Source organism: Streptomyces sp. NPDC059832 (assembly GCF_042731715.1).
Lineage (GTDB): Bacteria > Actinomycetota > Actinomycetes > Streptomycetales > Streptomycetaceae > Streptomyces.
In genome coordinates this window covers 66,563-124,233 of sequence record NZ_JBHWIY010000003.1, presented here as the reverse complement: position 1 = coordinate 124,233, position 57,671 = coordinate 66,563, and the positions used below count along the sequence as shown (strand labels likewise).

Annotated in this window: 46 protein-coding genes and 1 pseudogene (1 of these 47 cut by a window edge); 28 read left to right on the top strand and 19 right to left on the bottom strand. The window is 68.8% G+C overall.

Annotated elements, in window-relative coordinates; all coding sequences use genetic code 11:
* The 4 genes from ACFV8T_RS05765 to ACFV8T_RS05750 all read left to right on the top strand — a co-directional run.
* Nucleotides 1-106, top strand: the final stretch of a protein-coding gene (locus ACFV8T_RS05765; RefSeq protein ID WP_385325017.1) for a Uma2 family endonuclease. Its footprint begins 506 nt before the window's first position; only the last 106 of its 612 coding nucleotides appear in the window; the start codon falls outside the window, past its left edge; it ends in the stop codon at nucleotides 104-106.
* Between the two features lie 61 nt (nucleotides 107-167).
* Nucleotides 168-833: a leucine efflux protein LeuE gene (gene leuE, locus ACFV8T_RS05760; protein ID WP_385325014.1), complete on the top strand. Its 666-nt coding sequence runs from the start codon at nucleotides 168-170 to the stop codon at nucleotides 831-833.
* A 220-nt stretch (nucleotides 834-1,053) separates the two neighbouring features.
* Nucleotides 1,054-2,571: a hypothetical protein gene (locus ACFV8T_RS05755; protein WP_385325011.1), complete on the top strand. Its 1,518-nt coding sequence runs from the start codon at nucleotides 1,054-1,056 to the stop codon at nucleotides 2,569-2,571.
* A complete protein-coding gene (locus ACFV8T_RS05750) occupies nucleotides 2,568-4,964 on the top strand; it encodes a glycosyltransferase (protein ID WP_385325008.1) in 2,397 nt (798 codons plus the stop codon). Before ACFV8T_RS05755 ends, ACFV8T_RS05750 begins: the two co-directional genes overlap by 4 nt.
* A 77-nt stretch (nucleotides 4,965-5,041) precedes the next feature.
* Here ACFV8T_RS05750 and ACFV8T_RS05745 read toward each other — a convergent pair whose 3' ends face one another.
* A complete protein-coding gene (locus tag ACFV8T_RS05745) occupies nucleotides 5,042-6,427 on the bottom strand; it encodes a polysialyltransferase family glycosyltransferase (RefSeq protein WP_385325005.1) in 1,386 nt (461 codons plus the stop codon).
* Complete coding sequence (locus tag ACFV8T_RS05740) at nucleotides 6,424-7,413, bottom strand: glycosyltransferase family 2 protein (RefSeq protein ID WP_385325002.1); 990 nt, start codon at nucleotides 7,411-7,413, stop codon at nucleotides 6,424-6,426. Before ACFV8T_RS05740 ends, ACFV8T_RS05745 begins: the two co-directional genes overlap by 4 nt.
* A gap of 209 nt (nucleotides 7,414-7,622) precedes the next feature.
* Here ACFV8T_RS05740 and ACFV8T_RS05735 point away from each other — a divergent pair, with 209 nt between their 5' ends.
* From ACFV8T_RS05735 to ACFV8T_RS05705, 7 genes are all read left to right on the top strand, one after another.
* Nucleotides 7,623-8,972, top strand: coding sequence for a DUF6716 putative glycosyltransferase (locus ACFV8T_RS05735; RefSeq protein ID WP_385325000.1), 1,350 nt, complete (start codon nucleotides 7,623-7,625; stop codon nucleotides 8,970-8,972).
* 20 nt (nucleotides 8,973-8,992) lie between these two features.
* A complete protein-coding gene (locus tag ACFV8T_RS05730; RefSeq protein WP_385324997.1) occupies nucleotides 8,993-10,225 on the top strand; it encodes a cytidylyltransferase domain-containing protein in 1,233 nt (410 codons plus the stop codon).
* Nucleotides 10,226-10,269: 44 nt separating this feature from the next.
* A complete protein-coding gene (locus ACFV8T_RS05725) occupies nucleotides 10,270-11,205 on the top strand; it encodes an N-acetylneuraminate synthase family protein (protein ID WP_385324994.1) in 936 nt (311 codons plus the stop codon).
* Between the two features lie 11 nt (nucleotides 11,206-11,216).
* Complete coding sequence (locus ACFV8T_RS05720; protein WP_266415200.1) at nucleotides 11,217-12,272, top strand: hypothetical protein; 1,056 nt, start codon at nucleotides 11,217-11,219, stop codon at nucleotides 12,270-12,272.
* A 423-nt stretch (nucleotides 12,273-12,695) separates the two neighbouring features.
* Nucleotides 12,696-16,745 (top strand): LamG-like jellyroll fold domain-containing protein, encoded by a 4,050-nt coding sequence (locus ACFV8T_RS05715; protein ID WP_385324991.1) that lies wholly within the window; start codon nucleotides 12,696-12,698, stop codon nucleotides 16,743-16,745.
* A gap of 220 nt (nucleotides 16,746-16,965) precedes the next feature.
* On the top strand, nucleotides 16,966-23,811 hold the full coding sequence (locus ACFV8T_RS05710) for a DddA-like double-stranded DNA deaminase toxin (protein ID WP_385325546.1): 6,846 nt from the start codon (nucleotides 16,966-16,968) through the stop codon (nucleotides 23,809-23,811).
* A 114-nt stretch (nucleotides 23,812-23,925) separates the two neighbouring features.
* The gene (locus ACFV8T_RS05705) at nucleotides 23,926-24,519 is read left to right on the top strand and encodes an Imm1 family immunity protein (RefSeq protein ID WP_385324988.1); all 594 of its coding nucleotides are present in this window, start codon (nucleotides 23,926-23,928) and stop codon (nucleotides 24,517-24,519) included.
* Between the two features lie 218 nt (nucleotides 24,520-24,737).
* Here ACFV8T_RS05705 and ACFV8T_RS05700 read toward each other — a convergent pair whose 3' ends face one another.
* From ACFV8T_RS05700 to ACFV8T_RS05675, 6 genes are all read right to left on the bottom strand, one after another.
* A complete protein-coding gene (locus ACFV8T_RS05700; protein ID WP_385324985.1) occupies nucleotides 24,738-26,045 on the bottom strand; it encodes a tyrosine-type recombinase/integrase in 1,308 nt (435 codons plus the stop codon).
* A complete protein-coding gene (locus ACFV8T_RS05695) occupies nucleotides 26,045-26,269 on the bottom strand; it encodes a helix-turn-helix domain-containing protein (RefSeq protein ID WP_181924362.1) in 225 nt (74 codons plus the stop codon). Before ACFV8T_RS05695 ends, ACFV8T_RS05700 begins: the two co-directional genes overlap by 1 nt.
* A complete protein-coding gene (locus ACFV8T_RS05690; protein WP_385324982.1) occupies nucleotides 26,266-27,714 on the bottom strand; it encodes a replication initiator in 1,449 nt (482 codons plus the stop codon). The genes ACFV8T_RS05695 and ACFV8T_RS05690 overlap by 4 nt, the downstream gene beginning before the upstream one ends.
* Nucleotides 27,715-27,864: 150 nt before the next feature.
* Nucleotides 27,865-28,611 carry a DUF2637 domain-containing protein gene (locus ACFV8T_RS05685; RefSeq protein ID WP_385324979.1) on the bottom strand — a complete coding sequence of 249 codons (747 nt, stop codon included), beginning with the start codon at nucleotides 28,609-28,611 and terminating at the stop codon, nucleotides 27,865-27,867.
* 35 nt (nucleotides 28,612-28,646) lie between these two features.
* The gene (locus tag ACFV8T_RS05680) at nucleotides 28,647-30,050 is read right to left on the bottom strand and encodes a cell division protein FtsK (protein ID WP_385324976.1); all 1,404 of its coding nucleotides are present in this window, start codon (nucleotides 30,048-30,050) and stop codon (nucleotides 28,647-28,649) included.
* The gene (locus ACFV8T_RS05675) at nucleotides 30,047-30,400 is read right to left on the bottom strand and encodes a hypothetical protein (protein ID WP_093854933.1); all 354 of its coding nucleotides are present in this window, start codon (nucleotides 30,398-30,400) and stop codon (nucleotides 30,047-30,049) included. The genes ACFV8T_RS05680 and ACFV8T_RS05675 overlap by 4 nt, the downstream gene beginning before the upstream one ends.
* Before the next feature lie 176 nt (nucleotides 30,401-30,576).
* On the opposite strand from ACFV8T_RS05675, the gene ACFV8T_RS05670 reads away from it, so the two are divergent.
* Complete coding sequence (locus tag ACFV8T_RS05670; RefSeq protein WP_385324973.1) at nucleotides 30,577-31,446, top strand: GntR family transcriptional regulator; 870 nt, start codon at nucleotides 30,577-30,579, stop codon at nucleotides 31,444-31,446.
* A gap of 559 nt (nucleotides 31,447-32,005) precedes the next feature.
* Here ACFV8T_RS05670 and ACFV8T_RS05665 read toward each other — a convergent pair.
* Nucleotides 32,006-32,251: a hypothetical protein gene (locus ACFV8T_RS05665; RefSeq protein ID WP_032759868.1), complete on the bottom strand. Its 246-nt coding sequence runs from the start codon at nucleotides 32,249-32,251 to the stop codon at nucleotides 32,006-32,008.
* Complete coding sequence (locus tag ACFV8T_RS05660) at nucleotides 32,239-32,490, bottom strand: hypothetical protein (protein ID WP_385325544.1); 252 nt, start codon at nucleotides 32,488-32,490, stop codon at nucleotides 32,239-32,241. The genes ACFV8T_RS05665 and ACFV8T_RS05660 overlap by 13 nt, the downstream gene beginning before the upstream one ends.
* A gap of 272 nt (nucleotides 32,491-32,762) precedes the next feature.
* Between ACFV8T_RS05660 and ACFV8T_RS05655 the strand changes: the two genes are divergently transcribed.
* The 3 genes from ACFV8T_RS05655 (at nucleotide 32,763) to ACFV8T_RS05645 (ending at nucleotide 34,744) form a co-directional block, all read left to right on the top strand.
* Nucleotides 32,763-33,482: an XRE family transcriptional regulator gene (locus ACFV8T_RS05655; RefSeq protein ID WP_385325543.1), complete on the top strand. Its 720-nt coding sequence runs from the start codon at nucleotides 32,763-32,765 to the stop codon at nucleotides 33,480-33,482.
* Nucleotides 33,483-33,484: 2 nt separating this feature from the next.
* On the top strand, nucleotides 33,485-33,955 hold the full coding sequence (locus ACFV8T_RS05650; RefSeq protein WP_385324970.1) for an NUDIX domain-containing protein: 471 nt from the start codon (nucleotides 33,485-33,487) through the stop codon (nucleotides 33,953-33,955).
* 540 nt (nucleotides 33,956-34,495) lie between these two features.
* On the top strand, nucleotides 34,496-34,744 hold the full coding sequence (locus tag ACFV8T_RS05645; protein ID WP_385324967.1) for a hypothetical protein: 249 nt from the start codon (nucleotides 34,496-34,498) through the stop codon (nucleotides 34,742-34,744).
* 88 nt (nucleotides 34,745-34,832) lie between these two features.
* Here ACFV8T_RS05645 and ACFV8T_RS05640 read toward each other — a convergent pair.
* The 3 genes and pseudogenes from ACFV8T_RS05640 to ACFV8T_RS05630 all read right to left on the bottom strand — a co-directional run.
* Nucleotides 34,833-35,204 (bottom strand): annotated as a pseudogene (locus ACFV8T_RS05640) (tyrosine-type recombinase/integrase); the annotation flags it as partial.
* Nucleotides 35,205-35,283: 79 nt separating this feature from the next.
* Nucleotides 35,284-35,658, bottom strand: a complete 375-nt coding sequence (locus ACFV8T_RS05635; RefSeq protein ID WP_371096855.1) for a type II toxin-antitoxin system VapC family toxin — start codon at nucleotides 35,656-35,658, stop codon at nucleotides 35,284-35,286.
* Nucleotides 35,658-35,900, bottom strand: a complete 243-nt coding sequence (locus ACFV8T_RS05630; RefSeq protein ID WP_385324964.1) for a type II toxin-antitoxin system Phd/YefM family antitoxin — start codon at nucleotides 35,898-35,900, stop codon at nucleotides 35,658-35,660. Before ACFV8T_RS05630 ends, ACFV8T_RS05635 begins: the two co-directional genes overlap by 1 nt.
* Before the next feature lie 496 nt (nucleotides 35,901-36,396).
* On the opposite strand from ACFV8T_RS05630, the gene ACFV8T_RS05625 reads away from it, so the two are divergent.
* The 9 genes from ACFV8T_RS05625 to ACFV8T_RS05585 all read left to right on the top strand — a co-directional run bounded on the left by ACFV8T_RS05625 (nucleotide 36,397) and on the right by ACFV8T_RS05585 (nucleotide 46,370).
* On the top strand, nucleotides 36,397-37,038 hold the full coding sequence (locus ACFV8T_RS05625; RefSeq protein WP_385324961.1) for a hypothetical protein: 642 nt from the start codon (nucleotides 36,397-36,399) through the stop codon (nucleotides 37,036-37,038).
* 206 nt (nucleotides 37,039-37,244) lie between these two features.
* Complete coding sequence (locus ACFV8T_RS05620; protein WP_385325542.1) at nucleotides 37,245-38,471, top strand: amidohydrolase; 1,227 nt, start codon at nucleotides 37,245-37,247, stop codon at nucleotides 38,469-38,471.
* A 138-nt stretch (nucleotides 38,472-38,609) separates the two neighbouring features.
* Nucleotides 38,610-39,659 (top strand): BMP family protein, encoded by a 1,050-nt coding sequence (locus ACFV8T_RS05615; RefSeq protein ID WP_385324958.1) that lies wholly within the window; start codon nucleotides 38,610-38,612, stop codon nucleotides 39,657-39,659.
* Between the two features lie 252 nt (nucleotides 39,660-39,911).
* A complete protein-coding gene (locus tag ACFV8T_RS05610; RefSeq protein ID WP_385325540.1) occupies nucleotides 39,912-41,498 on the top strand; it encodes an ABC transporter ATP-binding protein in 1,587 nt (528 codons plus the stop codon).
* Complete coding sequence (locus ACFV8T_RS05605) at nucleotides 41,495-42,613, top strand: ABC transporter permease (protein WP_385324955.1); 1,119 nt, start codon at nucleotides 41,495-41,497, stop codon at nucleotides 42,611-42,613. Before ACFV8T_RS05610 ends, ACFV8T_RS05605 begins: the two co-directional genes overlap by 4 nt.
* A complete protein-coding gene (locus ACFV8T_RS05600) occupies nucleotides 42,610-43,875 on the top strand; it encodes an ABC transporter permease (RefSeq protein ID WP_266415189.1) in 1,266 nt (421 codons plus the stop codon). Before ACFV8T_RS05605 ends, ACFV8T_RS05600 begins: the two co-directional genes overlap by 4 nt.
* Nucleotides 43,872-44,270 (top strand): cytidine deaminase, encoded by a 399-nt coding sequence (locus ACFV8T_RS05595; protein WP_266415187.1) that lies wholly within the window; start codon nucleotides 43,872-43,874, stop codon nucleotides 44,268-44,270. The genes ACFV8T_RS05600 and ACFV8T_RS05595 overlap by 4 nt, the downstream gene beginning before the upstream one ends.
* A 133-nt stretch (nucleotides 44,271-44,403) precedes the next feature.
* Nucleotides 44,404-45,681, top strand: a complete 1,278-nt coding sequence (locus ACFV8T_RS05590; protein ID WP_385324951.1) for a thymidine phosphorylase — start codon at nucleotides 44,404-44,406, stop codon at nucleotides 45,679-45,681.
* A 98-nt stretch (nucleotides 45,682-45,779) separates the two neighbouring features.
* Nucleotides 45,780-46,370, top strand: coding sequence for a Uma2 family endonuclease (locus ACFV8T_RS05585; protein ID WP_385324948.1), 591 nt, complete (start codon nucleotides 45,780-45,782; stop codon nucleotides 46,368-46,370).
* Between the two features lie 112 nt (nucleotides 46,371-46,482).
* Here the strand turns inward: ACFV8T_RS05585 and ACFV8T_RS05580 are convergent, their stop codons facing one another.
* Nucleotides 46,483-49,758: a S8 family serine peptidase gene (locus ACFV8T_RS05580; RefSeq protein WP_385324945.1), complete on the bottom strand. Its 3,276-nt coding sequence runs from the start codon at nucleotides 49,756-49,758 to the stop codon at nucleotides 46,483-46,485.
* Nucleotides 49,759-50,065: 307 nt separating this feature from the next.
* Here ACFV8T_RS05580 and ACFV8T_RS05575 point away from each other — a divergent pair, with 307 nt between their 5' ends.
* Entirely contained in the window at nucleotides 50,066-50,446 is a 381-nt protein-coding gene (locus ACFV8T_RS05575; protein WP_385324942.1) for an STAS domain-containing protein, read from the top strand.
* 31 nt (nucleotides 50,447-50,477) lie between these two features.
* Here the strand turns inward: ACFV8T_RS05575 and ACFV8T_RS05570 are convergent, their stop codons facing one another.
* From ACFV8T_RS05570 to ACFV8T_RS05555, 4 genes are all read right to left on the bottom strand, one after another.
* Nucleotides 50,478-50,762, bottom strand: coding sequence for a hypothetical protein (locus tag ACFV8T_RS05570; RefSeq protein ID WP_385324939.1), 285 nt, complete (start codon nucleotides 50,760-50,762; stop codon nucleotides 50,478-50,480).
* A 23-nt stretch (nucleotides 50,763-50,785) separates the two neighbouring features.
* Nucleotides 50,786-51,817 (bottom strand): sigma-70 family RNA polymerase sigma factor, encoded by a 1,032-nt coding sequence (locus ACFV8T_RS05565; RefSeq protein ID WP_385324936.1) that lies wholly within the window; start codon nucleotides 51,815-51,817, stop codon nucleotides 50,786-50,788.
* A 64-nt stretch (nucleotides 51,818-51,881) separates the two neighbouring features.
* On the bottom strand, nucleotides 51,882-52,598 hold the full coding sequence (locus ACFV8T_RS05560; RefSeq protein ID WP_385324933.1) for a L,D-transpeptidase family protein: 717 nt from the start codon (nucleotides 52,596-52,598) through the stop codon (nucleotides 51,882-51,884).
* 84 nt (nucleotides 52,599-52,682) lie between these two features.
* Nucleotides 52,683-53,993 (bottom strand): MFS transporter, encoded by a 1,311-nt coding sequence (locus ACFV8T_RS05555; protein WP_385324930.1) that lies wholly within the window; start codon nucleotides 53,991-53,993, stop codon nucleotides 52,683-52,685.
* A 62-nt stretch (nucleotides 53,994-54,055) separates the two neighbouring features.
* On the opposite strand from ACFV8T_RS05555, the gene ACFV8T_RS05550 reads away from it, so the two are divergent.
* The gene (locus ACFV8T_RS05550) at nucleotides 54,056-55,009 is read left to right on the top strand and encodes a LysR family transcriptional regulator (RefSeq protein WP_266415175.1); all 954 of its coding nucleotides are present in this window, start codon (nucleotides 54,056-54,058) and stop codon (nucleotides 55,007-55,009) included.
* Between the two features lie 117 nt (nucleotides 55,010-55,126).
* On the opposite strand, the gene ACFV8T_RS05545 is transcribed toward ACFV8T_RS05550, so the two are convergent.
* Nucleotides 55,127-55,888 carry an alpha/beta hydrolase family protein gene (locus ACFV8T_RS05545; protein ID WP_385324927.1) on the bottom strand — a complete coding sequence of 254 codons (762 nt, stop codon included), beginning with the start codon at nucleotides 55,886-55,888 and terminating at the stop codon, nucleotides 55,127-55,129.
* A gap of 103 nt (nucleotides 55,889-55,991) precedes the next feature.
* Between ACFV8T_RS05545 and ACFV8T_RS05540 the strand changes: the two genes are divergently transcribed.
* On the top strand, nucleotides 55,992-57,146 hold the full coding sequence (locus ACFV8T_RS05540) for an adenosine deaminase (RefSeq protein ID WP_266415171.1): 1,155 nt from the start codon (nucleotides 55,992-55,994) through the stop codon (nucleotides 57,144-57,146).
* A 135-nt stretch (nucleotides 57,147-57,281) separates the two neighbouring features.
* Nucleotides 57,282-57,599: a hypothetical protein gene (locus ACFV8T_RS05535; RefSeq protein WP_385324925.1), complete on the top strand. Its 318-nt coding sequence runs from the start codon at nucleotides 57,282-57,284 to the stop codon at nucleotides 57,597-57,599.
* The last annotated feature ends 72 nt before the right edge of the window (nucleotides 57,600-57,671 follow it).

Genomic DNA, 57,671 nt, shown 5'->3' with positions numbered 1-57,671 from the left:
GAACAAGGCGCACCACAAGCGCGGGACCTCGTTCGCCGTGCCGGACGTGGTCGGCGTCGAGATGGAGATCTCCGTGGACCGCCTCCTCGACGGCGACGAGGACTGACCCCGCGTCTTCCCGAAAACCCCTGGACGAAGTGTCGTACTCGCGTGCGACACTCCGTTTCATGCTGGGTGTCACCGATCTTCCGACCTATCTCGCCGGCCTGGTGCTGATCGTCCTGCTGCCGGGACCGAATTCGCTGTACGTGCTCTCCGTCGCCGCCCGGCGCGGGGTGCGGACCGGGTATGTGGCGGCGGCCGGGGTGTGGACCGGGGACACCGTCCTGATGACCTTGTCCGCGCTGGGGGCCTCGTCGCTGCTGCAGACGACGCCGGTGCTCTTCGCCGTCGTCAAGTTCGCCGGTGCGGGCTATCTGACCTGGCTGGCGATCGGCATGCTGCGGGCCGCGGTGACCATGTGGCGCGAGCGGGACCGGCGGATGGCCGAGCTGACCGAGGAGGACGCCGGGCCCGCGGCCACGGCGGCGATGGAGCGGCCCTACCGGCGGGCACTGGTGGTCAGCCTCTTCAACCCGAAGGCGATTCTGTTTCTGATTTCGTTCTTCGTGCAGTTCGTCGACCCCGCCTACGCCTATCCGGCGCTGTCCTTCCTGGTGCTGGGTACCCTGCTGCAGATCGCCAGCTTCCTCTATCTGTCGATGCTGATATTCGGCGGCACCCGGCTGTCCGCCGCGTTCCGCCGCCGCAAGCGGCTGTCGGCGGGGGCCACCTCGGCGGCCGGTCTGCTCTTCCTCGGGTTCGCGGCGAAGCTCTCGCTCAGCAGCGTCTGACCGTCGCGCCGAGCAGCGCATCGGCCCGGGGGCGGTGGCAGTTCTCCGTACCGAAAGGGCGAGTTCATCCGGCGGCCGCTCAGGTTTCTTAGCGTGTCGCGGAACCGATCACGCGCGCCCGGCATCCGCCCCTCGACGGGGCGGGGCTCCGTGCGCGCTCCGGTGACCGCACATCCGGATACGCCCCCTCCCCCCACGGGCACCAGACGCTTGGAGCGCCATGAGAGAAGCCCGCACCCGTTGGTCACGGCAGCGTGACGAGGCCCCGCCCGGGAGCGCCGCCTCGCAGCCCGCCTCCGTCACCCCGACCGACGTGGACGTGTGCCTGCGGGCCTGTGCCGCGCACAGCACCAAGCTGGTGGCGGGGCTCGACCGGCGGCGTACGGCACTCGCGGAGGCGCTGCGGCACCTGCTGGCCGTGCACGCCGCGGCGCAGCCCGCGGGACCCGCGCCCGCCGGGTCCTCGATCCCGCTGATGCGGCGCGCCGGCAAGGCGGGCGCGGCCTCCGCCGCGACCCTCGCCGACGAGCTGCTCGACCCGCTGCTCGCGGTCGGCAACAAGGCGCTGGACTGCGGTTACGAGGACGAGCTGAAGCTCGCGATGCTCATCGGGGACACCGTGCTGACCCAGCGCAAGGGCTCCCGGGCCGGCTGGCGGCTGCGGGCCAGGACTCTGGAGGCGATGGGTGCGGAGACCGCGGCCATCGAGGCGTACGAGCGCTACCTCTCGTTCACCGAGGACGACGGCTTCGGCATCGCGGCCAAGGTCGTCGGGCTGCGGGCGGGCGCGCGGCTCCAGGACGCGCTGCTGCGGAGGCTGGAGCGGGACTGCCCGGCCGCCGCCGAGTACGCCGCCCGCCCCGTCACCGAGTCCTGGGCCGAGGGCCTGGCCCTCCAGGCGCGCGGCGACCGGGACCGGGCGGAGCCCCGGCTGGTCGGCGCCCTGCTCGCCCAGGAGCGCACCGGAGCCCCGGTGACGGAGCTTCAGGAGGCCACCTCCCAGTACCTCGGGCTGGCCATCGAGGCGGCCGGGACGGACCCCGTCGCCGTGGCCCGGCTCACCGAGATCGTCGGCCTCTACGCCGAACAGCGCAGGAGCCGGATGCGCGGCCCGGTCGAGGACCCCACCTTCGGCGGCGTCGAGTGGACCACGGTCGGCGAGTTCCGCAACCGGATCGCGGGCCGGTCGATCTGCCTCATCGCCAACTCCCAGCGCGTCGGCGGCAGTTCGATGGGCGCCGAGATCGACGGCTACGACCTGGTCGTCCGCTTCAACTCGTACCGGATCGACCCGGCGGCGACCGGACGGCGCACCGACATCCACGCCACCATCCACAAGCACGGCTTCAACTGGGACCAGAAGGTGCACACCCGGCTGGTCTTCGGCGGGGTCTCCGGCGACTGGAAGCACTCCCTGCGCAACCGCCTCGTCCCGGGCGCCCAGCAGTACCTGGGCGACGAGTCGCTGCGCTGGCCGCTGCGTGACATCGGGCGCGTCGGCGCCGACGTCTGGCCGGCCATCCCCACCACCGGGTTCAACATGCTGTGGCTCCTGGACCACCTCGACGTCAGCAGCCGGATCGACCTGATCGGGTTCGACTTCTACGAGAGCGGCGCCTACCGCCTGCCCGGCGCGATGCGGATGCCCATCACCTCCGTGCACGAGTACACCAGCGAAAAGGCGTGGGTCATGGAACGTGCCCAGAGCGTCACCGACATGAGGATCCGACTGCGATGACGACGACCGCCACGCCCCCGTCCGCCACGGGCCTCCCCGGCACGGGCCTTCCCGACCCGGTCCTCCCCGCCACGGGCCTTCCCGTCCCGCCCGCGCCCGCGAATTCACTCACCGGCAAGCGCCGGGTCGCCTTCGCGAGCTTCGTCGACGAGAACTACCTGCCCGGTTTCCTCGCCCTGCTGCGCAGCCTGGCCCTCTCCAACCCGAACGTCTGCGAGGACTTCCTCGTCCTGCACGACGGACTGCGCCCCGCGTCCGTCGCGCAGATCCGGGCACTGCACCCGCGCGTCGACTTCCGCCGGGTCGACGCCGAGCACTACGACTCGTACGCCAAGGGCGACCAGGACAACTACCTGGTGCGCAAGGCCTACTTCATCCTCGACATCTTCCGGGTCCGCGACTACGACACCGTGATCACCCTGGACACCGACATGGTCGTCCTCGACGATCTGGGCGAACTGCTCGCGCTGCGCGACGGACTGGCCGCCGTACCGCAGTTCTTCTACGGGCAGCACAAGCTCAACAGCGGGCTCCTGGTCATCCAGCGCGAGTATCTGAGCGACGCGTTCTGCGCGAGGATCGACGAGGTCGGCCGGGCCGGCACGTACGAGCTCGACAAGCACGACCAGGGCATCCTCAACGCCGTGCTCGACGGCGACTTCGTCCAGCTCGACGCCCGCTACAACTTCGTCAAGCGGCGGCTCTCCGGCGACCTCCCGGTCCCCGACTCCACCGCGATCCTGCACTTCACCGGGCGGCACAAGCCCTGGCAGGGCGGCGAGGCCGGCTACCGCGAGGCCGAGAACCGCTGGCACGAGTTCGAGCTGTCCGACGCCGAGTTGCACTCCGCGTACGTGGCGCTGCCCGGCGCCAAGCACCACGACCTGCTGGTCCACTACGGCACCCCGCACGTGCTGCGCACCGGGTCCCCGGAGGCCGCCCGCAAGGTCGCCGCCGCCCACATCGCGGCCGGCGAGTACCAGGAGGCGGCCGATCTGCTGGGCCGGGTCAAGATCCCCGTCGACGAGTCCTGGCCGCACGAGGTGCTCGGCCACGCCCTGATGAGCGTCTCCCGCTACGAGGAGGCCCGCGCCCGGCTGCTGCTCGCCACCGCCTCGCCCAACCGGGCCGCGACCGCCTTCGCCCGCCTCGCCCAGATCTCCTGGATCCACGGCGACGACGACGAGGCGGCCGAGTACGCCCTGAAGGGTCTCGCGGTCGACCCCACCCACCGCGCCAACCGGCTGATGCACAAGCGCACCACGGACCTGACCGCCCCCGTGGAGGGCCCCGCCTCCGGCCAGCTCGCCCATGTCGCCTTCTACATGGAGCGCCAGGGCAACGCCGGGGACAAGCTGCTGCCGGAGAGCGTACGGCTGGCCTTCGGCCGGGACACCGGACCGCGGCGCTGGCACTCCGTCCACGCCCACCGGCTCTTCGACGAGGCCGCGCTGGAACGGGTCAACGAGCGCCGGGGCCTGGTCATCGGCGGCGGCGGCCTCTTCATCCCGGACACCGCGCCCAACGGCAACAGCGGCTGGCAGTGGAACGTCCCGGACGAGCTGCTCGACCGGATCGATGTCCCCGTCATGGTGTATGCGGTCGGCTTCAACGCCTTCGACGGCCAGGCGTACGGGCACGGGCGGGACCGGTTCCTCTCCAGCCTGCGGGGGCTCGTCGAACGGGCCTCGTTCTTCGGGCTGCGCAACCACGGCTCCATCGAGAAGGTCCGGGAACTGCTGCCCGCCTCGCTCCACGACAAGGTGCGCTTCCAGCCCTGCCCGACCACGGTCACCAGGCAGCTGGTGGACGGCTGGACGGACCCGGAGCGGCGCGAGGACACCGTGCTGATCAACGCCGCGTACGACCGTTCCGGGCTCCGCTTCGGGCACGACTACGGGCACTTCCTTGGCGAGATGGCGACCGCGGTGCGGGAGCTCGGCAAGCGGGCCGAGGTCCAATGCGTCGCCCACTCGCTGGACGACGAGCGGATCGCCTTCGACCTGCGGCGCGAGCACGGGATCGCGCTGCCGGTGATCCCGATGTACGACTTCGGCAACGACGGGATCCGGGACACCTACGCCCGCACCAAGCTGGTCATCGGGATGCGCGGGCACGCGGGGATGATCCCGTTCGGCTGCGGGACGCCGATCATCAGCCTGATCTCGCACCCGAAGATGGCGTACTTCCTGGCCGACATCGACCGTCCGGAGTGGGGCATCTCGGTCCACGACCGGCACCTCGGGGCCCGGCTCACCGAGCGGGCGGCCGGGCTGCTCGACGACCACGCGGCCACGGTCGCCGATGTGCACGGCCGGCAGCGGGAACTCTGGAAGGTCACCGAGGCCAACGCGGCGGACCTGAGGGTGATCCAGGGCGGCGTGCCCGTCTGACGGCGCCGGGTGCGGGGCGGGGCGCCGAACCGGGCCCGGCCCCGCACCCGAGGCCGAACCGGCCCCGCACCCGAGGCCTACTGCCGCACCACCCGGCGCCGCACCGACCGTGCCACCCGGCGCACCACCGCGTTGCGCGGCAGGAACGCGAGCTGCGCCGGCACCGCCCCCGGCAGCGCCAGCGAGGTCAGCCGCTTGCGCTTGAAGTAGCGCCATGTGGTGGTGTCCAGGTGTGCGGCCAGATACCGCTCGGCGGCCGGCCGCAGCTCCGGGTAGATCCTCGGCTGCATCGCGAACCCGACCGCGGTGACCAGCCCGGTCAGCTCCACCGGATCCACCGGCTCCGCGCCCCGCGCCGTCCCCGCCCGCTCGACGGCCGCCCGGTCCGTCACCTCCGGCACCAGCGCGTCCACCAGCGTGACCGGGACGCGGTTGCTGTTCTCGTACGGGGCGAGCCGGTCCAGCAGCACCTCGGTGCCGACCCGGGCCACCGGTAGCCCGTAGAACTGCGAGGCGGTGAGCAGCGCCGTCGAGAAGCAGCCGACGACCAGCGCGGGCCGCATCCGCTGGTAGAGCACCTCGGCGAGGACCGGTGCGGTGAGCACCCCCTCGTCCAGCACCGTCAGCTCGGCACCGAGCCTCCCGGCCTCCTCGCGCATCGCCCTCGACCACTGCGCCGGGGCCGTGGGATGCGGTTTGAAGACGATCCGGGTGTGGCCGAGCGCGACCGCGCCGCGCATCATCCGCAGATGCAGATTCTCCTCCTCGGCCGCGCTGATCAGCCCGAGCGCCGAGAGGTACTGGCCGAGCAGCAGCGCGGGCGCCTCCACGGCCGGTACGCCGTCCTGGGCCGCGGGCGCGTCCGCCAGCTCACCGAGCACCTTCAGGAACACCTCGGTCGGCACGATCTGCGGCGCCACCCCGAACTCCGTGAGCAGCAGCGGCTTCAGCCCCGGCACCAGGTCGAGGTGGAGCAGCCGGCGCACCCGCGTACCGACCAGCGGGTCGATCTTGTTACGGGTGGGGCCGTAGCTCATCAGCCCGTCCGCGTACACATCGACGGGCGCGCCGGTGAAGATCTGCGCGACGGCCAGCGCGGGGTTGACCTGGATCGATTCGACCGCGAGCTCGATGTCGTCGTCGCCGAGCCCCCAGGCCAGGCGCAGATGCCGCTCCCACAGGGGCACGTCGTCGGGGCGCGGCGCCCAGCCGCCCGGGTGGAAGGGGGCGATCGTCGTGTTCCACGACACCACGTCGTCGAAACGGCCGCGCAGCGCGTCGAACCCGGGCATCGCGTCGAGGGAGGCCGTCGTCTCCGGCACGGCCGCGTTGTTCGAGACGAGCAGGATGCGGCGGTCCGCGTCCGGGAAGCAGCCCGCGTCGAGCGCGGCGGCGAGGGTGGCGGTGCCGTAGAGCGTGGAGGCGAGGAAGATCTGCGTGGTGCGGGACCGGGCGGCGTTCACGCGGCGGCCACCTCCTTGGTGCCCGCGGCGGCCGGGCGGCGGCGCAGCCGGCGCAGCAGGGTGGCGCGCTGCACGTCCATCGAGTCGAGGGCGTCGTCGAGCACCTGCTGCGGCATTCGCTTGAGCGCGGCTCCGCTCATGGACTTCAGTGTGCGGGCCACGGCGGGTTCGAACCTTTCGATCGAGCTCATGTGGTGGAAAATGATTGCGCAATAGGTACGGACCGCTTTCGGCAGCAGTACCTGCGCGTCACGATCTTCCGCGGTTTCCCGAATGACCTGGTCGAACGAGCGAATGAAATCGAGCTGGCGTACGTCGCCGATCTGTGTGAGCGAAGAGGCCACCCCGCGCCGGTAGAAAATTCCGAGAAGCCCCAGCACCGCGAAGGAATCGGCCTCGCGATGCAGCCGCCAGATCCACGGACGGTCCTCCGCGGTGCGCAGCCCGTCCGTGAAATGCAGCAGCCCGCGGTCCAGCAGCCGCCGGTGGTACAGCCCGGCCCAGGCGTACGGATAGTCGACCGAGGTGGACCGCCCGGCGGGCAGGATCGCGTCCCGCGGGTCCAGCACCTCGCCGCGCCGGCCGTGCGGGACGCGGTGCACGCTGCGGTTCCTGCCCTCGACCTGGACATGGTCGGTACGGACGAAGTCGCAGCCCAACTCAGCTGTCCTGGCGAGGAGTTCGGAGTAGAACCCGGGGGCGAGCCAGTCGTCCCCGTCGAGGAACGCGAGGTACTCGCCGCGCGCGGCGTCCAGGCCGGTGTTACGGGCGGTGGCCAGTCCGCCGTTCTGCTTGTGTCTGCGTACGACCACCCCCGGAATCTCGTCCTCGGCGCGGCGCAGCATGTCCGCGGTCCCGTCGGTCGAACAGTCGTCGACGAGGATGAATTCGAAGTCCTCGCGGGCGTTGGCCCGCAGGCTTCTCAAGGTGTCGGGGGCGTATGTCTGCACGTTGTAGAACGGCACGATGACCGAGAGCTTAACCACCCGTCTCACGCTAGGCGTGAGCCCGTCATTTGCCTTGGCCCCGGGAGGGACGGTGGGTGAACGGCGAATGTCGGAATGATGAACCAGACCGAATCGTGGGTGATTGCGTCCTCTTTGTGAAGGCGATTCGCCAAGCGTCGGCGGGCTGTTAACCAGCTGTTGCCGTCACGTTGGGCCGCGAATCGGAATGCCTTCCTAAGTTCTGGGACGTGCCCCCACGTACCGAAAAGACGACCGCCCTCCGGGTAGCCGTACTCGCCGACTCCGACACCCGGTGGAAATGGGGCGCGCTCACCGCGCGCCGCCTCACCGCCGGTGCGTCCGGGGAGTCGGCGCAGCACGTCGAGATCAGCGGACTGCTGCTGCGCGGCCGGGCCACCCCGACCCCGCGCCAGCTCGCCGAGGTCGGCGACGTCGGTATCGAGGCCGGCCGGGTGCGCGAGGTGACGGCCGTCGAATTCCTGCGCACCGTGCGCGACGAGGGGTACGACGTCGTCGTCCTCGCCCTGGTCGGCGGAGCCGTCCAGGCGATGCTGCACGGACTCGCCGCACTGCGGCTGCCCGCCCGGCCCGTCGTCGTCACCGGCTACGTCGGCGTCGTCTACGAGAAGCTCGCCGACGGACTGCTGCTGCGGCACGGCGCCGACATCGTCCTCGCCAACTCCCGCCACGACGCGGAGCGTTTCCGCGCGGTGTACGAGGGAGTGGGCGCCGACGCCTCGGCCGTCACCGAGGCCGCCCTGCCGTTCCTCGGCGGCGAGCCGCACCGCCCGCAGGAGGGCCGCGACACCGTCGTCTTCGCCGCCCAGCCCTCCGTACCGGCCTCCCGCGACGACCGCATGTACCTGCTGCGCAGGCTGGTCGAGCACGCCAGGCTGCACCCGGAGCGCGAGGTGCTGCTGAAGCTGCGCTCCAAGCCCGGCGAGCACACCACCCACATCGAGGAACTCCCCTACCAGCGGCTCGCCGAGAAGCTGCCCGGCGGCCTCCCGCCCAACTTCCGCCTGGTGTACGGGCACATGGGCGAGGTCCTGGACCGCACCGACCTGCTGGTCACGGTCTCCTCGACCGCCGCGCTGGAGTCCCTGCACCGGCGCGTCCCGACCGCGGTCCTCAGCGACCTCGGCGTCCGCGAGGCCCTGGGCAACCACCACTTCATCGGCTCCGGCCTGCTCACCTCCTGGGACCACCTGGACGGGGGCTTCCGCCCGGAACCCGACCCGGAGTGGCTGGCCGGCCAGGGCGTCGCCGCCGACGGCACGTACGCCACGGCCTACGACCACGCCCGCGCCCGCGTCGACGCCCTGCTCGCCGCCGCCCGGCTGTCCGACCTCGCCCCCTACTACACGCCCGCCACGGCCCCCGGCTACCTCCCCGGCATCCTCGCCCGCCACCACCTCGCCCCCGACGGCCACCCGCTGCCGGGCGCCGAACGGCCCCGCGAGACCGGCGGAGTGCGCGGCGCGGTCCGCGAAGCGGTCCGGGAGGCGGCGCGCGGCGCGTACCGGCAGGGCGTCCAGCGGGTCGCCCCGGTGATCCGACGGATGGGCGAGCTGTGAACACCACTTCAGGAGCAGAGATGACCCCGACCCCCACCGTGCTCGCCGTGATCCCCGCCCGCGGCGGATCCAAGGGCGTACCGGCCAAGAACCTCGCCCAGGTCGGCGGCGTACCGCTGATCGCCCGCGCCGTACGCGCCTGCCTGGCCTCCCGCGAGGTCACGGACGTCGTCGTGACGACCGACGACGCGGCCATCGCCGACGCGGCCCGCGCCGCGGGCGACACACTGGGCGCGCCCGAGCGGCTGCACATCGTCCAGCGCCCCGCGGCCATCGCCGGGGACAGGTCCAGCAGCGAGGACGCGGTGCTGCACGCCCTGGACGCCTACGAGGCGATGCGCGAGCGGACGGCCGACGTGGTGCTGCTGGTCCAGTGCACCAGCCCCTTCGTCGTACGGGAGGACATCGACGGCGTCGCCGCCGCGGTCGCCCACGACGGCGCCGACACGGCGGTCACGGTCGCCCCCTTCCACGGCTTCCTCTGGCGCGACGGCAGCGCGATCGAGGAGGACAACTACGGCGTCAACCACGACAAGTCCGTACGGCAGATGCGCCAGGACCGCCCCGAGGACCTCCTCGAAACGGGCACCGCGTACGCCATGAACGCCGAGGGCTTCCGCACCCACCGCCACCGCTTCTTCGGCCACACCGCCCTGGTGCGCACCGACGCCGCGCGGGTCCTGGAGATCGACGACCCGCACGACCTGGCCCGCGCCCGCGCCCTCGCGCCGCTGCTCGACGCCTCGCCGCTGCCCACCCTCGACGACATCGACGCGGTCGTCCTCGACTTCGACGGCACGCAGACCGACGACCGGGTCCTCATCGACGCCGACGGACGCGAGATCGTCGCCGTCCACCGCGGCGACGGCCTCGGCATCGCCGCCCTGCGCAAGGCCGGGCTGCCGCTGCTGATCCTCTCCAGCGAGCAGAACCCGGTCGTCGCCGCCCGCGCCCACAAGCTCCGCATCCCGGTCCTGCACGGCATCGACCGCAAGGACCAGGCACTCAAGCAGTGGTGCGACGAACAGTCCATCGCCCCCGAACGTGTCCTCTACGTCGGCAACGACGTCAACGACCTGCCGTGCTTCGCACTCGCCGGCTGGCCCGTCGCCGTCGCGAGCGCCCACGACTCGGTACGGGCGGCCGCACGCGCCGTCACGACCACCCCCGGCGGCTTCGGCGCCATCCGCGAGATCGCGGCCTGGCTGCTCGGCCCCACCCTCACGACTCCCACTGCCCAGTCCCCCAAGTAATCCCCGGGTCCCCCAAACCCGCTCTAGCTAAGGAAACACACCTCATGAACGCCTCCCGTCTGCGCACCCTCGGCACCCGCACCGCCGGCCCCGGCAACCCCGTCTACGTCACCGGCGAGATCGGCATCAACCACAACGGCGACCTCGACAACGCCCTCGCCCTGATCGACGTGGCCGCCGAAGCCGGCTGCGACGCCGTCAAGTTCCAGAAGCGCACCCCGGAGATCTGCACCCCGCGCGACCAGTGGGACATCGAGCGCGACACCCCCTGGGGCCGGATGACCTACATCGACTACCGCCACCGCGTCGAGTTCGGCGAGGCCGAGTACCAGGCCATCTCCGAGCACTGCGCCAAGCGCGGCATCGACTGGTTCGCCTCCCCGTGGGACACCGAGGCCGTCGCCTTCCTGGAGAAGTTCGACGTCCCCGCCCACAAGGTCGCCTCCGCCTCCCTCACCGACGACGAGCTGCTGCGCGCCCTGCGCGCCACCGGCCGCACGGTCATCCTCTCCACCGGCATGTCGACCCCGCGCCAGATCCGCCACGCGGTCGAGGTCCTCGGCTCGGACAACATCCTTCTCTGCCACGCCACTTCGACGTACCCGGCCAAGGCCGAGGAGCTGAACCTGCGGGTCATCAACACCCTCCAGCAGGAGTACCCCAACGTCCCGATCGGCTACAGCGGCCACGAGACCGGCCTCCAGACGACCCTCGCCGCCGTCGCCCTCGGCGCCGCGTTCGTCGAGCGCCACATCACCCTCGACCGCGCCATGTGGGGCTCCGACCAGGCCGCCTCCGTCGAGCCGCAGGGCCTCACCCGCCTCGTCCGCGACATCCGCACCATCGAGGCCTCGCTCGGCGACGGCGTCAAGAAGGTGTACGAGTCCGAGCTCGGCCCGATGAAGAAGCTCCGCCGGGTCGCGGGCGTCGTCGCCGAGAGCACCGAGGCGGCCCCGGCCGCCGAGCCGGTCGCGGTCTGACGGGCCGACCGGTGAACCTCGCCTTCGTCGAGAGCCCGGTCCAGCTCCTGAACGTCCTGGAGTGGGCCTACACAGAGGGAGGCGGCGACCGGGTCCTCACGGACATCACGGTCGTCGTCCTCCCCCCGGTCGACCCGATGTCGCGCGGTCAGCTGCGCCGGATGGCGGAGCTGGCCCGCGACGAGGGCGTCAACGTCCGCTGGCAGGAGGCGCGCGGCGGCGCGGGCGCCCCCCTGAAGAGCCTGCGCGAGCTGTCCGGACTCGTCCGCAGGGCGGAACACGTCGTCATCGGCGACCCGTTCTCCCGGTACGTACAACTCCTGCTCACCATGGTCCGGGCCCGCCGCCTCACCGTGGTCGACGACGGCACGGCCACCATGGAGTTCGTCGCCCAGCTCGCGCGCGGCGAACGCCTGGTGCGCTGGCACCGCAAGGGCAGCTCGGGCCCGCGCGAACTGGTCCTGGCCCCGGTCACGGCCCGCGCCCGCAGCCGCTTCACCCCGTCCGCCGACCGTACGGTCGAGGTCTTCACGGCCATGCCGGTCGAGGCTCCGCCCGGCGTGAGAGTCACCCCCAACACCTTCGCCTGGACCCGTGCCCGCTTCGGCCCGCCGCTGCTCACCAAGGGCGCGGACCTGGTCGGCACGTCGCTGGTCGAGACGGGCGTGGTCGACCGGGACCAGTACCTGGAGGCCGTCGCGTCCCTGTCCCGCACCCACGGCGCGACCCGCTACTTCGCGCACCGCCGCGAGTCCACCGAGAAGCTCCACGCCCTGGAGGCCGCCACCGGCCTGGAGATCGTCCGCCCCGACCTCCCCCTGGAACTCATCGCCCGCCGTGGCCCCATCGGCCGCACGGTCCTCAGCTTCCCCTCCACGGTCGTCCACACCCTGCCCCTGGCCCTGGCCGGCACCGAGGTGAAGGTCGCGGTCTGCGACATCGCCCCGGAATGGCTCCGCGACACGGCGTCCCCGCGCGCCCAGGGCTTCCTGAGCGGCGTCACGGAGACCGCCCGCGACGTACAGCGTCTGGCGCCCTGGCGGGCGACGGCGGTGACGGAGGCGTAGGACCGCGACTCTCCGCTCCACACGCGATCGGGGTGCTCGCACAGGGTGTTGCCCCGGTTATCGTGAGTCACGTCACATACCGCATGTCCCGTTTGGGGTGATGGGGTGTGGAACATCCCTCTGGCTGGACACGTGGCCTCTACATAGAGTCCTGCAAGATTCCCTTTCTCAGGGAATCTTCATCTTCTTGGGGCTGGGGTGGGGATTGTGTGGAGACGCTTGCGCTGCAGAAAAGGGGCTGGAGCGGTGGTGGCCGCCGCCACCTTGAGCCTCATTGCAGGGGGAGCGCTGACACCGCAAGCGGCAGCGGCACCCTCCGCGCCGCGAACGCCCAAATCCGCAGGGGCGGTTGGAAGCGACGCCGAGGCGAGTGTCGAGGCAGCTCAGGAAGCCGCAAAACGTACCGACCGTCCGGTCGAAGTCATGTCGCTGCGCGGGGAGAGCCGCGATGTCTTCGCGACGCCCGACGGAAATCTTGAGGCCCGGGAGTATCTGCGCCCGGTGAGGGCCCGGGTCGGGGGCGAGTGGCAGTCGATCGACACCGCGCTGACGCGATCCGGCGATGGCGATGTCGCGCCGAATGTGAGCACCGTCGACCTCGCGTTCTCCGGAGGCGGCCGGGCGCCGCTGGTCCGGATGAAAAGGGCGGGCCGCGAACTGGCCCTGTCATGGCCGGGAGATCTGCCCGCGCCGGAGCTGGACGGTGCGACCGCGACGTATGGCAATGTCCTCCCCGACGTCGACCTCCGGATGGAAGCCCAGGAGGACGGATTCACCCAGCTGCTGGTGGTGAAGTCGGCACAGGCCGCGAAGAGCGAGAAACTTGCCGAACTGCGCCTCAAGCTCGCCGCCGACGGCATGGAGGTGAACTCCACGGCCGACGGCGGACTCCAGGCGGTTGACCAGGGCGCGAAGGGGCCTGTGTTCGAGGCGCCGAAGCCGATGATGTGGGACTCGAGCTCCGCCGCGCCGGAAGGCTCGGCGAAGATCGCGGCGCCGAACCGTTCGGCTGCGACGGCAGAGCCGGCGGACGATGCGGCGCCGACGGAGTCGGGCCGACGCGCCCCGGTGGGAGTGGCGATCGCGCCGGGCGGCGATGAACTGGTGCTGACGCCGGACGCCGATCTGCTGAAGGGTGACGACACCAAGTACCCCGTGTTCATCGACCCGCAGTGGTATTCGCCGAGGGCCTCGACCTGGACGATGGCCTCGAAGTACTGGGCTTCGTCCCCGCAGTGGAAGTTCAACGGCGAGTCCACCGCAGGTATGGGGTACTGCAACTGGAGCTACTGCGCACCCAACGACACCAAGCGGTTGTTCTACCGGATCCCCACATCGACGTTCGCGGGCAAGTCGATCCTGTCGGCGGAGTTCGTGGTCCGGAACACCTGGTCGGCCTCCTGCTCGGCACGCAGCGTCCAGCTGTGGCGGACGAAGGACATCTCCTCGTCCACGACCTGGAACTCGCAGAACGCCGCAGGTTTCTGGATCAAGAAGCTGAAGACCGAGTCCTTCGCGTACGGCTTCGACGGGTGTTCCGCGAAGGACGCGGAGTTCGACGTGAAGTCCGCTGTGCAGGAAGCGGCGAACGGTAGATGGTCCACGATGACGTTCGGCCTCCAGGCCGACGACGAGTCGGACAAGTACGGCTGGAAGCGGTTCTCGGACAAGGCGTTTCTGCGGGTGAAGTACAACCGCCCGCCGGCGCAGGTGAAGATGTCGCAGCTGACGATGGAGTACGGCGGCACGTGCAAGCGGCCGGACAGTGCTGCCCGTGTCCGCACCTTGGGAAAGATCTACGCCGACAATGTGACGGACCCGGATGGTGACAGCGTCTCGGTGCAGTTCCAAGCATCGTGGGACGCGGGGGACGGCAAGGGAACCATTGCTCGGTGGAGTCCGGCGAGGACAACCTCGAAGCCTTCCGGTTCGGGCTTCAAGATCAGTCTGCCGACTTCGATCCCGGCGAATAAGCAGATTGCCTGGTACGTCCGCTCGTACGACGGAGCCCAGTACTCGCCGTGGTCCACTGCGGGCGATCCCACGGGCTGCTACTTCACGTACGACACTTCGGTTCCCAAGGCCCCGTCCGTCTCCTCGGGCGACTACCCGGCCTCCGACCCTGGGAACCCGGAGGATCCTTGGTACGACGGGGTCGGTAAGTATGGTGCGTTCGAAGTGAAGGCCGCTGAAAATGACGTCACAAAGTACCAGTACGGGATCAATGGTTCTCCGCTGCAGAAGAACGAGGTAGCCACAACGGGCGGGGCGGCAAGGGTCCTCCAGATCCTTCCTTCCGAGCCTGGGCTGAACTTCCTCACAGTCCGGTCGTTCGACGCGGCTGGGAACGGAAGCGAAGAACGCACCTACTACTTCCGGGTCAAGGCCGGCCAACCGGAGAAGGCCACCTGGCGCATGGACGATGAGGCCGGGGCATCCGAAGTGCAGGGGACCGCGGGCGCCCGTGTAGCCACGCTGCGGGGAGGAGCGACCGCTGGTGTTCCGGGGGCCGTCGGAACGGCTGTGTCGTTCGACGGCGTGGACGACTACGCGGTGACGGACATTCCCACCGTTGCCACCGAGACGGGATTCTCGGTTACGGCGTGGGTCAACCTGTCCAAGATGCCGGATGCGGCGGCGATCATCGCCGCCCAGACGGGCAACTACAGCCCGAGCTTCGAGTTGTACTACTCCAAGGCGTACGACCGCTGGGTCTTCAATCAGTACACGTCCGACACGACGACAGCCGGAGCCGTACGCGTCATGGCAGCCACGCCGGGCGGGGTCACCACCGGGCAGTGGACGCATCTGGTCGGCACCTACAGCTCGGCGTCGAAGGAACTGAAGCTGTACGTCCAGGGCGTACTTGTGGGAACGACCCCGTACAGCACACCGTGGGATGCTCGTCGAGGACTGCAGATCGGGGCCGGCTCGTACAGCGGCCAGACCGCTTCGTACTTTCCCGGTGCCATCGACGACGTGCGGATCTTCGACAAGCCGATCTCGGAGGCGGAGGTCACCAGCCTCTACAAAAAGCAGCCCATCGGCTCAGGCCGACCGGCCCGCGCGGTGTTCCCCATGGACGAAGCGGCGGGGGCTACGGAGATCACCGGGCATGCCGACGTCCACCCGGCCGTGCTCAAGGGCGATGCCGTCACTGGCCAGCCCGGCATGGACGGCAATGCACTCACCCTCGACGGGGTCGGTGACTACGCCGTTTCCGGTGCCCCTCATCTCAACAACCAACGCAGCTTCACCGTGTCGGCGTGGGCGAAAATGCCGAAGACCAAGCCGAATCACGCAGCGATCATCGCCACCCAGACCAGTGTTCACAAACCGGGCTTCGAGCTCTACTACTCAAACGCTTACGACCGCTGGGTGTTCAACCAGTTCGTATCCGACAGCTCGGACTCGACCGCTGTCCGTGCCATGCAGCCCGAAGGCACGACTGCGTACGGCGGCGACTGGGTGCACCTGGTCGGCGTGCTGGACACTGTGGTCGACCGGCTGACGCTCTACGTCAATGGCGTCGAAGCAGGTCAGGCCAAGGCCGCCGCTACTTGGTACGCGGGAGGTCCCGTGCAGATCGGGGCCGGTTCGTACGACGGACAGCCGGACTCGTACTTCCCCGGCCAGATCGACGACGTCCGTTTCTACGACCGGCCGGTGTCTGCCGGAGAGGTCCAGCAGATGTTCCGGCAGAGCCCGGTGCTCAAGGGGCGTTGGAACTTCGAGGGGACGACGGCCGGTACGCCCCCGAGCACTCCGGATTCCGCAGGACAGTCTCAGTCGATGAACCTGTACGGGGGAGCGAAGACCGGGCCGGGGACGATCGACGCCAACGGCCTTCAGCTGAACGGCGTCGATTCCTATGCCGAGGTCCGAGCTGTGCCGGTCGACACGAGTTCGAGTTTCACGGTGACCGCATGGGCTCAGGCGGCCGCCCTGCCGAACCATCCGATGACTGTGGTCAGTGCTGCGGGAAGTAAGCGAAGTGCCTTTGACGTCCGCTTCCAGCCTGATCCCGCCGATCCTGGGGAGCTTGGGCGCTGGGAGCTGACACTTCCGGATTCGAATAGTTCGACCGCTGCGGTCAAGCAGGTCAGCAGCACGGAGTTCTTCGATGTCCGTGACTGGAACCACCTGGCAGTGGTCTACGACGGCTTCGCCAGGGAGGCCCGCCTCTATGTCAACGGCGTACTCCAGGAAGTCGCGTGTGGTGACAACGACGGAGATGGCACCGCGGACGACGGCGCCTGCCAAGACCTCGTTGCTTGGGCGGATGACGTGCTGACGTTCAAGGCCGACAAGACCATGCAGGTGGGACGCGCGATGTCGGACACCGCAGGCGGGTACTTCGCAGGGACGATCGACGACGTCTGGGCCTTCCAAGGAGCGTTGAACAGCAGCCAGGTCAGCTATCTCGCCAACACCTGGTTCGACATTCCGACCGAGGTTCCGTCCGGCAACTGATGTCGCCGAGCGGGGGCGCCGAGTCGGGTCAGCACGCCCGATCGGAGCCTCCGCTTCCAGTCGAACAGCAAGAGCGTTTCCTTTCAGTTTCGCGTTGCGCCCGAGTTCATCGGCGAGCGGCGCCTGGCAGTGATGGATAACACCACGCATGAGACGCAGAGCAGGATTCACCTTCAGGAACAGAGTGTTCCGGCGGACATCGTTGGCGGTTTCCACCGTGATGGTCGCCGCCTTGCTCCAGGCAGTGGCAACTCCGGCCTCAACAGCGGCGACCCCCGAATTGCCCGGGTTGCCATCGGCGGAGAAACCTGTTGCGGGAGCCAGAGGCGTCAAGGCCAAGCCGCGAGCCCGGACACCCGGGCCCAAGGTCCCATCGAAGGCCCCGGAGGCAATGCTGCCTCAATCCTCCGTGGTGACGATCGCGATGCCCGAGGCCGACGCGAAGGGTGCGAAACGCTTCGCCACCCCCGAGAAGCAGCCGCTCGGTATCGGCCGGAGCCAGGGCAAGACATCGGCCAAGGTACGGAACGGTGCGGCGTCTCCCTCGCCGAGGAGTGTGACCTCGCGCGTCCTCGGACGTGAGCAGGCGCAACGGGTCGGCGTGAGCGGAGCCTTGTTCAGCCTCACTCCGAAGACTGTGGACTCCGCCTCCGCCTCCGGGTCGGAACAGACCTCTGTCGCCCTGACTGTCGACTACTCCGCCTACTCCGAGCTGTTCGGTGGCTCCTACGCCTCACGCATGCAACTGGTCGAACTGCCGGCCTGCGCACTCACGACCCCGGACAAGAAGCGATGCCGTTCCGGCGAACCTATAGCAGCCACCAACGACACGGCAGAGCGCACGCTGACGGCGAAGTCGTTGAGTCTGCGGACAGGGGGGCCGACGGTCCTGGCCGCGACGGCCTCGGCCTCAGGTGACAAGGGAGACTACAAAGCGACGCCCCTGTCCCCGTCCTCCACCTGGCGCACCAATCTCAGCACTGGTGACTTCACCTGGTCGTACGCCATCGACACCCCCGATGTCCCGGGAGGCATGAAGCCGACCGTCGGCCTCTCCTACTCGTCCGGCGCCATCGACGGCCGGACCGGCGGGACGAACAACCAGGGGTCCTGGGTCGGTGACGGCTTCGACATGTGGCCCGGGTTCATCGAGCGCCGCTACAAACCGTGCGCGGACGACGGTGTGAAGAACGCGGACGGCAGCAAGCCCGGCGACATGTGCTGGGCGTACGACAACGCGTTCATCTCTTTCAACGGCTCGGGCGGGGAACTGGTCCCTGCGGGCAACGACGAGTTCAAGCTGAAGCACGACGACGGCACTCGGATCAAGCGGCTGAAGTCCACCAACCGCGGCAATGAAGACAACGACGGCGAGTACTGGCGTCTGACCGACCCGGACGGCACCCGCTACTACTTCGGATACAACCGGCTGCCCGGATGGAGCACGGGCAAGGCGACCACGGACTCCACCTGGACACTGCCGGTCTACGGGAACAACACCGGTGAGGAGTGCCACGCCGAGACGTTCGCCGACTCCTGGTGCCAGCAGGCATGGCGGTGGAACCTCGACTACGTCGTCGATAGCCACGGCAACGCCGTCACCTACCACTACACCAAGGAGACCAACTCCTACGGCCGCAACCTGAAGGCCGGCGACGACACCGCGTACACCCGCGGCGGCTATCTGAAGCGCATCGACTACGGGCAGAAGTCGTCCGCTCTGTACGGCACCAAGCCGCTGGCCCAGGTCGCTTTCGACAGTGCCGAGCGATGCCTGCCGGAGTCCGGGGTCACCTGTGCCGCAGACACCATCGACACCAAGTCCTTCTATTGGTACGACACGCCCTGGGATCTGAACTGCAAGGCCGACACCACCTGTGACAACGGCCGACTGTCGCCCTCTTTCTGGACACGTAAGCGGCTGACAAACATCACGACCCAGACCCTCAAGTCCGACGGCACGTATGCCAAGGTCGATTCCTGGAAGTTCGACCACCGCTGGGGCAAGGCCGACACCGACTACCAGCTGCTGCTGGACAGCATTCAGCACACAGGTGAGTCCGCGACGCCCAGCATCACTCTGCCGAAGGCGACGTTCGCCTACGAGGATCTCGCCAACCGGCTCGACAAGACCGGCGACGGTTTCGCGCCCTTCATCAAGTCGCGGCTGTTCTCCATCGCGGACGAGTACGGCGGTCAGATCACTGCCAACTATTCAGAACCGGTTTGCAACTGGAGCTCCCTGCCGACCCCGGAGACCAACACCACGCGTTGCTTCCCTCAGTACATCGGTGGCAGCGACTCCGACCCCGCCACGCAGCACTGGTTCAACAAGTACGTGACCAAATCCGTAACGGGGACGGACCGCATCGGCGGCGCACCCGACCAGGTCACCCGTTACGACTACCTCGGGGATGCCGCTTGGCACTTCGATGACGACGACGGTCTGACCAAGGAGAAGGAGAAGACCTGGTCCCAGTGGCGGGGCTACGGTCAGGTCCAGGTCCGGACCGGCGGCCAGGGCGGCGACGCCGCCATGAAGACACAGCAGGACTCCTACTTCCTGCGAGGCATGGACGGCGACCGGAAGAATGCGTCCGGCGGGACGAAGACCGTCGCGGTGACTCTTGCCGCAGGTGAGGGCGACCCGATCACGGACCACGAGACCGCTGCCGGGTTCGGCTACAAGTCCGTCTCGTACGACAAGCCCGGCGGCAAGGTACTCGCTAAGTCGGTCAACAGGCCCTGGTACCACGAAACTGCGAAGAAGGTCCGAGACTGGGGCACGGTGACGGCCAACTTCATCGGCACCACCGCCACCAAGCAATGGATCTCGCTCGACAACGGCGCCGGGGCCAAATGGCGTACCACCTCGACGGCCGTCAAGCAGGACACCATCGCGGGACGGGCCATTCAGGTCGACGATTTCGGGGACGACGCAACCACGGCGGACGACCAGTGCACCCGCACCACGTACCCGGAGGTGACCGACGTCAATCTGCTCAACCTTCCCACCCGGGTGGAGACGGTCACGAAGGCATGCGATGCCACGACCGACCGCTCCAAGGACGTTCTCTCGGACACCCGCACCGCCTACGACGGAGGCGCGTACGGCGCTGCCCCCACCAAGGGCGATGCATCCGCGATCGCCACACTGAAGAGCCACGACGGCACCAAGGCCACCTACCTGGAGTCGGGTGCCACCTACGACGGCTACGGTCGTCCGCTGACGAGTACGGACCTGGTGGCCGATGTCACCGTGACGGGAACGGGTGACCCGGTCCGCACCGTTCGCAAGGACGGGCGCACGACGACCACGGCGTACACCCCGGCAACGGGGCAGGCCACCGAGATCAAGGTGACCACGCCTCCCGCGAACGCGGCCGATGCGGCTTCGGCACAGACGACTACCACCACCGTCGATCCTGTGCGCGGTCTCGTGGTGAAGCAGACCGACACCAACAGCAATGTGACTGAACTGGCTTACGACGCCTTGGGCAGGTCCACCAAGGTGTGGCTGCCGGACCGGCGTAACAGCCAGGTTCCCAGTCAGGAGTTCGTTTACACGGTTGCCGACAAGACAGTCGCCGTCGCGACCAAGACCCTGAACAACAGTGGTGGTCAGGTCACGTCGTACGCCCTCTACGACGGATTCCTGCGCGACCGCCAGACCCAGACCCCGGGCCCGGACGGTGGCAGCATCGTCGCGGACGCCTTCTACGACGAACGTGGTCTTGCAGCCAAGACGTTCGCGCCGTACTACACGACAGGAAAGCCGAACGTCCAGATCTTCAAGCCGGCTGACGCGCTGTCCGTGGAGACTCAGACTCGCGCCACCTTCGACGGCCTGAATCGCGCGGTGGAAACCCAGCAGATCGCGGGCAACGGCGACGGTGGAGCGGTGCTCAACACCACCAGGACCACGTTCGGCGGCGACCGCACCACCATCGTTCCGCCTGTGGGTGGCACCGCGACAACCACTCTCACCGACGCCCGTGGCAACACGACCGAGTTGCGTCAGCACCACAGCCGCTCGGCTGATGCCGCCTTCGACACCACCACGTACAAGTACACGCCACGTGGTGAACTGCAGAAGGTGACCGATCCCGCCGGTAACAGCTGGAGCTACGGATACGACCAGCGCGGACGCCAGACTGCCGCTGCCGACCCGGATAAGGGCACCACCAGCAACACCTATGACGACCGGGGGCAGCTGACCTTCGTCAAGGGTTCGCGAACCGATGTCCCGGGCCTGGCCTACCTCTACGACGACCTCGGGCGACAGACCGAAGTACGTGAGGGCTCGGCCACGGGCACGCTGCGGACCAAGCAGGTGTACGACACTCTCACCGGCGCGAAGGGGCAACTCGCCGAATCCACCCGTTACGTCGGCGGCCAGGCGTACACCTCCAAGGTCACTGACTACGACCGGCTCTATCGCCCGATCAAGACAGCTGTCACGATCCCGGCAGCCGAAGGGAAACTGCAGGGCACCTACCAGGCAGGCACGTCCTACTTGCCGTCGGGACTGCCTGACGCCGTCAGTTACTCCGCAGCCGGCTCGCTACCCGGAGGCTCGTCCAACATCACCTACGAGGACGAAACCCTTCGGCCGGTCACGGTCTACGGCGAGGGCATGACATCGAGCGTCGCCTACAGCCTGACCGGCAAGCCTCTGCAGTACACGATGAGCCTGACCGGCAGCGCCAAGAAGACCCAGGTGACCAATGCCTACGAGTGGGGTACCCAGCGGCTCGCGACTTCACGTGTCGACCGCCAGGACCAGCCCGGTGTCGACCGCAACGTCACCTACCGGTACGACGAGGCCGGCAACGTCCGGTCGATGGCGGACGTCTCCCGTAGTGGCACCGACAACCAGTGCTTCAATTACGACTACCTGGGCCGCGTAACTGAGGCATGGACTCAGCCCCTCACCACCTGCGCGACGGCTCCGTCCGGTACCCAGATCGGCGGACCCGCCCCGTACTGGCAGAGTTTCACCTACGACAAGTCCGGCAACCGCGCCACCGAAATCCAGCACGACATCGCCGGTGACGCCACCAAGGACACCAATCGGACCTACGACTACCCGACCCCCGGGAAGCCGCAGGCCCACTCCCTCAGCTCCGTCACCACGGCGGCTCCTTCGGGAACCACGACCAGCTCCTACGCTTACGACCCGAGCGGCAACACCACGGCCCGCCCCGGTCAGAAGCTGACCTGGGACGCCGAAGGCCACCTCTCCGAAGTCACCGAGAACGGCAAGACCACCACCTACCTCTACGACGCGGCGGGTAACCGGCTCATCAGCCGGACCAGTACCGAGGCCACGCTCTACCTGGGCAACACCGAGGTCACACTTCCCACCGGAGCCGACAAGGCGAAGGCGACGCGCTACTTCGACCTCGGGGGCGGCCAGACGGCCATCCGCGCGGACGACGGCACCTTCTCCTTCACCATCGCCGACCATCACGGAACCGGCGAACTCGCCGTCCAGGCCGCAGACCTGGCCCTCACCCAACGCCGCACGCTCCCCTTCGGCGCGATCCGCGGCCAGACCCCGACAGCGTGGCCCAGTACCAAGGGCTTCGTAGGCGGTACCGACGACACCAAAGCCACCGGTCTCACCCACCTCGGCGCCCGCGAATACGACCCCGAACTCGGCCGCTTCATCTCCGTCGACCCGCTCCTCGACCTGGCCGACCCGCAGCAGATGAACGGCTACACCTACGGCAACAACAACCCCGCCACGCTCAGCGATTCGAGCGGGCTGCGTCCTGACGGGCCGGCAGGTGGAGCGGACTACAACGACCAATACACAAATGGTCGCTACAACGGATCAGCCGGCAGCGGTTGGTTCACAGATAGTTCGGGTGGTTGGAGCTACCGCAGCCAGCAGTACTATCCGGGATACACAGGCAGCAAGGCGGGTGGTGTCACTCTGACGTCCACCATCTGGTCTCAGCAGGCCCGGTCCGCAGGAACGAACCGGCACGGTTCCTCAAGCATTCCTGAAAAAAAGGAACTCCCAAAGAATTTCTATACGCAGTATGTGGCTCCGGTACTAGTGTCATTCATCCTCCCCGATGTCGATTCCTGGGGTGAGTGCATCGGTTCATGGGGAGCTGGGAGTTGTGCTGCGGCTGCCACGGATCTTCCATTTCTCAAACCCTTGAAGGCAGTCAAAGCCATCAAGCGGGTCGTGGAAAAGGGAAAAAAATTCTTCGGAAAGTGTCATAGCTTTCTCCCGGGCACTGAGGTCCTACTTGCTGACGGCACCACGAAGAAGATCGAGGATGTCAAGGAAGGCGATAAGGTCCTTTCTACCGATCCCGAAGCGGGAGAAAGCGGCTCAAAAGAGGTCGTAGCGACCATCCGTACTGAGGATGACAAGGACTTCACTGACCTCACCGTCGAGACGGACGATGGTCGATCCTCGATCGTCGCCACTGACACTCACCCGTTCTGGTCCACTGACCAGCACAAGTGGATCGACGCAGGTGACATCAAGCCTGGAACCCAGCTGCGAACGTCCGACAATCACTCGGTCGAGGTCGTCGCGACACGCCACTACAAGAAGCAGCAGCGGACTTACGACCTCACTGTTAACGACATCCACACGTACTATGTGCTGGCGGGGGCCACGCCGGTCCTTGTTCACAACTGCAATCCGCTCGACGGCATCGCGGACGAGTTGGCAGGCAGCAAGATTACGACTGGTCAGGTCGTTGATGATGCTGGAAATAAAGTCGGAGCTCCTGTATCAAGCGGTGAGAATGGTTCATTCGTGCAAGTGGGGGACGCGCTCAGAAAGTCTGGCGTGCCTCACGACGCTGCAGGTGGGTTCGCGGCCGCATCTCATGTAGAAACCAAGATCGCTTTGGCTATGAGAAGCAATGGCGTTCAGAGGGCGACAGTCGTAATCAATAATTCTGACGGGGTTTGTTCTGGTCCCTATTCATGCATGACTGGGGTGTCTGCAATTCTACCAAGAGGGTCTAGCCTGACATCCGTTTGGCGCACTGAAGAGGGCTGGCACGGGGTAACTATGCTGGGCGGCGGTTAATCTTAAGAGGTGTAATATCTGGCCGGCCCCGCCCCGGGGTAGAATCCTCCGGGGTGGGGCCCGTCTAGTTTCAGTATTCCGCATCGCCTCACCTGCGAACGTTGGAGGATATTAATGATTCTGACTATTTTCACTGGCGGTACGACATATCATGCAGCGTCGGGAGCTATTCTTAGGCGCTTGATTGGAGAGTTGGTGACCGGCGGGCCCGACCGAGGGCCAGATGTGGTTGGACAGCCAAAGGGTGGCATTCTCGCAACGTTTGTGCTCTTGGCGCCACATAGGGATCCGATGAAATCAGATCGGTATTTTGACAGCTGTCTTCAGGTCTCGACAAATCCGATTACAGGATATGGCGCATTGAGGTGGCAAGTTCCCGAGGATTCCGTAGTTCGAGTGGATCGGGAGATTGCGAGGAGTGTGTGGACCTCTAGGAATCCGGAACCGCCGGTGTTGGATCAAAACGTTGTTGCTGATTTGGGCGATTGGAGGCTCTTCGAGCCCCGCAATACGCTGCCGGTATCTGATATTCGTGCGGCCGTCGAGGAATTTTGCGAACTAAGAAGCGGTCAGAGGCCTACGGCGATTTGCTGGGATCGTGGCGACTTTGGCGCGTACCACTCTCTGAATGGACAGGCGGATGTGCCACCTTCCTACTGTCAGGATCCGTGGTGCAGAGATTCGGGTACACGGCACCCATTGCACTGATGAAGGTTCTCGGTGGCGCTTCATGCAAGATGGAATCTCCCTTTCGGTGAGACGGTATTTATTACTCGATCATGAAGGTTATGCGCGAATTTCGCGTTGATGTCGCTGTTTGTTGAACTTCAATTTGCTTCTCGATGTGTGCAAGCAAACTTGACGCCCCGTCAGGCGGTGTCTGGCGAGGCGTCTGTGTGGGGTGACGGCAGTAGTTGACGGCAACGTCAGCGGACGAGGGCGGCGCAGGGTGGCGGTTCGTCGCCGTCGGAGCGTGCCGTCTTGGTGTTCTCCGGGCTGTCGAGTGCGGTGCTGAGGGTGTCGATGGCGTCGCGCTGGAGGCGGAGTCGGACGTGGGCGTAGACGGTGGCGGTGACGCCGATGTGGGCGTGGCCGAGGAGTTCCTTGATCACGACGAGTTCGACGCCCTGTTCCAGGAGCAGGGTGGCGGTCGAGTGGCGGAGGTCGTGGAAGCGGATGCGGCGGAGGCCGGCCTTGCGGAGGAGCGCGATGAAGGTGCGGGTCAGGTTTGTCGGGTCGATCGGTCGACCCTGCGCTGTGGTGAACACGTGCCCGCTGTGCTGCCACGCCGTGTCTGCGGTCGCACGTTCGTGCCGCTGCTGTTCGTGGTGGTGCTTCAGCGACTGGACGCAGCGGGTAGGGAGGGCGATGCGGCGTTCGGAGGCCCGGGTCTTGGTGGGCAGCGTGGTGAGCCCGCCTGCGCCCTTGCGCTGCAAGGTTCGGCGGATCGCGGCGGTGCCCGCGTCAAGGTCGAGGTCTTCCCAGTGCAGGCCGAGGAGTTCGCCCTTGCGGAGTCCGGTGTGGAGGGCGAGTTCGAACAGGGCATGCAGCCGGTGGCCTTGGGCGGCGGTGAGGAACTGGCGGGCTTCCTCGGCGGTGAGGGGTTCGATGCGTCGGGGCCGTGGGGTGCCGGTGCGGACGTTGCGGGCGACGTTGCGCGGGATCTCCTCTTCGCGGACGGCGTGTTCCAGGGCGGACTTGAGTACGGAGTGGATGTAGGTGAGCGTCAGCGGGGAGAGCAGTTTGTGGCAGCACTGGTCGGCTGCGCAGCAGCGGGGCTGGTCGCGTCGGGCGTCGAGGCCGCGCGTGCAGCACTGGCAGGTGGCGCGGAGCTGGTTGAGCCAGGTGCGGACGTCCTTGGCAGTGAGCTTGGCCAGCTTCTTCTTGCCGAGGCCGGGGATGAGGTACCGGTTGATGCAGGTGGTGTAGCGGGTGTGGGTGTTCTCGCGGAGGTGGTGGACGGCGACGTTCTCCAGCCAATAGGTCAGGTACGCGGCCACGCTGCCCTGCGCGGAGGGGACGGGGAGGCCGCGGTTGCTGTTGGCGATCTTCTCGGTGAGCTTGGCCAGGGCTTCCTTGCGCGTCGTGCCGTAGACGCGGACGCGCTTGCGGGTGTTGCCGGGGGCGAGGACGTATCCAGCGGCTTCCCAGCGGCCGTCCTTGCGCTGGTAGACGGTCCCGTCACCGTTGGCGCGCACGCGGCGGGAGGCGGAGTTGTCGCGGGGCGTGGTCATCAGGCGGCTTCCTGTTCGAGGCGGGTGCGGATGAAGTCGGTCAGGGCGTCGGCGGGGATGCGGCGGGCGCGGCCGAGGGTGATCGAGGCGAGCTGCCGGGTGCGGAGCAGGTCGTAGACGGCGGAGCGGCCGAGCTGGAGGCGGGCCATGACCTGGGGCACGGTCAGCAGCTCTTCCGGCGTACTCAGTCCCCGCCGGGGCGGGGCGGGTTCCTGCGCGTTCATCCGCAGCCCTCTTCGGCGATGAACCGGCGTTCCAGTTCCCGGCGGTGCCAGACGTGGGCCGCGAGGAGCGCGCCGCCGGGGCTGTAGCCCGAGCCCTGGTAGGCCCAGTGGCCGATGACGAGGGTGGTGTCCGGGTCGTGCTCGGGCAGGCTGGCGTGGGCGCGGGCCTGTTCGGTGCGCCAGGTGCGACGGACGTCGCGCAGCGCGCCGAGGGTGGTGGAGTAGCGGCGGGATTTGGTGGAGAAGTGGCCCCGGAAGCCGAGCATGTGCGCCCACTTCCAGAGCTTGAGGCCGGTGAATTCCGGCAGCCTGCCCAGCTCCCAGCAGGTGCGGATCATCTGCCGCACATGCCGGGCGACGGCGAGCCGGGGCAGGGGACGGGCCTGCCCGGTGCCGTCACAAGCGGTGCACGGGAGCGGGGTTCCATGAGGCAGGAGAGTGGCGCCGCGTCCCTGGCAGGGGCGGCAGAACAGGGCGTGGTCGAGGGTGCCGGAGGCGTCGGCGGACTTGGTGGCGTACTTGGCCACGTAGGCGGCCACGGCCTGGTCGGTGAGTTCGGCGTCAGTGCCGAAGGCGGCGATCTCGCGCACGTCGAGCTGTGTTCCCCAGGTGAGTTCGCGCTCCCCGATCGCGTCCGACGTGAGGGCCACTCGGACACGGCGGGCTGCGGCCCGGATGGCGTCCGTGAGCACGGTGACGTTGGCAGACGGGGGCGGGGGCGTGGTGTTGCCGTCGGGGCCGTCGAGCCGGATGACGGCGTGGAAGTGGACCAGGCCGCGCTTTTGGTACTCGGCGACTTTGGCGAAGGAGATCCGCAGCACGGCGCGGGCGGCCTTCTGGGTGAGGCCGAGCCGGGCGGCGATCTCGCGGCGCAGGTAGATGGTGAAGCGGGCCCACAGAGCGGAGGCGTGGGCGTTGAACAGGACCGCACCCGCGTAGTCGTACGTCGCCGGGTTCAGCGGCGTGCCCAGTAGGGCGTCCGTGGGTCCGTGGAGCTGGTGACAGCGGCAGGGCCTGATGTCGCCGCCGGGGGTGGTGGGGCGGTTGTGGACGGGGCCGAAGGAGGGGGCGGTGAGGGTGGCGAAGACGCGGGGGTGGGTGCGGACGGTGTCGGGCACGGTTTTGCCGCCGGAGAGGCCGGCGCGGATGAGGTGGTAGGTGTCGGCGGCGTAGAGGCGGGAGCAGGCCGGGCAGCGTGAGGCGCGGCGGTTGCCGCACGTGGTGAGCAGGCTGCCCGTCGGCTCGTCGGAGGAGGTATAGGCACGAAGGGCTTCGCCGGTCGTGGTGTCGACGGTGGTGGTCTGTCCGGTCAGGCGGATGGGTTCGGTGCAGCCGCCGAGGCGTTCGATCTGCTGCTGTGCGCGGTCGAAGTCGGGGTGGTTGACGAGGTGGAGCAGGTTCCGTAGGGCGGGGCTTGCCACGTGGCGCAGGTCCAGGGTGACCATTCGGGGCGTGTCCCTTCGGTTCGGGTGGGTGGCCCCGAGCAGCAACCAGCCGGATCTGTCGGCTTGTTGGTGCTGCTCGGGGCATGGCGAACCAGGCCCAGGGGCGGGCGTGGGTTCAGCGAGGGGGATGTGGCCGGTGGGGGCCGGTGCTCAGAGCTGAGCAAGTGCGGTGGTGGCCACCGGCAGGGCGATGCCCATGCGTGTGCCCAGGTGGGCGGCGGTGATCGGTGTTCCGTGCTCGGCGCGGTGGGTGTCCGCGATGCGCCGGGCCGCGTCCAGCAGGGCGGCCGGAAGGGCAGGGCCGGAAGCGGGTGGGCCCGTCGTTGTGACGGCGACCGGCGGAGCGGCGGCCGGAGCGGGCTCCATCTCCTCGATCAGGGAGGCGGCGATCTGCGGGGCGGGCGTCGGGGGTGCCGATTCGGGTGATGGTGCGACGTCGGGCACCGGCTCGGTGGCAAGGGTGGCGGCGGTGGCCTCCAGGTGCGGGTTGGGGCGGGTGTGGGTGTGGAACTGGGCGAGGAAGGCGGGGCCAACGTGGCCCCAGCCGAGGAGCAGGAGCGGGGCGACGGTGTCCAGGCAGGCCCGTCCGTAGCGTCCGGCCAACAGCGGTTCGGCGGTGTTCAGCGCGAGGGTGAGCAGGCCGCACAGGTGCAGCAGCCGGGTGCCGGCCTTCAGCTCCGCCTTGGGGACGCCGCGCAGAGCGAGGAAGCGCAGGGCGACCAGGAGCCCGACGACGGACAGGTCGACCATGGGGGCGATCAGTGGCGCGATCGGGTGGGGGACGCCGAGCCGCAGGGCGAGGGCCCAGACGTTGCCGAAGGAGAAGACGAAGGCCAGGGCCGCGATAACCGCCATGACCACGGTCACGGTGCGCCGGGTGAACCGTTCCTCCGCCATGTCCTCAACCTCCTTTCCGGTGTGGGCTTTCGGGGCTACTTGGCGAGCGACGGCCGGGGTGCCGTGGTCCGGCCGGTCGAGGCGAGGAGGGCGTCCAGGCACAGGTCCGGATCGGCGGTCAGGTGCGAGGTGGCTTCGGCGACGCGGGCGGCGTCGGCGTCGGAGACGTAGGGGGTGCGGATGCGGGTGTAGCCGGGGCGGCCCTGCATCGCCATGACCGCGACGCCGACGTAGGCGGGGTCCTGCAAGGTGACCGGGCTGGCATCGGGCCAGTTGCGGATGTCGTCACCGAGTGCGGCCACCGCTGCTTCCACGGTCTTCTGCGCGAAGGACAGTCCGATGGGGCACACGTCGCGGATGAAGGTGGGGATGGCGTCGCCGGTGGTCTTCTGGCTGATCAGGATCACCAGGATGCCGACGCTGCGGCCCTTCTTGACCAGGTCCTCCACCAGCCGGGCGTTCTCCGCCGTCAGCGCGGCCAGCCGTTTCGTGGCCGGGTCGCTTCCCTTGTACTCACGGAAGTACGTGTGCGCCTCATCGATGATCAGGACCGTGAGCGGCCACTGCGGCGAGGGCCCGACGTGCCACATGTTCTTCACGCCCAGCACGTCCCGGATGGTCGCCGAGCGCCGCTTGCGCAGCTCCACCAGGCGCTTGAACAGCGCGTTCGCTTCATCGAGATCGTCTCCGCAGAACGCGAACATCCGCTTGACCAGGTCGGCGTAGTCGCCCTCCGAGGCCCGCGACACCTTCCCGTCCGCACCCGCGATCTGCACGGACGCAGACGGCGCGAAGTCACAGACGAACTTGTTGACCCCCGAGGTCTTGCCCGCACCCGGGACGCCGGCCACCGTCACCCCGGGCACGTTGGCCAGGGACACGCACACCTTCGCGGCGTACTCGTCGATGCCCAGCTCCCAGCGCGTCAGGTCCACGGGCGGGAGGCCGGAGGGCCGGTGCGTGGTCGGCGTGGTCAGCGGGTCGGAGCGCACGCCCCGGATCACCACCCTGCCGGGGCCGTCCGGCAGGACGGACACCCGCGTGCACCGCCAGGCGTCCGCCAGGAACCGCGCCGACTTCTGGTACTCCTCCACCCCGACCTGCGGCAGCGTCCGGGCCCGGACGATCACACCGAACCGGTCCGGCTTCACCTTGATCTTCGGCGTCAGGACTCGGGGCGCGGGGGCGGGGCCGTCCTTCTGCACGGTGATCTGTGCGAGCAGGCCCGGGGTCTTGTCGGTGACCGTCAGCCCGGCCATCCGCGCGAGCCGTACCCAGCCCCAGCGCACCCGCAGGGCCTGCCGCATGCTCACCCGCGTGCCCCGGTCGGCCCGCACGTAGCGACCCACCGTCACCAGAAGCCACACACCGACCAGGACGGCCACGGCCAGCAGCGCGTCCGGCGCGTATTCCGGCCCGGAATTTTCGAAGCGGATCACTGGGCCGCCTCCACCGTCACCAGCTCCAGGCGGGCGGCCCGGTAGGCGACGCCGTCGGAGAGCTGACCGTTGAAGATCCGCGCCCACGGAGTCGCGAACAGCTCCACGGGCCGCACCATCACACCCGGCTTGAGCCCGGCGGCCAGGCCGGTTTCCGGGACGGTGATCTTCAGGACCTCGGCCCGGCCGTCCTCCATGAGCATCACGGTCACCGTGTACAGCGACGCCCCGGTCTCCCGGTCCGTGGCGACCTCCCCAGTCTGCTGGTCCTTGATCTTCAGCGCCGGGTCGGTGCCCGCGATGCACACCGCCGACGGCAGCAGGGCAACACGGATTCGAGTCATGGCCATGCCATCACACCCTTTGTTCGATGGAGCCGCTTGATCGGCTCGACATGGAGCATAAGGAGATGATCGCTCAACTTGCAAGGTCGATTAGGTTGTGACTTCGATCAGGTTGGTAGGCGGTCAGGTGGGGAACCCGGGGATGTGTCTGTATCGCTACGGCTTGGCGATACCGTGGGGGCATGACCCTGCCCTTGGACGAGGACTCCCGGCCGCCGTACCTCCAGGCCGCCGAGGCCCTGCGGGACGCGATCCTGAACGGTGAGTACCGCTCCGGCGAGCGCCTGCCCTCGGCCGGCGTGCTGGGTGATCGGTTCGGGGTGTCCAGCTCCACCGTCCAGAACGCTCTGCGCGTGCTCAAGCAGGAAGGCTTGGTCTACTCCCAGCTCGGCCGGGGCAGCTACGTCAGCGACTCCGTCGGCGGGAGCACCGAAGAGGTCGACGGTGATTATGAGGAAGCCGATGCCGCGGGGCCGGACTGGCCAGTCGACGTCATCTACAACGGTGATCCCCGACCGCCGTACGCCCAGGTCGCCGACATCCTCCGCCGGGAAATCCTGGAAGGCACCTACCCTCCAGGCTCCCAGCTCCCTCCCGCCCGGGAGATCCAAGAGCGATTCAAAGTCGCCAACTCCACGGCGCAGAACGCCTATCGGCGCCTTAAGCAGGACGGGCTGGTGTACGCGGTCAAGGGACGTGGTGTTTTCGTCCGCCAGGAACCGGAGCCGGGCAAGCACCACGGGACGATCACGAACTACCTGTTGCGCGATGAGATCGCCCGCGAGGCACGTGTGGCCGCCACCGAGTTCGCCGACCTCAGCGACGAGGAGCTGCTGGCGCGGGAAGCAGAGCTCGACCGACGATGGGACGTGGTTCGGGAGGAGCATCAGCGGCTTTACGGCGAGCGCCGGAAGGTCAAGCGGGAGAAGAGCCGACGTGGCCTGTTCCTGCCACCCCTGCATGACGACGACGCCGAGCCGGACATGTCGCCGAGCGAGAAGCTGAACACCGCGCTGGCCGAATCGAAGAAGCGCCGGCAACAGCGGCCCTGACCATCGACCGGGCAACTCGATCAGTGCGTGAGCTGTTCAGAGTTTCTTTACTTGATCAAGGGCGCCCCGCTGACGCGGGCCGCCGCGCGCCGGCGGTCGGCGACCGCCGCCCGCTCCTGTCTGCCGCCCCGCTGGCGACGGCCGCCGACCACTCGGCGCGCAGAGCCCGGGAGCATAGCCGGACCACCAATCGGAAGACCCGGTCCGACCCCTCAGCAGCAGGCTGGCCGGGCACCTGAGAGGCCGCCCGGCGGGCTCGCGCCGTCCCGGACGCCCATGCTTGCTGCCTGGCTGGGGGCCGTGACGATGGAGATAACTGGGCTGATGCCGGTGCGGGGCTGAGTAAGACACACGTGACGGATGATCGGTCGGCGCGCCCGCCGTCGTGGCTGACTTTCTGTGGCAGAGGCCAGAACCCCCACAGCCATGGGCACGGCACGTACGTGAGGCCCGTCCCTGCCGGGGCTGACGAGTGCGGGGGAGCCTCGATCGGCTGCGCCCGGCAGGGACGGGAGTCGGGTGGGTCAGCGCAGTGCGGCGCCTGGGCGAGCGAGGCGGGTCACGTCTGGCGCCAGGTCCGCCAGGGGCGGGTGATGATCTCCCGGTAGGTGTGGTGGGACGGGTTCTGGCCGCAGTGCCGGAGTACCCAGTCCTGCGGTTCGGCGAAGTCCTCGCTTGTCGGCGAGGTCTCTCCGTCCACGGCGCACTGCATCGCGTAATGGACCGGCTCCGCGTCCGGCTCGCGGTCGGGCTGGAGCGTCCAGGTCTCGTAGCGCAGGACCGAGCGCGGGGTCACCGTCCCCACCTCCGGTTGGCCACGGCCACCTTCGCGCTCAACTCCTCCGTCGGAGTCGGCGTACGTACGTCCTCGGGCAGCACGTCCCACTCCCGGCCACCGCGCGGTGGCCGAAGCTGCACGTACGTCCCCACATGCCCCATCACCACGCCCATCTTGCCGCTCCGCCGGTCGACCACCAGGGCGCCGGCATCGGGCGAGACGGTGTGCCCGTCGGCATCAGGGGTGGGGGCCGTCACCGTGACCACCCCGACGAGGCGGCGCGGGACCGGGCGTCCAGTCGCAGGGCGGGAACACATGGGGTGGCGCTCATTCGCACGGTGACGCTCCTCGGCGGCGTTGATGCGTGCCCTGGGCCTGTTGGTGCCGCAGGGTCGGCACCGATCCTCACGCCGGTCACCAGGACGAAGGAACCTCCACCAAACCCCACTTCGGGACGTCCCGCACCGTGTAGAACGTCCCTAGTGCCGTCCTGGGACGAAGGGGGAGACTCGTGCCGAACGAGAGACTACGAGCCGTCATGGCGGCGGGAGGCTGGACGTACGCCGCACTCGCTCAGCAGGTCGAGGTCGACCCCAAGTCGGTCGAGCGCTGGGTGAACCTCGGGCGTATCCCACGTCGTGCCACCGCCCTCCAGGCGGCCAAGGCCCTGGGAGAAGACGTGCACGCACTCTGGCCGGCGCTCCGCCAGGCCCGCCCCGCCCGCGCCATCAGCCCCGAACTGGTCGCGCTCTACGAACAGCGGGCCGACATCCCCGTCTCGACGTTCACCGACCTGATGGCCCAGGCCCGGGAACGGATCGACATCCTCGTCTACGCGGCAGTCTTCCTCCACGAGGCCTACCCGCGGCTGAACGAACTCCTCACCGAACGCGCCGCCGAAGGCTGCACCGTCCGCATCGCGATCGGGGACCCCGACAGCGGCACCGTCCAAGCCCGCGGCCAGGAAGAGCGGTTCGGACACGGCATCGAATCCCGCTGCTGCCTCGCGCTCATGCACTATAGACCGCTCGCCAGCACCCCGGGCATCGAAGTCCGCACCCACGAAACCACGCTCTACAACTCCCTCTACCGCGCCGACGACCAGCAACTCGTCAACGCCCATGTCTGGGGCGTCAACGCGTACGCCGCCCCCGTATGGCATCTTCGCCGACACGAGGCAGGCGGCATGTTCGATACCTACGCCGAGAGCTTCGACGCCGTGTGGGCGACCGCAACCCCCGTACGAGAGGAAGACTGACCGTGGCCCGCACCGAGTACTACGACGACCCGAACGCGCCCAAGCCGAACAGCATGGTCGTCGCCGCCTCCGCCGTCGTCACCGACGACCACGGGCGCATCCTCCTCCAGCGCCGCCGCGACAACGACCTATGGGCGCTACCCGGCGGCGGAATGGACCTCACCGACTCCCTGCCAGGCACGGCCGTCCGCGAAGTCAAGGAAGAGACCGGCCTCGACGTCGAGATCACTGGCCTGGTCGGCACCTACACCGACCCGAAACACATCATCGCCTACACCGACGGCGAGGTCCGGCGACAGTTCAACGTCTGCTTCACCGCCCGCATCACCAGCGGCCAACTGGAGATCTCCGACGAGTCCACCGAACTCCGGTTCGTACTACCTGAAGAGATCGAGCAGTTGCCGATGCACCACACCCAACGACTCAGGCTCCAACACTTCCGGGAACAGCGCGAGAAGCCGTACCTGGGCTGAACCGCCTGACGGCAGTAGCGACGGCAACAACCCCGCACAACCACGGACACCCACGCACCTCACCGGACCAGCAAACCTCGCTTGACCTGCATAAAAGCAGGTAGAGGGGCTCGCGTAGCACACGTACTATGTGCTGGCGGGGGCCACGCCGGTACTCGTTCACAATTGTGGAAATGCGTCCGTTGACGAGCTGGCTGAGGCGGCGACTGGGCCTTACAAGAAGGCCAAAATCGACACGCGTACCGGTAAGATTGCTCGCGGTCAAAGCAATGCAGGACGGGCGTTGCAGAAGCATGCAGACCCCAGTCGAGGGCCGGTTCATGCGAGCAAGTTCCCGACCCTCGCGTCGGATGCAGAGCGTACGGAAATGGGCGACGACATGGTCCTTGAGTTGCTGACCAATCCAGGTAGTACAGACACACTGGGTTCCGCCTCGGCGCACTATGGGGGAACTGTTCGCGACATATGGCATCCAAGCGGAAGCTATGGTGCACGCTGGAGTACGCGCGGAGGCGGACTCACGTTCGAAGGGTTCCTCGGGTGAGGATTGCGGAGATTTCCGGGCGTCAATATCGCCTCTTCATGGTGGCCAGCATTCACGAAGATGCCAGCTACGTTGAATGCCGTGCCATGGATACTGGAGATTGCGTATGCGAGATCCGTATTGATTCTCCAGAGGGGCTTTATCTGATGCCCATGGCGAGGGAGGCTGATGTGGATGTGGTCGCCGAGACGATCGCTTACGCGAAAGAAGTAGCGCGCCCTTCAGCGGGTGCGGCGAGCAATTAGAATTCATTCGCCGAATGATCGCAAAGCCCCACCGGCAGTGGTACCGGTGGGGCTTTCGGGTGCCTTGACGGCAACGGTGACGGCAACGTCAGCGGACGACGGCTGTGACGGATGGGTTGTCGGGGTTGTCGTCGGTTGATGTGAGGACGACTCCGAGGGTGTCGATGGCCTGGCGTTGGAGGCGGAGTCGGACGTGGGCGTAGACGGTGGTGACGCCGATATGGGCGTGGCCGAGGAGCTCCTTGATGACGACGAGGTCAACGCCTTGCTCCAGGAGCAGGGTGGCGGTCGAGTGGCGGAGGTCGTGGAAGCGGATGCGTCGGAGTCCGGCCCGGTTGAGGAAGCTGCGGAAGCGGCGGGTGAGGTTGGCCGGATCCAGAGGCCGTCCGGTTGGCGTGGTGAAGACGAGGCCACTGTCTTGCCGGACTGGTCCTGCCGCTTCGCGTTCCTCGTCCTGTCGCGCGGTCCTGAACTCCCCCGCGGTCCTCCCCGCCTCGTCCTTCGCTCTGGTCGGCGCCGAGGTGAAGGTCGCAGAGTCGTCAGACGGGCATGATCTGCACGTCGTAGGAGGGGATCCACTTGTCGCGGGTCAGGATCGTCATTCCCTCGGTCTGGGCCTGTGCGATCAGTATCCGGTCGAAGGGGTCACGGTGATGTGCGGGAAGCCTGCCCGCTCGCACGCCATGTCCCGCAGTGATCGGAAGTGAGGTGAACTGGCTGTCCCGTACCCGCTCAGCCAGGTCCTCGGGACCTTCGAGCTTTCCGAGGGACTGCTTGATCGCGATCTCCCATGGGGTGACCGCGCTGACGAAGACCGAGGGCTCTGTGTCCAGCAGGTGTTTGATCTCGTCGGTGAGCTCGGCGGAGTCGTCGAGCCACCACAGGACGACATGCGTGTCGAGCAGCATTTTCATCAGCGCATCCCGAAGGTGTCGGCCAGGTCGTCCGGCAGGTCGTCGAAGTCGTCCTTGATGTGGATCCGTCCGCTGAGTGAGCCGCGCCCGGTCCGCCTTACGCGAGGATGGAGCGGCACCACCTTGGCCACTGGTTCTCCTGCTTTGGAGATCACCACTTCCTCTCCTGTGGCCACCTGCTCCAAGATGCGCGAGAGGTGGGTCTTTGCCTCGTGGACGTTGTACTGACGCGCTGCTTCCACGGCTGCCTCACAGGGACGGATCAGAAGGTGGACTAACCACTGGACTAAGTCTACCCCGCATGACCGGGGCGCGCCGGGACGGCTCCGTCGCGGGGCGCCCCGCGATTTCCGCGCCTGGAGGCCCGGCCTTCTGCCTCCGTCCGGCCGGAGCCGCGCAGGCGTCGCAGCCTGTCGGTTGCGGAGGTGTCGGGGGCGGGGTGTCGTGGCAACGTGACACCGGCACCCTGAGGTGTTACGTCCGCGCGCGGCCTGCACGTTCGGAGCCGAACCGGCGAGGGGCGGTGGAGCACCTACCGACCCGCCAGTTGTCCGGAGCGGATGAGGGGCGTCTCGACGGGGTGTTGGCCGAGGGCTTCAGTGTTGAGGCCCACTCGATGCAGGTCGGACGTTCTCTCGACGTCATGGATCACCCTGAGCCGTAAGTGGCTTGCACCCAGGGTTTGTTGGGGGCAAGCCCCGGTGGTGGGCAGGGGCGGTCCGGCCCGAGCATGGACGCATGACGACGATGCGGATGGCGACGGAGCGACAGGGCGGGACGGCCGGTACGGATGGGGTGGCCGGGGTGACGTTGGGAACGGCCCTCCTCGTGGGGCCCGCCCTGATGGCCGGGTACGGAGCGGTGCGGCTGATCGGGCGCGCCCTCAGTGACTACGGGCCCGGTGTGTGGTGGTCGCTGGCGCATCTGTTGTTCCTGGCCGGGGTGCTCGCATTCGTGCCGGTGTTCCTGGGGCTGCGGAAGCTTGCCGGGGAGCGCGGGGGCAAGCGGGTCGCCGCCGAGGTGGCCGCCTGGACCGGGCTGCTCGGTGCGGCGGCGGTGGTGGTGCAGGCGGTGATCGACCTGGCGGCCGGGTTCGTCGCGGCGGACAAAGAGGCCATGAGCGAGATCTTCGATCGGGTGCAGGGCGTGCCCGGTGTGATGCCGTTGGTCTACACCGCGGTGCCGATGCTGTTCTGGCTCGGGCTGCTGGCCCTCGTCACCCTGCTCGTGTTCCTCCGCCGTGACCTGGTCCGGGCGTGGGCGCCGGTGCTGGTGCTGGCGGGCACCGTGCTGATGGCCGTGAGCCTGGATCTGCTGCCGGTCGGAGCCCTCTGCCTCGGGGTGGCACTGATGCCGGTACGCCGGGGTCTCTCCGCCTGACGGCGCCCGATGGCCGACCTGGCCGACCTGGCCGACCTGGGTGGTCGGAGTGGTCGGTCATGGCGCAAAGGGGGCGAGTTTACCCACGCCGCCATCACCTCACACGACACGACGCAGTCATTTATTCGTCTATGTGGCTGAACTTTTCTTGTTTCATGGTCAGTTGACGAGGGAAGGGCCTTACCCTTCACCAGGTGAGCCAGTTGATGTCCCGCGATTCCGATGCCCAGCCGTCCACGGAAGAGAAACTGCCCGGCACCCTACCCGAGGCCCTGCGTGCCGAACTGATTGCCTTCCGGCGTGATCTGCACATGCACCCCGAGCTGGGCAACCAGGAGTTCCGTACCACCGCGGCCATCAAGGCCCGGCTGGAGAAGGCGGGGCTGGAACCACGGGTACTCGACACCGGGACCGGGCTCCTGTGCGACGTGGGCAGGCGGGAAGACGACCCGCGTCCCATGCTCGCTCTGCGCGCGGACATCGACGCTCTGCCCATCCCGGACACCAAGGCGGGCGTCCCCTACCGGTCCACCGTTCCCGACCGGGCGCACGCCTGCGGGCACGACATCCACACCACCTCGGTCCTCGGCGCCGGGCTCGTGCTGGCCGAGCTCGACCGGCAGGGGCTGCTTCCGCGGCCGGTGCGGCTGATCTTCCAGCCGGCCGAGGAGGTGCTGCCCGGCGGGGCGCCCGACACGATCCTGTCCGGGGCGCTGGAGGGCGTCGGGCGGATCATCGGGGTGCACTGCGACCCGAAGGTGGACGTGGGGCGGATCGGGCTGCGGGTCGGGGCGATCACCTCGGCCTGCGACCGGCTGGAGGTTTCGCTCGACGGCCCCGGCGGGCACACCGCCCGGCCGCATCTGACCACTGACCTGGTCACCGCCGCCGCCAAGGTCGCCACCGAGGTGCCCGCGCTGCTGGCCCGCCGGGTCGACGCACGGGCCGGGCTCGCCGTCACCTGGGGCCGGCTGGAGGCCGGGCACGCCTGCAATGTGATCCCGCAGCACGCCGAACTCTCCGGCACGGTCCGCTGCCTGGAACTGGCGGCGTGGCGGGAGGCGCCGGATCTGGTGCACGCGGCGGTCGACGAGGTGGCCGGGATGCACGGGGCCAAGACGCTGATCAACTACGTCCGGGGCGTCCCGCCCGTCGTGAACGACGCCGACGTGATCGATCTGCTCGCGAGGGCGATGACCGCACGCCGCGGTTCGTCTGCGATCGAGGACACCGAACAGAGCCTCGGCGGTGAGGACTTCTCCTGGTACCTGGAACACGTCCCGGGAGCCATGGCCCGGCTCGGAGTCCGTACCCCCGGTGACACTGCCCGGCTCGACCTGCATCGCGGTGATTTCGACGCCGACGAGGAGGCGATCACGGTGGCGGTGGAGCTCTTCACCGCCTCCGCGTTGCTCAACGGCAACCATCCGTAACCGGACAGGTCGCCCCTGGTTCGCGACGATCCGATAACGGCTTCCGTACAGGGCTTTATCTGACATCTACGCGCGTTACGATCGCGGCGAAACCAGCGCCGGAAGAGGCGCTTCGGTCAGGTTTGAAGGAGCCTTCCCTTGCGCCGGATCACCCGGATTGCCACCGTGGGCCTTGCGTCCGCGGCGCTTGCGCTCAGTGCCACCGCCTGTGGCGGTAAGTCCTCGTCGGATGCTGGTTCCGATTCCAAGGGAGCCAAGACCGCCCTTGCGTACGACATCGGGGGCCGTGGCGACCAGTCGTTCAACGACGCTGCCTACGCCGGACTGGCCAAGGCCGAGAAGGAACTCGGCTTCAAGGGCACCGAGGCCGAACCGTCCGACGGCGAGTCGGACGCCGACAAGGTGCAGCGTCTCACCACGCTGGCCCGCGCCGGCAACAACCCGGTGATCGGTGTCGGATTCGCGTACGCGCCCGCCATCAAGAAGGTCGCGCCGAAGTTCCCGAAGATCACCTTCGGGATCATCGACGACGCCTCGGTGACCGACAAGAACATCGCCAACCTGGTCTTCAACGAGGAGCAGGGCTCGTACCTCGCCGGCGTCGCGGCCGCCAAGGTCACCAAGACGAAGACGGTCGGCTTCATCGGCGGTGTGGAGACCCCGCTGATCAAGAAGTTCCAGGCGGGCTTCGAGCAGGGCGTGAAGGACACCGACCCGTCGGTGAAGGTCCTGTCGCAGTACCTGACCCAGCCGCCGAACTTCGACGGCTTCTCCAAGCCCGACCTCGGCAAGGCCGCCGCCCAGGGGCAGCTCGACAAGAAGGCCGATGTCGTCTACGCCGCGGCCGGTCTCGCCGGCTCGGGCTCGATCGAGGCCACGGCCAAGGCGGGCAAGTGGGCCATCGGCGTCGACTCCGACCAGTACAGCCAGAAGGGTCTGGCGGCCTACAAGGCGCAGATCCTGACCTCGGTCACCAAGGACGTCTCGGGTTCCGTCTTCAACCTGATCAAGTCTGTCAAGGACGGCAAGCCGCAGACCGGTGAGATCCGTTACGGCCTGGACAAGGACGGTGTCGGCCTGGCCGACTCCAACCCGGCCTTCACGAAGATGACCGAGGTCATCGCCGCTGTCGACAAGGCGAAGAAGGCCATCGTCGACGGCAAGGTCACGGTCAAGACCACCCCGTAACAGCAACTGCCGTACAGCTGGTTTCCCCGGGCCCGGAGCGCGCAGTCCCGCCGCTCCGGGCTCAGGGGGTGCTCATCGAAGAAGTTCCGCCCGTCGCAGCGTCCTGGTGCCCCTCCCGGCAACAGCCGCACAGGCCCAGGACCGAGCCCCTCGCGATGCTGTGTGCGTTGCCTTACGATTCGGCAGCACTACGCGTGTAGACGGCCCTCCGGCGCGATAGCTTCGCCCCGCCCCTGCCCCTTTGCCCCGCTCCTGTCCGGCCAAGGAGAGTGCGTCATCAACGCGTCCACCAGCCCCCCCGCCGTAGAACTGCACGGCATCACCAAGCGTTTCCCAGGCGTCGTCGCCAACCACAACATCGACATCACTATCCGTAAGGGCACCGTTCACGCCCTCGTCGGTGAGAACGGCGCCGGCAAGTCCACCCTGATGAAGATCCTGTACGGCATGCAGAAGCCGGACGAGGGCACCATCACGGTCGACGGGGTCGAGGTGGCGTTCGGCAGCCCGGCCGACGCCATCGAGCGCGGCATCGGCATGGTGCACCAGCACTTCATGCTCGCCGACAACTTCACCGTCCTCGAAAACGTGGTTCTCGGCGGCGAGAAACTGCATGGGATCGGCTCCGCCGCACGCAAGAAGATCGTGGAGATCTCGGACGCGTACGGTCTGGGGGTCCGGCCCGACGCGCTCGTCGAGGACCTCGGCGTCGCCGACCGGCAGCGCGTGGAGATCCTCAAGGTCCTCTACCGGGGCGCCCGCATCCTGATCCTGGACGAGCCGACGGCCGTGCTCGTTCCGCAGGAGGTCGACGCGCTCTTCGACAACCTGCGCGAGCTCAAGGCAGAGGGCCTGACCGTCATCTTCATCTCGCACAAGCTGGGCGAGGTGCTGTCGGTCGCCGACGACATCACGGTGATCCGCCGCGGTACGACGGTCGGCACGGCCGACCCGGCGAACACCACCACCAAGCAGCTTGCCGAGCTGATGGTCGGCAGCGAACTGCCCTCGCCCGAGACCCGGGAATCCACGGTGACGGACGTTCCGATGCTCCGTGTCGAGAATCTCGCGCTCGGCGTCACCGACCCGGACGGCGTGGTACGTGACGTGCTGGCCGGCATCGACTTCACCATCCACAAGGGTGAGGTTTTGGGCATCGCCGGTGTCGAGGGCAACGGCCAGACCGAGTTGATCGAGGCACTGGTCGGCATGCGGGACCCCGACCACGGGGCGATCACCCTCGACGGTGACGACATCTCGCACGTCCCCACGCGCAAGCGACGTGAGAGCGGTATCGGTTACATCCCCGAGGACCGGCACAGACACGGCGTGCTGCTGGAGGCCTCGCTCTGGGAGAACCGAATCCTCGGCCACGTCACGGAAAAGCCCAACAGCCGGGGCTGGCTGCTGGACATCAAGGCGGCCCGCGCCGACACCGAACGGATCGTGCGCGAGTACGACGTCCGCACCCCGGGCATCGAGGTCACCGCGGCCTCCCTCTCCGGTGGCAACCAGCAGAAGCTGATCGTCGGCCGGGAGATGAGCCACGCTCCGAAACTGCTGATTGCCGCGCACCCCACCCGCGGAGTGGATGTCGGTGCACAGGCGCAGATCTGGGACCAGATCCGGGAGGCGCGCCGCGAGGGTCTCGCCGTCCTGCTCATCTCGGCGGACCTGGACGAGCTGATCGGGCTCTCCGACACCCTGCGCGTCATGTACCGCGGCCGGCTGGTCGCCGACGCCGACCCCGGCACCATCACCCCGGAGGAACTGGGCTCGGCCATGACCGGCGCCGCCACCGGTCATCTTGAGGCAGCACCGGAGGACGAGGACCGATGAAGAAATTCGACAAGGACCGGCTGATCCTGGGCTTCGCCGGCCCCGTTCTCGCCCTGGTCGTCGCCTTTGCGCTCACCACCGTGGTGCTGCTCGCCTCGGGCAAGAACCCGTTCGAGCCGTATCGGCTGATGTTCGACTCGGCGATGTACGCCGATGTGCAGGTGCTGATCATCAACCAGGCGGGTACGTACTACCTCGCTGCCCTCGCGGTCGCCGTCGGCTTCCGGATGAACCTCTTCAACATCGGTGTCGACGGCCAGTACCGGCTCGCCGCGATGGTGGCCGCGCTGGTCGGCGCGAGCGTCGACCTTCCGGGGGCGCTGCAGATCGCGCTGATCGTGATCGTCGCGATGCTGGTCGGCGCCTTCTGGGCAGGGATCGCCGGCTTCCTCAAGACCACGCGAGGGGTGAGCGAGGTCGTCTCGACGATCATGCTCAACTCCATCGCGACCGCGCTGATCGCCTGGCTGATCCTGCCGAAGAACTTCGGTGTGCAGCCCGCCGGCTCCAACAACCTGACCACCGGCGACATCCCGGAGTCCGCCTGGTTCCCCGGCCTGTCCATGGGAGCGGAGGCGGGGGAGATCTACGGATTCACCTTCGTCGCGGCCGCCTGCGGTGTCATCTACTGGTTCGTCCTGAACCGCACCCGCTTCGGCTTCGACCTGCGGGCCACGGGCGAGAGCGAGAGCGCCGCCCAGGCCTCCGGTGTGGACGCCAAGAAGATGGTCCTCACCTCGATGCTGATCTCCGGAGCCGTCGCCGGTCTCGCCGGCATGCCGACACTCCTCGGTGACACGCACACCTACAGCCTCGACTTCCCGACCGGAATCGGTTTCACCGGCATCACCATCGCCCTGCTGGGCCGGAACAACCCGGTCGGCATCGCCTTCAGCGCCCTGCTGATCGCCTTCCTGGACAAGACGTCCGCCTCGCTCGACCAGTTCGGGTACGAGAAGGAGATCGCCACGATCATGCAGGGCCTGATCGTGATCTCGGTCGTCGTCAGCTACGAACTCGTGCGCCGTTACGGAACCCGCCGCCAGCAGCAGAAGGTCGGCGAGGAACTCGCCGCCGGCCATGCCCTCACGACCGAGAAGGAGGCCGCACTGTGAGCGCAACCCAGGTTTCCGCCGCGAGCGTCGCCCCCAAGAAGGGCGGCGGCCGCCGCAAGCTCACCCTGCCCGTCATCCTGCTGATCATCGCGGGCGGGCTCGCGCTGGTCTCGCTCGTCCGCCTGATCAGCGGTGCCAACGACGTGACCTCCGTGGGGCAGGTCGCGGGCGCCCTCGAACTCGCGGTCCCGATCGGCCTCGCCGGACTCGGCGGTCTGTGGGCCGAGCGTGCGGGTGTCGTCAACATCGGTCTCGAAGGCATGATGATCCTGGGCACCTGGTTCGGCGCCTGGGCCGGGTTCCAGTGGGGCCCGTGGGTGGGTGTCCTGTTCGGCATCATCGGCGGCGCCCTCGGTGGCCTGCTGCACGCGGTCATCACCGTCACCTTCGGGGTGAACCACATCGTCTCCGGTGTGGCCATCAACATCCTCGCGGTAGGGCTGACCCGCTACCTCTCCAACTACGCCTTCGACGGCGTCGAGGGCGGTTCGTCCAAGCAGTCCCCGCGGATCGAGGCGATCGACCGGATCACCATTCCGGGGCTGTCGGACTGGCTTCTCGATCTCCAGCAGAAACACTGGTTCCTCGTCTCCGACATCGCCGGCGTCGTCGGTGGCCTGGTCACCAACCTGTCCTGGCTGACCGTCGTCGCGCTGCTGCTGGTCCCCGGCACCTGGTGGGTGCTGTGGCGCACCTCGTTCGGTCTGCGGCTGCGCTCCTGCGGCGAGAGCCCGGTCGCCGCCGAGTCGCTCGGCGTCAACGTCTACAAGTACAAGTACATCGCCGTCGTCGTCTCCGGTGGTCTGGCCGGACTCGCCGGTGCCTTCCTGGCGATCGTCTCCACCGGCATCTACCAGGAGAGCCAGACCGGTGGCCGCGGTTACATCGGTCTCGCCGCGATGATCTTCGGTAACTGGATGCCCGGTGGGATGGCGCTCGGTGCGGGCCTGTTCGGCTTCACCGACAGCCTCAAGCTGCGCGGCGGTGCCGAGAACGTGCACGCGATGCTTCTGCTGCTCGCGATTCTGCTGGTGGTCGTGCTGCTCTGGCAGCTGTACCGGAAGAAGTACGTGGCCGCGGTGGCCTCGGCAGCGGTCTCCGCGCTGCTCTTCACCTGGTACGTGCTGACGGACCAGGTGCCGAGCCAGTTCGTGGACGCCGCTCCGTACGTCACGACACTGCTGGTCCTCTCGCTCTCGGCGCAACGCCTGCGCATGCCGAAGGCGGACGGTCTCGTCTACCGGAAGGGCCAGGGCAAGTGACGGCCGCCGCGGAGGTCGACTGGGCGGCGCTGCGGAGCGCCGCACGGTCCGTGATGACCCGCGCGTACGTCCCGTACTCGCACTACCCGGTCGGTGCCGCGGCGCGCGTCGACGACGGCCGTACGGTGTCCGGCTGCAACGTCGAGAACGCCTCGTACGGCATCGGGCTGTGCGCCGAGTGCGGCCTGGTCTCCCAGCTGCACGCCACCGGGGGCGGCAGGCTCACCCACTTCACCTGCGTGGACGGGGCGGGCGAGATCCTGGTGCCGTGCGGCCGGTGCAGGCAGCTGCTGTACGAGTTCGGCGGCCCCGAACTGGTCCTGGAGACGCCCGACGGACTGCGCACGCTCGACGAGATGCTGCCGCAGGCGTTCGGCCCGGACCATCTGAAGTAGCGGGCGCCCGCAGTGCGTCCACGGTGGCCCTCCCGCCTGCCGGGAGGGCCACCCCCATCTCCACCCTCTATGCGCGTAGAGTCATTCGGGACTCTTGCGTACCGTACGTACCGGCCGGAAGGACTCCCAGGACATGGACGCCATCTCCGTCATCCGCACCAAGCGGGACCGAGGCGAGCTGACCCCCGAGCAGATCGACTGGGTCATCGACGCGTACACCCGCGGTGAGGTCGCCGACGAGCAGATGTCCGCGCTGGCCATGGCGATCCTGCTGAACGGCATGAACCGCACCGAGATCGCCCGCTGGACCGCCGCGATGATCGCCTCCGGCGAGCGGATGGACTTCGCGTCGCTCTCCCGGCCCACCACCGACAAACACTCCACCGGCGGCGTCGGCGACAAGATCACCCTGCCGCTCGCCCCGCTGGTCGCCGCCTGCGGCGCCGCCGTGCCGCAGCTCAGCGGCCGGGGCCTCGGCCACACCGGCGGCACCCTGGACAAGCTGGAGTCCATCCCCGGCTGGCGCGCCCACCTCTCCAACGAGGAGATGCTGAACGTCCTGGACACCACCGGCGCGGTGATCTGCGCCGCCGGTGACGGGCTCGCCCCCGCCGACAAGAAGCTGTACGCGCTCCGCGATGTCACCGGCACCGTCGAGGCCATCCCGCTCATCGCCAGCTCCATCATGTCCAAGAAGATCGCCGAGGGCACCGGCGCGCTCGTCCTGGACGTCAAGGTCGGCTCCGGCGCCTTCATGAAGACCATCGAGGACGCCCGCGAACTGGCCTCCACCATGGTCGCGCTGGGCACCGACAGCGGAGTGCGCACGGTCGCCCTGCTCACCGACATGGCCACCCCGCTCGGCCTGACCGCGGGCAACGCCCTGGAGGTGCGCGAATCGGTCGAGGTGCTGGCCGGCGGCGGCCCCAGGGACGTCGTCGACCTCACCCTCGCCCTGGCCCGCGAGATGCTGGACGCGGCCGGGCTCAAGGACGCCGACCCGGAGAAGGCCCTCGCCGACGGCTCCGCGATGGACGTCTGGCGCCGCATGATCTCCGCCCAGGGAGGCGACGTGGACGCCACGCTCCCGGTCGCCCGCGAGCAGCACGTGGTCACGGCCCCGTCCACTGGCGTACTGACCCGCCTGGACGCGTACGACATCGGCGTCGCCGCCTGGCGCCTCGGCGCGGGCCGGGCCCGCAAGGAGGACCCGGTCCAGGCGGGCGCGGGCGTCGAACTGCACGCCAAGCCGGGCGACACGGTGACGGCCGGACAGCCGCTGCTGACGCTGCACACCGACACCCCCGAGAAGTTCGACTACGCACTGAAGGCCCTGCCCGACGCGTACGACATCGCCCCGGCCGGCACGGCCTTCACCGCCACTCCGGTGGTGCGGGAACGTATCGCCTGACCTGTGGCTTTCCCATTCGGGTGAACGGGATCGGTGGACCACCGCCGGTCCCGTTCGGCATGCTGGACTCGGTGACGCGCCGATAAGAGGAGACCGCCATGAGCGCACTCACCGTCGATCCCACCCCCGGCCACGGCCAGGAGTGGGACGACCTCGTCCGGATCTGGGAGGAGACGGACGCACCCGAGGGCTGCAAGGTGGAGATCATCGAGGGGATCGTCACCGTGTCGCCACCGCCGTCCAAGGAGCACAGTCTCACCGCCGCGCGGCTGCAGCGCAGGCTTTACTCCGTGCTTCCGGAGGACTGGGAGATCTTCCAGACCCTCGGCGTCTCGGTGCCGGGGCGGGCCGGGCTCTACATCCCCGATCTGGTCGTCGTACCGGACGCAGTGGTGATCGGGCCGGGCAACCGCGTCCCGGCCGAGGAGGCCCGGCTCGTCGTCGAGATCACCTCGCAGGCCAACGCCAACCACGACCGCATCGGCAAGGTGCACGGATGCGCGAAGGCCGGTGTCGAGCTGTTCCTGCTGCTCGACCCGTGGCACTCGGGCCGCCCCACCGCCACGCTCTACGGGGAGCCCGATGGCGGCACCTACCGGGTGCTGGACACAGTCGAGTACGGGGAGAAGCTGACGCTGCCCCAGCCGTTCGGGCTGGACCTGGACACCGGGATTTTCCCGGTCAGCTGAGCGATGTCGCGTTTCCGGTCCTCCCGGTGCGGTCCGGAAACGCGAGCGGCCCGCCGGGGCGGAGGTATCCGTCCCGGCGGGCCGCCGTCATGCCGTCGGGGTGGCTAGGCGCTCACTTGCCGAAGTAGGCGTTGTAGATCGACACCGACGACTTGTTGCCCTTCTTGTCCGTGACGTTCGCCCGGTAGGAGATGGACTTCCCCTTGGCCGGGTTCTTCACGGAGATCTTGCCCGCCTTGACCGTGGACTTCTTCCAGGTCTTACCGGCGTCGTAACTGACGTACACCGTCAGCGACTTGAGGTTCTTCCCGGCGGCCGCGCCCTGCACCGTCACGGGCACGGAAGCGGTCCGGCCGGCCGTGACCTTGCTGTCCACGGTGACATTGGGCGTGAACCGCACCGTGGAGACCGGCAGCATGACCGGGCCCGAGGTCCGCTGGGAGCGGAAGGTCCAGCTCGCGTCGATCCGGGTGGAGACCGGGGACAGCTTGGTGCTGCGCCGGGCCGAGGTCGTCAGCCGGTAGTCGGCGGCGGCGGACGGAACGGCGATGGGGGTGTCGCCCAGCAGCGGGTCCTCGTTCTGGGCGAGCTTCTTGCCGTTGCGGTACAGGACCGTCTTGGCCGAACTGTAGGCGGAACCACCGAGGTTGCCCTGTCCGTCGGCCACCAGCGGCAGCATGCCGACGATGTCGTTGCCGTCGCGCAGGATGCCGTACTCGGAGGTGACCGCGGGGCCGAACACCGCGGTGTTGACCTTCTTCGTGTAGGACTTCCCCGCCTTGAAGGACTGCGGGGCGCCGAGGACGTACGACGCGTCGGTCACCGGGTAGCCGTCCGCGTCGACTCCGCCGTCCTGCTCGAAGTCGAAGCTCCACTTCACCTTGTCGGCGGTGGAGACGTAGGAGGTGACATTGCCGGGGATCTTGTGGAGCGACCAGGCCGACCAGGCGCCGTCCGAGTCGGGCAGCATGCCCGAGGCGGCGAATTCACCGGTCTTGCCCCTGGCGGGCGAGCCGAGCGAGATCCCCACCTTGGCCAGCTGGCCGGCGGTGTACTTCCGCTCGAAACCGGTGGCCGCCTGGGTCACCGGACCGCCGGCCACGATGTCGTACCGGGTCGAGGCTCCCTTGGACCAGCTGCCGATCCAGTGCTGGGAGAGCGAACCGTCGGTCACCTTCGGGCCGAAGTGCGCGGTGCGGAAGTTCTTGTACGTGTCGAGGATCCAGCCGTAGGAGTAGCCGACGTCATCGGCCGTGAACTGGAGGTCGGGCGCGGCCAGCAGGGACTTCGTCCCGGTGGCGGGCACGGTGATGTTCACCGGCTTCGCCTTGCGCGCGTCGAGCGTCACGGTGAGGTTCTTGGTGACGTCCAGCTTCGGCTGCGCCAGCCAGTCGGTGCCCTTGGCGTAGTCCTCGGGGTCGACGGTGACGCCCGTGTTCAGTACGTATCCGCCGGCGGGGACCCGGACCTTGGCCGTACCGTCGGTGCTCGTCGGGGCGAGCCACTGGCCGAGCGCCTTACCGGTGAGACCGAAGAGGTCGGTATCGGCGAACTCGGCGGGCTTGCCGTCGCGCCCGGTGGTCTTGATCGTGAGGTCGTACGACTCGATCTCCCGCTCGACCGCGGCCGCGGTGCGGACGCTCTGGCCGCCGCCCGTCGCGACGACGTACGCGGAGTAGGTGCCGTCGGCCGTGCCGCCGAGCTTGGTGTTCACGGTCAGCGGCACATCCGCGGTGCCGCCCGCGGGGACGGTCACCTTGTCGGCGCCGACGCCGAAGAAGCCGGCCGGGGCGGGCTTGCCCTTCGGGCCGGTGGCCGTGACCGCGAGGTCGAGGGTGACGTCGGTCGTGCCGAGGTTGCGGTACGTCACCTTCTTGGTGACCGGGGTGTCATCGGTGTGCGGCCACTGCTGCACCCCGAAGCTCACCGAGACCGGGTCGGCGACGACGGTCTGGGTGATCGCCCGGTCGACCGCGATCCGGCCCGAGCCCTGCTCGAACGGCGTGTACGCGCCCGGCTTGGTCGAGGCCGTCAGCGCGCCCTTGAGCTCGGTGTACTTCCACTCCGGGTGCTGCTGCTTGAGGAGCGCCGCGGCGCCCGCGACGTGCGGGGTCGCCATCGACGTACCGGAGATCGTCAGATAGCCGGGCGGGTTCTGCCCGACCTCCTGGTCGATGGCGGAGCCGGGTGCGGCCGCCGCCGTGATGTCCACGCCGGGGGCGGTGACATCGGGCTTGATCGCCCCGTCGCCGATGCGCGGGCCACGGCTGGAGAAGTCGGCGATCTGGTCCTTGTCGTCGACCGCGCCGACGGTCAGCGCGGCGTCCGCGCTGCCCGGGGAGTCGACCGTACCGGCCGAGTCGCCCTCGTTGCCCGCCGCGATGGCGAACAGGACGCCCTTGTCGGCCGACAGCTTGTTGACCGCCGCTTCGAGCGGGTCGACCTCGGGGGTGTCGCTGCCGCCGAGGCTCAGGTTGATGATGTCGGCGCCCTGTGCGACCGCCCACTCCATGCCGGCCAGGATGCCGGAGTCGTCGCCGAAGCCGTCGTCGTCGAGCACCTTGCCTTCCAGCAGCTTGGCGTCCGGGGCCACGCCCTTGAACTTGCCGCCCGACTTGGCGCCCGAACCGGCCGCGATCGAGGAGACATGGGTGCCGTGGCCGACCCGGTCCTTGACGTCGGGCGAGGCGGTGAAGTTCTTCGTGCCGAGGATCCGGCCCTGGAGATCGGGGTGGGTGGCGTCCACACCGGTGTCCAGGACGGCGATCTTGACGCCCTTCCCGGTATAACCGGCCTTCCAGGCGGCAGGGGTGCCGATCTGCGGCACGCTCTTGTCGAGGCTGGCCCGGCGCACCCCGTCCAGCCAGACCCGGTCGATACCGGCGGCCGTGGTGCGCTGCGCACCGTGCGCCGCCTTGGCGGTGAGCGCCTGCCAGATGTCCTGGGCGTCACGCTGCGGCGTGGTCACCGACTGGGCGTTCAGCGAGTTCAGGGTCAGGCCGACCCGGGTGGAGCCCGCGTTCCGGACCTCGGCCTCGGCGGTCGCGGTCTGGGCGCCCCGGTAGGAGACGATCAGCTTCAGGCCCGACTTCTGGGCCCTGCGGTTCTCCGCCCGGTTCAGCTCGGTGATGTCGAACAGCCGGCGGTCCAGCTTGCCGGAGCTGATCAGCCGGTGTGCGTCGGCCGGGACGAGCAGGGTGTGCCCGTCGCGTATCTGCCGCTGCACGGGTATGTGTTCGCGCCCCTGGGCGGCCCGGAAGGACGCGACCTTGCCCTTGGCGTCCACGGTGACGCGGTCGCCGGTGATGAGCGTCAGCTCGTGCCGGTCGGCGGACCCGGCGCCGGCCGGGCGGGCGGTGCCGGAGCGGGCGGCGTCGGGCTGTGCCATGGCCGGGGTTGTCATCCCGGCCGCGAGTGCCACGGCGGCGGCCGCGGCGACGGTCGAAACACACGCGCTTCTCACGTGTCTGCGCAACTCTCCCCCTGGAGAATCAGGCGGCCCCCGAGGGGCCACTGGTCAGTCGGCACCGATGAGACGCCGGTGCCGGCCGGTTCACGTACCTAGAGGGGGAATTGGTGGGGAAGGTTCACAGAAACCGCACAGGTAACCGGAGTTGACCGAAGTTCATCGATCCCGGGCGGGCGCGGGGCGTTCGCCGGGCCGGGCGGCCCGGAAAGGACGGGGCCGGGCAGCGATGAGTTTCGGCCGCCGGACCGGTCTCCCAGATGTGGAACCCATGACCCCGAACCTTCTCGTCGTCACCGGCCGCGTCACCAGGGCCGCGGTGCCGGGACTCTGCGCCGAGCTGGAGACGCTGCTGTACGACCCCGACGGCGCCGTCCGCGACCCGGACGCGGGGGTGGACTGCGATGTGGGCGGGGTCGTGCACGTGGATCTGGCTCTGGTCGAGGCGATAGCGCGACTGGGGCTCGTCGCGCGCCGGGCGGGCGGCAGGAGACTGCGGCTGCGCAATGTGCCGCCCGAACTGCAGAGCCTGCTCGGCCTGGTCGGGCTGGCCGATGTGGTGGACCTGGAGTGCGGGACGGGACAAGGGGCGGGGGAGGGCGGGGGCTGAGCGTACGGGCCGCCCCGGGCCCCGCCCCCGCTCAGTCCGCGAGCCTGGCCTCGTCGCAGACCACCTGCCGGAACCGGACGGTCCCGCCGTCGACCGGGGCCGCCGACGCCTTGAGGAGCGGGGCCGGGGTGGCGGTAGGACGCCGGGACGCGGCGCTGATGAGGTCGTCGCAGTCGGACTCGGGCTGTGGTCCCGGTTCACCGCCGGGCCCGGGGGTCCGGGCCGACCCGGGCCCGGGGCCGCCGGTGGCGGACGGCTCGCCCATCCACTGGGTCAGCCCCCAGCCACCGGCCGCCAGCACCACCCAGCCGGTCACCAGCCCGTTCCGTAAGCCGCGTCTCACGCCGCGTCGGCGTCGAGATGGTCCGGCAGGCCGAAGAGCGGGAACCAGCGCGGGGTGTCCAGGAAGCAGTGCATCCCGGTGACGGCCCCGTCCGAGATGTCGATGACCTGCACCGCCCACGGCACGAACCCGGGCCCGTCCGGATTCGGCTTGTAGTGCGCGAACGCCGGGGTGCCGTTCGCCGATGTCGCCACCAGGCGGGAGCCCGCACAGCTTGCGCCGATGGAGAGCATGAAGCCGGTGATGTCGTCGTGCCCCTGGAGCCAGAGGTCGAACGGCGGCATGGTCATCACGGCGTCCTCATGGAGCAGCGCGGTCAGCGCCGCCATGTCGTAGCCCTCGAAGGCCGCCACGTATCGCTCAAGGAGCTTGCGCTGCTCCTCGTCGAGCGGATTCGCGGCGTCGGCGGCCTCGCCCTCGTGTTCGCTGAGGGTGGCCCGCGCCCGCTGGAGGGCGCTGTTGACCGAGGCGACCGAGGTGTCGAGCAGCTCGGCGACCTCGCTCGCCTTCCAGGCCAGCACCTCGCGCAGGATCAGCACGGCGCGCTGCTTGGGCGGCAGATGCTGGAGCGCGGCGACGAACGCGAGGCGCACCGACTCCCGCGCCACGGCGGCCTCCGCCGGGTCGGCCACCGTCGGCAGGATGCGCCCGTCCGGCATCGGCTCCAGCCAGGTGTTCTCCGGCAAGGGGTTCAGCGCTGCCTGGGCGAGTGGCGTCGGGCCCGTCAGATCGACCGGACGGGCCCGCTTGTTCCCGGCGTTCAGCATGTCCAGGCAGACGTTGGTGGCGATGCGGTACAGCCAGGAGCGCAGCGAGGAACGCCCCTCGAACTTGTCGAAGTTGCGCCAGGCACGCACCAGCGTGTCCTGCACCGCGTCCTCCGCCTCGAAGGCCGAACCGAGCATCCGGTAGCAGTAACCGGTCAGCTCGACCCGGTGTCCCTCCAGACGGCTGTCGATGTCCGTCGTCGCTGTCAGATCACTCATCGCTCCACCCCTGTTGCGCTGTGACGCCGCCCACTTCGGCACTCCGGAAGCTACCGCAGGCCACTGACAACGGGGGCGTGAAGTACCGGAACCGCCCGGATTCCGGTCACGTTCCGGGCTTGCGCCCGTACACGTGGACGTCGTCGCCGTTCCTCAGCAGATTCCAGTACGACTTGGCGTCGGCGGTACGCATGTTGACGCAGCCGTGCGACCCCGGCGGGTTCCACATCTTCACGCCCACCGCGTGGAACGCCTGGCCCCCGTCGAAGAACTGCGAGTACGGCATCGACACGTGGTAGATCGACGAGACGTGGTTGATGTGCCGCCAGTAGATCTTCTTCGACCCGGTGCGGGTCTCGTACTTGTCCCGCCCGGTCCGTACCGGCACGGGTCCGAACTTCAGCTTGCTGCCGTCCTGGATCCAGCTCAGCTGCCGGGTCAGGTCCACGCACGCGATGCGCCCCTTGTTGGTGGGGCACTTCTTGTCCTTGTTCGGGTTCTTGCCGGCCGCCTTCTGGGCCGTGATCGTCTTCATCGTGCGCCAGGTGACCGGACCCGCGTACCCGATGGTGGGGGTGACCCCGTACGTGCTCTGGAACGACCTGATCGCCTTGCAGTCGGCGGCCGACTGCTTGCCGTCGACCGGCCGGTTCAGATACTTCTCGACCTGCTTCTGGTACGGCCCGGTGGACGTCGTGCAGGACGCCGCCTGCGCCTGCCCGCCGGTGGCCAGCACCAGGGCCGGTACCGCGGTCAGACCCGCGACCGACAGCGCGAGCCCGCGCCGCAGCCGTACTCCCCGTATGTTCCCCGCGACTCTCATGTACCCAACTCCCCTTCGCGCGCCGTGAGGCGATTCCGCCTGCTAGACGCGCGTCGGGGAGTGGAAGGTTGTGCGCCGTATGTCTCAGTTCTGTACGGACGCCGACGGAACCGGCCGGCGCCGCTCGGCGCGGGCGGCCCGCGTCCCGTACAGCGTGATCGAGACGACGCCGAGCACCGCGAGCAGCCCCAGCGACACGGTCCCGGCCCAGCCCCCGGCGTGGAAGGCGACCGCGCCGAGCGTGCCGCCCGCGCTGGAGCCCAGGTAGTACGCGGACTGGTAGAGCGCCGACGCCTGGGCGCGGCCCTTCGTCGCGGTACGGCTCACGGACGAGGAGGCGACCGCGTGCCCGGCGAAGAAGCCCGCCGTGATCAGGACCAGGCCGAGGAGTACGGCGGCCAGCTGGTCGGCGAGGGAGAGCAGCAGACCGGCGGCCGTGGTGGAGACGGCCAGGTACAGCGCGCCCCGGCGGCCGAGCCGGGCGACCAGCCGGCCGGCCGCGGCGGAGGAGACCGTACCGACGAGGTAGACCAGGAAGATCGAGCCGACGACACCCTGCGGGAGGTTGAACGGCGCCTCCACCAGGCGGTAGCCGATCACCGTGTAGACCGCGCCGAACACCGTCATGAACAGCGCGCCGATCGCGTACAGCCGACGCAGCAGCGGATCGGCGAGGTGCCCGCCCACCGTCTTCGCGAGGGCCTTCGGGTTCAGCGTTCCCGGGGTGAAGTTCCGCGCCCTGGGGATCATGAAGTGGAAGACGACCGCGCAGGCCACGGCCAGCAGCCCGACCGCGCCGAGCGCCGCGCGCCAGCCCCACAGCTGGGCGATCCAGCCGGTGAGGATGCGGCCGCTCATGCCGCCGATGCTGTTGCCGGCCACGAACAGCCCGATCGCGGCGACCAGTGCCTTCGGCCGTACCTCCTCGGCCAGATACGCCATCGCGGAGGCGGGCAGCCCGGCCAGTGCCGCGCCCTGGACGGCGCGCAGCGCGATCAGCCAGCCCAGCGAGGGGGCGAAGGGGACGAGCAGCCCGACCAGTACCGCGACCGTCAGCGAGGCGGTCATCATCTGCCGCCGTCCGAACCGCTCGGAGAGCGCGCTCATCGGCAGCACGCACAGCGCCAGTGCGCCCGTCGCCGCGGAGACCGTCCAGCTGGCCTGTCCGGCCGTGGCGCCGAGGGAGGCGGAGACGGCGGGCAGCAGGGCCTGCGTGGAGTAGAGAAGTGCGAACGTCGCGACACCTGCGGCGAAGAGCGCGAAGCTCATCCGGCGGTAGCCGGGGCGGCCCGGTTCGAGACGGTCCGGCGCGGCGGAGCCGGCGGTGGCGACGGGGGACGGCTGGGGCGAGGCGGCCACGGTGAGGGTGGACGCCCCGGTACTGGCAGGAGGCATGCTTCGAAAGTAGGCTCTCCGGTTTCATGCGTCCAATGCACGAAGTGGCGATAATCAATCCCATGGTGCATGAACGCAGCTCACAGCCCCGGCTGTCACCCAGTAGTTACGAAGAAGACATTCGCGCCGTGCTCGCACCGCGACTGGCCCACTTCGAGGCGGTGGCCCGCCACGAGCACGTCACACGCGCCGCGCAGGAGCTCGGCGTCCCGCAGTCGACGCTGTCGCGGGCGATGGTCAGGCTCGAACAGGACCTGGGAGTCGCCCTGTTCGCCCGCAAGGGCCGTACCGTCTCGCTCACCCCGGCGGGCCGCACCTTCCTCGGCTCCGCCGAGCGGGCCCTCGCCGAGGTCGAGAAGGCCGCCGATTCGGTACGGGCCGACGCCGACCCGGCCACCGGCAAGGTCGCCTTCGGCTTCCTGCACACCATGGGCTCGGAGACCGTCCCCGCCCTCATCCGCGCCTTCCGCGCCGACCACCCCCGGGTCCGCTTCCAGCTCGTGCAGAACTACGGCGAGGCGATGATCGAACGGCTGAGAGCCGGCGGCCTGGACCTCTGCCTCACCTCACCCGTCCCGGACGCCCCCGACCTCGTCGCCCGCCGCCTGGACGAACAGCGCCTGCGCCTCGTCGTCCCCGAGGACCACCGCCTCGCCACCCGCCGCCGCATCCGCCTCGCGGAGGCCGCCGACGAAAAGTTCGTCACCCTCGAACCGGGCTACGGCCTGCGCCGGATCACCGACGACCTGTGCACCGAGGCGGGCTTCACCCCCCGCGTAGCCTTCGAGGGCGAGGAGGCGGAGACCCTGCGCGGCCTGGTCGCGGCCGGCCTGGGCGTGGCCCTGCTCCCCCCGCCCGCCGTGCCCCGCCCCGGCGTCGTCGAACTCACCGTCACGGCCCCGAGGGCAGCCCGCGAAATCGGTGTCGCCTGGCTGGACGGCCACCCCGACACCCCACCGGTGGCCGCCTTCAAGCGCTTCCTGCTGTCGCGTCGAGGGCATCTGCTGCCGGACTGACGGCGCCGTCCCGGCGCGCGGGGACCACGCCGGCGCTTCCCGGCCGGGGAACCGTTCGGCCGGGACCGTCCCCGCGCGGGGGATCACTGCCCCTGTCCGGGCGGCAGCGACGCTCCCTCACCCACGCAGCGACTTCCCGAACCCTGCCGCCAGCGGCATGCGCAACCCCAGCGGAGGCGGTGCCGCCAGGGCGTCGGCCACCGGGCGGGCGTAGGCGCGGCCGAACAGCGAACCGCGTACGAAGTCCGCGGCCAGGGCCGTCACTTCGGCCCGGTGCTGGCGCAGGCCGTGGCCGTCCGAGTGGACCTCGAAGCGGCAGGTGTCGCGGTTGGTCTTCTTGGCGCGCTCGGCCAGCCGGAAGGACAGTTCGGGGTCGGTGCGGGCGTCGTTGGTGCCGTGGACGAGCAGCACCTGGCGGCCCAGCAGATGCTTCACCGGCTCCGGCCCGTCCGCCTCCTCCTCGGGCAGCCAGGGGGCCATCGCCAGGACGGAGTCGACCGCCGCGTGGCCGCCCGCGCGGAGTGCGGCCCGGCCGCCCATGCCGTGGCCGGTCAGGCAGACGGGGACGTCGCCGTAACGCCGTACGACCTCGTCCACCGCCCACTCGGCGTCCGCCGCGAGGTGGGCGGCTGTTGCGTTCCAGCCCCGGCAGCGGTAGCGCACGACGTGCGCGGCGAGCCCGTCCTCCTGGCCCGCGCGGGCCAGGGCGCGGGCCAGCGGGAGTTGGGATGCGTAGGAGAGAGGGGAGGGGCGGCGGTGCGAGTCGGCCTCGCCGTCCGGGAGCAGCAGGACCACGCCGCTGACCGCGGTTGGAGCTCCGGCCGTCCTGACGGCCCGTCCCAGCCTGGCTGCAGGCAGGGGGAGTGCGCTCTGTGACATGACAGAACAGTGTCAGAAGGGTGGGTGTACTCCACCTGTATTGGCGGTCACTGTTACGTATCGACGAGCGACAATCTACGCGCGTAGGGACTAGAGTGCCCAGATGATGAGCCCGACCCTTCATGTGCCCGGCCAGGATCAGATCCGGCGTGCCCCCAAGGTGCTTCTGCACGACCATCTCGACGGCGGCCTGCGCCCGGGGACGATCGTCGACCTCGCCCTCGCGAGCGGATACGAAGGACTTCCCGAGACCGAGCCCGACAAGCTCGGCATCTGGTTCCGCGAGGCGGCCGACTCCGGATCGCTGGAGCGCTACCTGGAGACCTTCGCCCACACCTGTGCCGTCATGCAGACCCGCGAGGCGCTGGTCCGGGTGGCCGCCGAGTGTGCCGAGGACCTGGCCGCGGACGGTGTCGTGTACGCCGAGGTGCGGTACGCCCCCGAGCAGCACCTGGAGGGCGGGCTGACCCTCGAAGAGGTCGTCGAGGCGGTCAACGAGGGCTTCCGCGAGGGCGAGCAGCGGGCCCGCCGGGACGGGAACCGCATCCGTGTGGGCGCCCTCCTCACCGCGATGCGGCACGCCGCCCGCTCCCTGGAGATCGCCGAGCTGGCCAACCGCTACCGCGACCAGGGCGTGGCCGGCTTCGACATCGCGGGCGCGGAGGCGGGCTTCCCGCCCACCCGGCACCTCGACGCCTTCGAGTACCTCAAGCGCGAGAACAACCACTTCACCATCCACGCGGGCGAGGCCTTCGGCCTGCCGTCGATCTGGCAGGCGCTGCAGTGGTGCGGTGCGGACCGGCTGGGGCACGGCGTCCGCATCATCGACGACATCGAGGTCGCCGACGACGGCGGCGTGAAGCTCGGCCGCCTCGCCTCCTACGTACGGGACAAGCGCATCCCGCTGGAGCTGTGCCCGACCTCCAACCTCCAGACCGGCGCCGCCGCCTCGTACGCCGAGCACCCCATCGGGCTGCTGCGGAAGCTGCATTTCCGGGCCACCGTGAACACGGACAACCGGCTGATGAGCGGCACGAGCATGAGCCGCGAATTCGAGAAGCTGACCGAGACTTTCGGATACACGCTCGACGACATGCAGTGGTTCACCGTCAATGCGATGAAGTCGGCATTCATTCCTTTTGATGAGCGTCTGGCGATGATCAACGATGTCATCAAGCCGGGATATGCCGAGCTGAAGTCCGAGTGGCTCTTCGAGCAGACCGCTGCGACCAGCGTTTCTTCTACTTCCGTGGGCTGATCGACGCCCTTGCGGAGAACGGCCGGGACGTCGAATTCCCGGCCTTTCTCCGCGTGTCGGCATGTTTGCGGGAAGGGTGATGGGGTGGCTACGTTTCGGAGTCCCCACGTCCCTCTCCCCAAGGATGAATTTCACATGAAGCAGTCTGCTGTCAGGACTCTCGGCGTCGCCGCTCTCGGTGCCGCTTTCGCCGCCGCCGCCGCGGGTACCGCCTCCGCCGCGGTGCTGCCGGCCGACGCCGCGACCACCGCCCTGCCGGTCGCGGGCACGGCGCTGGAGACCGCGACCAAGAGCCTGCCGGTCCAGGAGACGGCCACCAAGCTCCTCGGCACCGGCCAGCAGAAGCTCGTCGGCGACGCCACCACCCCGGTCAAGGGCCTGCTCGGCGGTCTGCCCGCGGGCGGCATGAAGACCAGCGGCCTGTCGGCCAACGGTCTCCCGCTCGGCGTCTGACACCCGTACACGCCTGTGGGGGGGGGGGAGCGACCGAGGCGCTCTCCCCCAAACAGGGTCGGAGCGATAGCA

Bases quoted from the DNA above. Each gene is read 5' to 3' on its own strand.
- ACFV8T_RS05590 (WP_385324951.1), top strand. From the start codon at position 44,404: ATGGACGCCATCTCCGTCATCCGCACCAAGCGGGACCGAGGCGAGCTG.
- ACFV8T_RS05710 (WP_385325546.1), top strand. From the start codon at position 16,966: ATGGTCGCCGCCTTGCTCCAGGCAGTGGCAACTCCGGCCTCAACAGCG.
- ACFV8T_RS05715 (WP_385324991.1), top strand. From the start codon at position 12,696: ATGTCGCTGCGCGGGGAGAGCCGCGATGTCTTCGCGACGCCCGACGGA.
- leuE (WP_385325014.1), top strand. From the start codon at position 168: ATGCTGGGTGTCACCGATCTTCCGACCTATCTCGCCGGCCTGGTGCTG.
- ACFV8T_RS05545 (WP_385324927.1), bottom strand. From the start codon at position 55,888: ATGTCACAGAGCGCACTCCCCCTGCCTGCAGCCAGGCTGGGACGGGCC.
- ACFV8T_RS05670 (WP_385324973.1), top strand. From the start codon at position 30,577: ATGACCCTGCCCTTGGACGAGGACTCCCGGCCGCCGTACCTCCAGGCC.
- ACFV8T_RS05730 (WP_385324997.1), top strand. From the start codon at position 8,993: ATGACCCCGACCCCCACCGTGCTCGCCGTGATCCCCGCCCGCGGCGGA.
- ACFV8T_RS05535 (WP_385324925.1), top strand. From the start codon at position 57,282: ATGAAGCAGTCTGCTGTCAGGACTCTCGGCGTCGCCGCTCTCGGTGCC.
- ACFV8T_RS05575 (WP_385324942.1), top strand. From the start codon at position 50,066: ATGAGTTTCGGCCGCCGGACCGGTCTCCCAGATGTGGAACCCATGACC.
- ACFV8T_RS05620 (WP_385325542.1), top strand. From the start codon at position 37,245: ATGTCCCGCGATTCCGATGCCCAGCCGTCCACGGAAGAGAAACTGCCC.
- ACFV8T_RS05560 (WP_385324933.1), bottom strand. From the start codon at position 52,598: ATGAGAGTCGCGGGGAACATACGGGGAGTACGGCTGCGGCGCGGGCTC.
- ACFV8T_RS05635 (WP_371096855.1), bottom strand. From the start codon at position 35,658: ATGAAAATGCTGCTCGACACGCATGTCGTCCTGTGGTGGCTCGACGAC.
- ACFV8T_RS05685 (WP_385324979.1), bottom strand. From the start codon at position 28,611: ATGGCGGAGGAACGGTTCACCCGGCGCACCGTGACCGTGGTCATGGCG.
- ACFV8T_RS05605 (WP_385324955.1), top strand. From the start codon at position 41,495: ATGAAGAAATTCGACAAGGACCGGCTGATCCTGGGCTTCGCCGGCCCC.
- ACFV8T_RS05750 (WP_385325008.1), top strand. From the start codon at position 2,568: ATGACGACGACCGCCACGCCCCCGTCCGCCACGGGCCTCCCCGGCACG.
- ACFV8T_RS05690 (WP_385324982.1), bottom strand. From the start codon at position 27,714: ATGGTCACCCTGGACCTGCGCCACGTGGCAAGCCCCGCCCTACGGAAC.
- ACFV8T_RS05625 (WP_385324961.1), top strand. From the start codon at position 36,397: ATGACGACGATGCGGATGGCGACGGAGCGACAGGGCGGGACGGCCGGT.
- ACFV8T_RS05550 (WP_266415175.1), top strand. From the start codon at position 54,056: ATGGTGCATGAACGCAGCTCACAGCCCCGGCTGTCACCCAGTAGTTAC.
- ACFV8T_RS05580 (WP_385324945.1), bottom strand. From the start codon at position 49,758: ATGGCACAGCCCGACGCCGCCCGCTCCGGCACCGCCCGCCCGGCCGGC.
- ACFV8T_RS05555 (WP_385324930.1), bottom strand. From the start codon at position 53,993: ATGCCTCCTGCCAGTACCGGGGCGTCCACCCTCACCGTGGCCGCCTCG.
- ACFV8T_RS05695 (WP_181924362.1), bottom strand. From the start codon at position 26,269: ATGAACGCGCAGGAACCCGCCCCGCCCCGGCGGGGACTGAGTACGCCG.
- ACFV8T_RS05540 (WP_266415171.1), top strand. From the start codon at position 55,992: ATGATGAGCCCGACCCTTCATGTGCCCGGCCAGGATCAGATCCGGCGT.
- ACFV8T_RS05705 (WP_385324988.1), top strand. From the start codon at position 23,926: ATGATTCTGACTATTTTCACTGGCGGTACGACATATCATGCAGCGTCG.
- ACFV8T_RS05700 (WP_385324985.1), bottom strand. From the start codon at position 26,045: ATGACCACGCCCCGCGACAACTCCGCCTCCCGCCGCGTGCGCGCCAAC.
- ACFV8T_RS05675 (WP_093854933.1), bottom strand. From the start codon at position 30,400: ATGGCCATGACTCGAATCCGTGTTGCCCTGCTGCCGTCGGCGGTGTGC.
- ACFV8T_RS05725 (WP_385324994.1), top strand. From the start codon at position 10,270: ATGAACGCCTCCCGTCTGCGCACCCTCGGCACCCGCACCGCCGGCCCC.
- ACFV8T_RS05755 (WP_385325011.1), top strand. From the start codon at position 1,054: ATGAGAGAAGCCCGCACCCGTTGGTCACGGCAGCGTGACGAGGCCCCG.
- ACFV8T_RS05585 (WP_385324948.1), top strand. From the start codon at position 45,780: ATGAGCGCACTCACCGTCGATCCCACCCCCGGCCACGGCCAGGAGTGG.
- ACFV8T_RS05655 (WP_385325543.1), top strand. From the start codon at position 32,763: ATGGCGGCGGGAGGCTGGACGTACGCCGCACTCGCTCAGCAGGTCGAG.